This window comes from Nitrospirota bacterium, assembly GCA_040752355.1.
Classification (GTDB): domain Bacteria; phylum Nitrospirota; class Thermodesulfovibrionia; order Thermodesulfovibrionales; family Dissulfurispiraceae; genus JBFMCP01.
In genome coordinates this window covers 1-57,671 of record JBFMHE010000013.1, presented here as the reverse complement: position 1 = coordinate 57,671, position 57,671 = coordinate 1, and the positions used below count along the sequence as shown (strand labels likewise).

Genomic DNA, 57,671 nt, shown 5'->3' with positions numbered 1-57,671 from the left:
ACTCCCCGGGCAGCATCTCCTTGACATTCACTTTCGGGCTATACTATAAAAAATATCTAACTCAGCATATGCGAGGTGCTTTTACATGACTACCCAGACCATGGAGTTCAAGACCGAGGTCAAGCAGCTCCTCGACCTCATGATCCACTCTCTCTATTCGCACAAGGAGATATTTCTCAGGGAGCTCATCTCCAACGCCTCCGATGCGATCGACAAGGCGCGGTACGAATCGCTCACCAGCAGCGCCGTAGCCGAGGACGCCGGCGAATGGAAGATCCGCATCGCCGCCGATACCGGAGCAAGAACGCTCTCCGTGAGCGACAACGGGATCGGCATGACCAGGGACGAGGCTGCTCAAGCCCTCGGCACGATCGCCCATTCAGGGACCAAGGAGTTCCTCGCCGCGCTGCAGCGTAAGGACCTCACGAGCAATCCCGAGCTCATCGGCCAGTTCGGCGTCGGCTTCTACTCCTCCTTCATGGTAGCCGACAAGGTGACGGTGCTTTCGAAGAAGGCGGGACAGAAAGGCAGCGCCGGAGTAAAGTGGGAATCCACCGCCGACGGCTCCTTCACGATCGAGGATGTCGAGCGCGAAAAGCCCGGCACCGAGGTCATCCTGCATCTCAAGGAGGGAGAGGAGAAATACCTGAGCGAGTGGGAGCTGCGGAATACGGTCAGGAAGTACTCCGACTATATCGAGCACCCCATTGTCATGGAAGTGGAGCGGGAGGAAGAGTCGGCCCTCGAGAAGGGGAAGAAGATCACCGTAAAGAAGGAAGAGATCCTCAACTCCCGGAAGGCCCTCTGGCTGAAGAGCAAGGCGGAGATCTCGGCGGAGGAGTACACCGAATTCTACCGCCACCTCTCGCACGACTTTTCCGACCCTCTGAAGACGATCCATTATCGCGCGGAAGGCACCTCCGAATTCACCCTGCTCCTCTACATCCCCTCGCGGGCGCCGTTCAACATCCTCTACAAGGATTACAAGATCGGTCCGGCGCTCTACGTGAGGAGAGTGCAGATCATGGACCACTGCGAGGAGCTCCTGCCGCCCTACCTGCGCTTCGTCAGGGGTGTCGTCGATTCGTCGGACCTCCCGCTCAATGTCTCGCGGGAGATCCTCCAGTCGAACCGGCAGGTCGAGATCATCAAGAAGAATATCACCCGCCAGGTGCTCGAGGCGCTCAAAGAGCTGAAAGACAAGGAATACGATAAGTATCTCTCCTTCTACAAGGAGCTCGGCAGGGTCCTGAAAGAGGGCGTCCACTTCGACTTCGCCCGGCGCGAGCAGATCGCCGACCTCCTGCTCTTCCCTTCGACGAAGACCGGGAGGGATTCCTTCACCACGCTCGAGGCGTACGTGAGCGCCATGAAAGAGGGACAGGAGGATATCTACTATATTACCGGCGCCTCCTTTGACGAGGCGCTCGCCTCTCCCTACCTCGAAGCCTTCAAGGAAAAAGGATACGAGGTGCTCATCATGCTCGACGACATCGACGACATCGTTATGGGCCCGCTCGAGTACAAGGGCAAGCGCCTGAAGTCGGTGATCAGGGGCGACATCACGCTCGATGCGAAAGAGGAGACGGAGCGGCAGGAGGCGCGGAAGCGGTACGAGCAGCTGGTGGAGCTCATAAAAGACCAGCTCAGGGATGACGTAAAGGATGTGCGGTTCTCGTCGCGGCTGAAAGACTCGCCCTGCTGCCTCGTCGCCGACGAGGGAGACCTCGATCCCCATACGGAGAAGCTGCTCAAAGCCATGGGCCAGGAGATACCGGCCCATAAGCGCATCCTCGAGATCAATCCCGGACACCCCCTCCTCGAGACGATGCAGCGCATGTTCGAGAAGGACGGCCGCGATCCCGTCCTGAAAGAGTACATCGGGCTTCTTTACGACCAGGCGGCGCTGCTCGAGGGATCGAAGCCCAAGGACCCCGCTGCCTTTGCGCGGGCGATAGCGAAGATCATGGTAGAGCGCGCACAGCAGGGCGCTGCATGAGCGGGGTGCAGGGATGAGAAGGCTCGCCGGCTACAAGATCATCGATGAGGAGGAGGGGTTCGTGCCCGACCTCCTCGATGAAGCGCATCTCTTCACCGATATGGAGAGCCTGAACCGCTTCTTCAGGTACTACGAGCACGAACGGCAGTGGATCGTCATTCCCGTTTACCAGGACAGGCGCCCCGGTGAAGACCAGGAGCCGCCCGATTACCACCTCATCAGCAGGGAGGAGGCCGAAGCCCTCATCCCCGAAAACGACTACCCCGGCCGGAAGCTCATCGGGTACCAGATCGTCACCCATGACGAGTACCTCCCGCCCGAGAACATGGACGAGAACGAGATCTTCACCGCCATGGCGCTGATCAATCGCTTCTTCCTCGACCTCTCCCCCGACGACCAACGCTGGATCGTCATCCCCGTTTATGAGGGAGATATCGAGCATCCCGAGGTCGTGACCGATCCGTTCTGATCAGGCAGCCGCCGCGCTGCTGCCGCCCTCTGCATTCAGCTCACCCCGACCGTTGACAGCACCGATAGGGCTGCTAGAATCTAATTAGATACCGGACAGCCACGATGCTGCAACGGCTCGGATCCCGAACCGATGTCCCGTAAAAACCCCGTACCCCACGTATGCCCTTCTCTTCCCTTCACGCTCATCCGATAATCACCCTCTCTGCAGGCAGAGGCGCAGTCGAGACGGGGTGCGACCGGGTACGCCGTTCAAGCGGACCGACTGAACGGAGATGCAGCAGGATAGGGAGACGTTATGGATACAGAAAAACTGGAACGCTTCGACCAGCTTATCGCCCTCGCCGAGGAGCATCTCGAATGCATGCGGGGGACTATTTACGAGCGCTACGCTGAACACCTGCTCAAGGAGGTCATGGACGAGCGGGAGGAGTATATCACGTATATGACGCACAGCAACTGACCGCAGCAGCGAGCTCCCCGCCTTTAGAGAATGCCGAGATGCGCCTGCCTCCGATCCCCGGAAGAGCGTTCGTTATAATGAAATGCAACAAGGGGATAGAAGAGTCTGCCTCCTCTATCCCCTTGCCGGAATTGGTCGGGGCGATCCGATTCGAACGGACGACCTCTCGCACCCCAAGCGAGTGCGCTATCCAGGCTGCGCTACGCCCCGAAATGGTGCTGGAGAATTTCCTTGAGTCTCGACTTGACCAGGGTGAGGACCTCTTCAGTATCAGCGCTGCGAGCGCTGCCCTCTTTCCGCCGCCCTGCGTCTTGTTCTGCGGGACTCTCGACAGTCTCTGCGGCCGCATCGGCCACGAGGGAGAGTGTCGTGTGCGGGGGCTCTGCGGCTGCGCCGAACTTGCGCCGCACCCCGTCGATGGTGTACTTCTCCTCATAGAGGAGCTTCTTGATCTGGAGGACCAGATCGATATCCGCTCGCGTATAGACACGCTGTCCGGATTTGCTCTTCCGCGGCTTGAGAAAGGAGAACTCCGTCTCCCAGTATCTCAAGACGTAGGATTCAACGCCGACCAGCCTGCTGACTTCCCCGATCTTGTAAAAGAGCTTCTCCGGGAAAAGCCTCAGGGTCTGCGGCGACTCGTACGCATCGTGCATTGCTAGTAATTATACGTCAATCCCAAAATTTTTTCCCGCCTCCCCGGAGGAACGCGTCACACCTTCTCCACCGCTTCCTTGAGCTGGTCGCTCGCCTTGAAGGTGACGACCCGCCGCGGCGTGATCTCGACCTCCTCCTTGGTCTTGGGATTCCTTCCGATCCGCGAGTTCTTCTTCCGTACGTTGAACGTGCCGAACCCCGAAACCTTTATCGATTCACCGGCGATAAGGGTCTGTTTGATGGAGTCAAAGACCGTTTCTACTATATCCTGTGCCTCGTTTCTCGGAAGTCCCACCTTTTCAAAAACGTAGTTGACGATATCTGCCTTGGTCATCGGTTCCCTCGCATTCTTTACTCGTACCGGTTATTACACACCGTCTGCATAACCATCATCAGTCTATAATTTTATATTACCGCCTTCCCTAATTGTCAAGCATTTCAAGAGATTACTGCATGCGCTCGAAGACAGCGCCCGGCAAGGGCCCCGGTCCCTACTAAAGATTCATACAGTTTTTACCCGATGTCAAGCTCCTCTCTGCGAAGGATCGGCCGAGAGGGGATTCGTTGTTTGACGACCCCTCGCTCTTTCTGGTATGCTTTTTAAATATATTTTATTTCACGATGAAGAGGCATGGAGATGAAAGGCAAGGACAAGGCAAAACCGGCGGAAAGCAGCTCGTCACGGGAGAAGAAGATCCAGGATATAAAGAAGAAGCTCGCCGAGCAGCGCGAGGCGCTGCTCAACGAAGCGGGCATGGCGCTCAACGAGCTCCCCGACGAGAGCATCTTCCCCGAACTGGGCGACCAGGCGTCTGCTGAAATAGACAGGAATTTCATGCTCAAGCTGAGGGGAAGAGAGAGAAAGCTCCTCAAGAAGATAGAAGAAGCGATTGAGAAGATCGACTCCGGCGTCTACGGTATCTGCGATACCTGCGGCGAAGAGATCAATATCAAGCGGCTCGAAGCACGGCCGGTAACCACCATGTGCATCGAGTGCAAGACCGAGCAGGAAGAGGAAGAGAAACTGCGCGAGCGGTAGTCACGCTTCGGCGTCCCGCACCTCGAATCTCCTTTTCAGCACCTCCCCCATCCGATTGAAACAGAAGGCCGTTATCGACAGCACCAGTCCGGGATAGAAGACCATCCACGGTGCTGTCAGGATATACGTGCGGTTGGCGCTGATCATCGAGCCCCAGGTCGGCGTCGGCGGCTGCGCGCCGAGCCCGAGGAAGCTGAGGGTCGCTTCGGTGAGCATAAAGCCCCCCAGTTTAATCCCCATCAGGACGAGACTCAAGGGAATACAGAGCGGCGCGATATGCACGAAGAGGATACGCATCGTGCTGCACCCCGCCGCCCGCGCAGCATCGACGAAGGCCGCATCCCTGATCGTCAGCACATGGCCCCGCACGAGCCGCGCAAAGGAAGTCCATCCGACTGCCGCCAGCGCGATCATGACCGTCGTGATGCCCGGAGGAAGGATGACCGAGATGGCGATGGCGAGGAGCAGGGAGGGAAAGGAGAGCACGAAGTCGACGACCGCCGTCACCGCCGTATCGAACCTGCCGCCGAAATAGCCTGCGGTCAGGCCGACCACGAACCCGATGGCCGCAGCGATAAAGGCGGCGAGCGCCGCCACGCCGATCGATATCTTCGCTCCGTGGATCACCCGCGAGAGCACATCCCTGCCCTTCGTATCCGTCCCGAAAGGATGGGAAAGGCTCGGCGCCTGCTTCAATGCATCGAGGTCGATGCCGTTCGGGTCGTCGAGCGGGAGCAGGGGGGCGCAGAGCGAGGCAGCGAGGAGAGCGAGGACCACCAGGAGCGACAGCGGCACGCGCCGGATCCTCCTCATAAGGAGACTACCTTTCCCTCGCATCGAGACGGACCCTCGGGTCGAGATAGTGGTACAGGATGTCGGTCACGAGGTTGATCATGACGAAGATGACCGTACCGGCAATGATGCAGCCCATGATGACCGGATAATCCCGCTTCAGTATGCCTTCCATCGTAAAGCGCCCTATGCCGTCCCATCCGAAGATCGTCTCGGTCACCACCGCGCCGTTCAGGTAGCTGCCGAAGTCGAGGCCTATGATCGTGACGATGGGGATCAGCGCATTCTTGAGCACATGGACCGCCCCTATCCTCTTCGCCGGAATGCCCTTGGCCCTGGCCGTATTCACGAAGGGCATCGTCATGATGTCGGCGACGGTGGCTTTGGTCACCCGCACCAGGGTCGCGGTTGCGGGGATCGCCAGGACCGTCGCGGGAAGCACGAGGAACCGGAGGTCGCCGGTGCCCGAGGGAGGCAGGAGCTTCAGCTTCAGGCTGAAGACGATCATCACCATGAGCGCGCTCCAGAACACGGGAACACTCACACCGGCGAGAGAGAAGGCGTCGATGCCCTTTTCGAGAAGGCCGCCTCGCCTATAGGCGGCGGCGACGCCGAGGAGGATGCCGGAGGGCACGGTCACGAGCATCGCGGCAAAGGCGAGCTTCAGCGTATTGGGGAACTTCGCCGCGATGTCGGGCAGCACTTCCCTGCTGGTATAGTAGGATCTGCCGAAATCCCCGGTCGCGAGCAGCTTCAGGTACCCCGTATACTGGGCAAAGAATCCCCGGTCCGCGCCGAGCTCCTTCCTGATGCGCTCGATGCTCTCCGGGCTCGCCCGCTCCCCGACGAGACTCGTCACGATATCTCCGGGAAGCGATTTGAGGAGGAAGAAGGCAAAGAGAGTCACCCCGAGCAGAAGGGGGATGAGCAGCGCCATTCTCTTGAGAATATAGGTTCTGATGACAATCTCCCGCTACTCCAGGAACATCCCCATGTAGACCTCGTCGATGTAGTTCTTCCCGACGCGGATCTGCTTCTGCCGGGTGCCGTCCTCGACAAACCCGGCCTTGCGGAAGAGATTGAGGGAACGCTTGTTGGTCGTAAAGATGGCAGCCTCGAGCTTTGTGAAACCCCGCTCCCTGGCCCATGCCGCGGTATACTTCAGCATCTCCGTACCGATGCCGTGACCGCGATACTCCTTCGCTATATGCAGTCCGATATTGAGGACATGGGCGGTCTGCGGCCGGCCACCGCCGTCGGCCTGGAGCGCGGCGAGACTCCCGATGACCGCGCCGTCGGCAACCGCCACGAGGAGCAGGTTGTGCTGCCGGTCCATGTCCCTGATGTACGCCTCTTCGGATGCCGCGTTTCTGCCGTACTCCTCCATCAGCACATAGCTCCGTTCGAGGGACGTGGACCTGACGGTGTTGATGATCTCGGCGGCATCGGCGGGAACCGCCGGCCTGAGGGTGACCTCCCTGCCATCCTTTGCCACGAACGTGTACGTCTCATCCATGATTGCGACCCTCCCTGCAGTGGACCTTCGCTTTGATTATACCCTAGTTTATGCCGCAAAGACATCAGGTCCAGGCAGAGACGGAGTGGCGCACGCCGACAATGTTCAAATGCTGTTCGTTGAGCTCTGCGCAGAGGTAATGACAGCACCCGCCTTATCGATGTAAACCTGAGCTATTGAGGACGATGGTGAGCTGCCTTTGCTACAGTTCCAGGAAAGGCCGTATCACTCCGACAAACTCCCTCGCCCTCGAATAGTTGACACCGTGCCCGCCTCCCGGAATGACCGCCAGCCGCCCGTCCGGCAGCAGCGAGGTCACCCGTTCCGCCCAGCGCTGGGGCGATACATAGTCCCTCGTGCCGCGCACTACCAGGGCGGGAATTCTCACGAGGGGAAGCCGCTTCTCGATCGGATCGCGGAGGGCCTGGCGGATCGTCTCGACGACCACCGGCCAGCCCGCGGCCCGGTAGTCCCGCACCATCCCGAGGGGAAGGGAGGGCGACTCATACGGAGCGGTACGTATGAAGCGAAGGAGCTGGATGAGGAAACGGCGGGCCTCCTCGTCCGTGGTGGGGCCCTGGAGCACGGCGCGCCGGATCCTCGAAGGGTACCGCACCGCGAACTCGGTGACCACCGCGCATCCGTACGAGTTGCCGATCATACTTGCCGAAGCGATACCGGCGGCGTCCATCCACGCCCCGAGCGCATCCGCCAGGTCCGGCACCGGCAGGGCGTGGGCGAGCTTCTGGCTCCTTCCGTACCCCGGCAGATCGGGGGCGCAGGCAGTACAGAGGGGAGCGAGCTCCCTGAGCGCAGGGGCCCAGTACCAGCTCGATACGATCATCCCGTGCACCATGACGACCACCGGCCGGCCGGGTGCGCCGGACCCGGCGCTCCGCATGAAAAAGCTCACGCCCCCTGCCTTCACCCGCGATTCCGTTATAGCTGACGGGTCCATTCCCTTCGATCACGCCGCCTCAACTCTGGTATAATGGAGGAGCCATGTTCCGGCGCTTTGAACGGATTATCGAGAGAATACTCTGGGAGAGCAGGCTCGTCATCCTGCTCGCCGTGGTCGCGAGCATACTCGCCGCACTGCTGCTCGTCGTCATCGGGAGTTATGACATCCTCCATGTGCTCGCCGATGCCGCGTACGCCTTCGGCGACGCATCGGTCTACGCTGCGTTTCACAAGACAGCCATCACCCACATTATCGGGGCCCTCGACGCATACCTGATCGCCACGGTGCTGATCATCTTCGGCATCGGGCTGTACGAGCTCTTCATCAGCAAGATCGAGCATATCGAGAACGATACCAGGTCGTCGAAGATCCTCGTCATCCACTCGCTCGACCAGCTCAAGGAGAAGCTCGCGAAGGTCATCATCATGGTCCTGATCGTCACCTTCTTCAAACACGCGGTGAACTTCAGCTACGGGGACATCATGAGCATCCTCGCCCTCAGCGCAGGCATCTTCCTCGTCGCCCTCTCCATCTATCTGACCCACAAGAAACACGGCGGCAAAGAAGAGTAGCTCCCTCGCGAGAGGCCGGTCACGCTCTTTTTGTCTTCCGCTTGCGTGCGCTCCCGCTCTTCCCTTTCTCCCACCGCGCCTCCTTGTCCGCACAGGGCAGGTTCTTGTGGACGAGCTTCTTCTTCAGCGTGCACTCAAGGGCGATGAAGGTCCTGCAGCTGCGGGAGCCGTCCACCGCATCCGACTTCGGGAATGCAGCGTATCTGCAATCGAGATCGCAAAAGTCCATATCTCCATTATACCGGCAATCGCGCCGTCAAGGCGTCCATTATTGAGTTGTCAACGCACCTTTTTTGGGATACAATTTCTAGAGCGTCTAACGGAATGAGCGGAGGGAGTCAGACAAGGCACAGTCTGTTCGCTCATTCTCGGCAAACATCCTGTTTGCCTCCGAGGCACCAGCCCGCTCCATCATCCATGATTCCGCTCGGGCTGCTGATACCGCTCCACATACTATGCCTCGCCCGACTCCATGCTCTTTCATTCTGTTAGAAGCTCTTAGAGTTCAGAGCAAAAGGGGCTTTCCTTCTATCTGGTTCGAGAAGAGGCATCGTACCAATCGCTACCTTCTGCGGCGTACAGGCTGCGGCGTACAGACGTGCCTTGTACGGCAGGGAGAATAACCATGCTTTCACGAGGAACAGCACTAGCTTCCCTGGTGGCCGTTACGCTTGTCGCCATGCTTGCCGTCGCCTTTGCGGTCCCCGCCCTCTCGGAGCAGCCGCCTGCGCAGCGCGTGGTGCTGCTGCTCATCGCCGGGGTGGTCCTCTCGGCGATATTCGCCGTGATCGTCTCGAAGGCTTTGAAGAGCGCCCCTGCGAGGCCGCCGGAAGCGCCTCCTGCGACGGCGGCGCTGGAGCCCGTGAAGGCTCCTCCTGCCGAACAGGTCTCCTTCGAGCCCGGAGCCGTCCAGGCGCTCTCGCTCCTGCAGAAGGAGGGCCGCCTCATCGACTTTCTCATGGAGGACATAAGCGGGTTCGATGACCGGCAGGTAGGCGCCGCGGTCAGGAATATTCACAAGGAGTGCCGGAAGGCGATAGCGGAGCACATGGATATCGAGCCGGTACTGCCGGAGCGCGAAGGCGACGAGGTGGTCGTCAGGGAGGGGTTCGATCCATCAGCCCTGCGCCTCACCGGCACTGTCGTCGGACCGCCTCCCTTCAAGGGAACGGTGCGCCACAGCGGCTGGAAGATCTCGGCAATGCGCATGCCGCCTATACCGAAGAGCCAGGCCCCGCACATCGTCGAGCCTGCAGAGGTCGAGATAAGGTGATGGATACCCCCCGCTACATTGTCGGCATTGACCTCGGCACCACGAATTGCGTGGCCGGGTATATCGATACGGAAGAGATCAGGGACGACGCTCCCGAGATACGCCTGCTCGCCATTCCCCAGGTGGTCGAGGCGGGCGTGGTCGAGGCGCGCGATATGCTCTCCTCCTTTCTCTATCTCCCTGCAGGTGCGGAGCTGCCGGAGAAGAGTCTCTCCCTCCCCTGGGAAGAGGAGCCGCACCTCGTCGTCGGCGAATTCGCCCGTAAGCGCGGAGCCGAGGTCCCGCTCCGCATGGTCTCTTCGGCAAAATCGTGGCTCAGCTATCCTGCCGTGGACAGGACCGCCCCCCTGCTGCCGTGGCATGCGCCCGAAGAGGTGCCGAAGCTCTCGCCGCTCGAGGTCTCGGCCCGCTACATCGATCATATCCGCAATGTCTGGAACCACACCATCGCCGGCGGAAATCCCGATTACCTCCTCGAAAACCAGGCCGTGCTCATCACCGTGCCCGCCTCGTTCGATGCCGTTGCCCGCGACCTGACCGTAAGGGCCGCTGAACGGGCGGGACTGCAGCAGGTCACGCTCCTCGAAGAGCCGCAGGCCGCGCTGTATGCCTGGATCAGCGGAAGCGAGGAGTCGTGGAGAAAACAGGTCGCAGTGGGCGATGTGGTGCTCGTCTGCGATATCGGCGGAGGCACCACCGACTTCAGCATCATCGAAGTGAGCGAAGAGAAAGGAGCCCTCGCGCTCAGGCGTGTGGCGGTGGGCGAGCATATCCTCCTCGGCGGCGACAATATGGACCTCGCCCTCGCCTTCTCGGTGCGCAGCCGCCTGGCGGAACGGAACGTCCCGCTCGATACGAAGCAGACCATGGGCCTCGTGCAGCAGTGCAGGGAGGCGAAGGAGATCATGCTGAACGATCCGGCCTCTGCCAGCCGGCCGGTCACGGTCCTCGGCAGGGGACGGAGCGTGGTGGGCGGGACGATCACGACCGAGCTCCTTCGCGAGGAGATGGAGCGGGTCATTCTCGAAGGCTTCTTTCCCGAGGCATCCGTCACCGATGCGCCCTCGGAGCGGAGGGCGACGGGGCTGAGAGAGCTGGGGCTGCAGTATGCAGCGGATACGGCGGTGACGCGCCACCTCGCCAAATTCCTGCGCCAGAACGTGCGCACGGGAGAGGGTGAGGCCGCAGGCGGAAGGAGCTTCATCCATCCGACGAAGGTACTCTTCAACGGCGGTGTCACCAAAGCGGCAGTCCTGCGCGACCGCATCACCCGCAGGCTCGATGCGTGGCTCGCGGCAGAGCAGGACGGGCCGGTGGCGGTGCTCTCGGGCATAGACCCCGAACGCGCCGTCGCCCTCGGCGCAGCCTACTACGGCTATGCAAAACGGGGGAGAGGGGTCAGGATACGCGCCGGCGCTCCGCGGACCTACTACATCGGCGTCGAGACCTCCATGCCTGCAGTGCCGGGCATGCCTCCTCCCCTGAAGGCGATCTGCGTCGTCCCCTTCGGCATGGAAGAGGGGACCGATTTCGAGATCCCTGGACAGGAGTTCGGCCTGATCGTGGGAGAGCCCGCGGTCTTCCGGTTCCTCACGTCGCTGACGAGAAAAGAGGACCCTCCCGGCGCCGTAATCGAAGAATGGGACAGGGACGAGATCGTCGAGCTCGCGCCCCTCGAGACCGTGCTGCCCGCAGAGGGCGTCGAGCCCGGCGCACTGGCGCCGGTGCGCCTCCATAGCTATCTCACCGAGACGGGCAGCCTCGAGCTCTGGTGCGAAGCGACCGAGGCGCACAACGGCCGGAGAGGCAGATGGAAGCTCGAGTTCACCGTGCGGGAGGAAGTCGCGGTGTGATGCACTCAGGACACCACGCGCGTTATCGCATAGGCATCGACCTCGGCACCACCAACTCGGCGCTCTCCTTTATCGATGCGGAACAGGGCGGCGATAAGGGCATCGAACGCTTCTCCATCCCCCAGCTCGCCGGTGAAGGGATCATTCAGGAGCTGCCGGTGCTGCCCTCGTTCCTTTATCTCCCCGGTGAATACGAGCTGCCCCCCGGGAGCATCGCCCTGCCCTGGGAAAAAGAGAGCACCCGTATCGTAGGCATGTTCGCCCGTATTCAGGGCGCCCGCGTCCCGGCCAATCTCGTCGCCTCGGCCAAATCATGGCTCAGCCACAGCCGTGTCGACCGCAAGGGGCCGATCCTCCCCTGGGGCAGGGAGACGGCGGCACGGCGGGTATCGCCGGTCGAGGCGTCCTCTCTCTATCTCAGGCACCTGAAGGATGCCTGGAATTACGCGGTTGCGCAGGGTGATGCAAGACGCGCTCTCGAAGAGCAGCAGCTCGTGGTCACCATTCCCGCCTCGTTCGACGAGTCGGCCCGGGAGCTCACGGCAGAGGCGGCGCAGATGGCGGGGCTGCGGCACTTCACCATGCTCGAAGAGCCCCAGGCAGCCTTCTACTCCTGGCTCGCCGCGCACGAACAGGACTGGCGCGATACCGTACGTCCCGGAGCGCTCATCCTCGTCTTCGACGTGGGCGGCGGGACGACCGACTTCACGCTCATAACCATACACGAGGAAGCAGGGGCGCCGGTCTTCCGCCGCGTTGCGGTAGGCGACCACCTCCTCCTCGGCGGCGACAATATGGACCTCGCCCTCGCCCGCGGAATCGAGAAGAAGGTCACGGGCGGCTCGGGCCGGTTCGATTACCAGCAGTGGCTCTCCGCTGTCCAGCAGTGCCGGGAGGCGAAAGAGGAGCTCCTCGGCCAGGGGCAGCGGGAGAGCGTGCCGGTCACCATTCTCGGGAGAGGACGCAGGGTGGTGGGAGAGCTGCTCAGGACCGAGCTGACCGCAGCGGAAGTCAGAGATACTATAATCGAAGGCTTCTTCAAAAAGGTCGAACTCGACGAGCCGGTGCAGCGGGGCAGGGCAACGGGGCTGCAGGAGCTCGGCCTGCCCTTCGTCTCTGATACCGCTGTCATGCGCCACCTCTCGTCCTTCCTGAAACGGCATGCGGGGAGCAAGGAACTGCCCCGGGTAATCGACAGCCGGAGCGGGGAGGCGGTGGTTCGTCCCGACATGCTCCTCTTCAACGGAGGCGTCTTCAAGTCCCCGGTGATCAGGGAGCAGGCGGTCGACGTGATCACCCACTGGTTCTCCGATGGTGAGTGGAGAGTGCAGGTACTCGAAAACGATACCCTCGACCAGGCGGTCGCGATCGGCGCCGCTTATTACGCCGCGGTGCGCGAAGGCAGAGGCCGGCGGATCGCAGCGGGAACAGCACGGGCATACTACATCGGCGTGGAGCGGGCCGGCGAACGGGCGGATGCGCAGCTCGTCAACCCGGTCACGGCTGTCTGCGTTCTTCCGAGAGGGTTCGAGGAAGGAGGGGAGCTGCATCTCTCCAGCCCGGAGTTCCAGGTCATGACCAACAGCCCGGTGAGCTTCACGCTCTATGCTTCGAGCTACCGCGTCGGCGATGAGCCCGGGCAGGTGATCACTGCTGAAAGAGACGAGTTCGTCGAGCTCCCTCCGGTCAGGACCGTGCTCCACTTCGGCAAGAGCGCCGGCAGGGTCAGAATACCCGTTTCACTGGGAATCCGGCTCAACGAGTTCGGCACTCTCGACCTCTGGTGCGAATCGAAGAAGACGCCCCACCGCTGGAAGCTCGCCTTCCAGCTCCGCATGGAGGATGCGCTCCAGGCCCCGTCGCAGCAAACGATGGCGGAGACCCATACGCTTACCGATACAGCGGTGAACAGCGCCCTCGACCTCGTAGAGCAGGCGTTCCTGAGCTCTCCCCGCGAGCCCTCGGACGTGACGCCCGGGAATGTGGTAAAGAAGATAGAGGCGTTACTCGAGCTCGACCGGAACGACTGGCCCCTCGCCGCTATCCGTAAGATGTGGGACCACCTCATCGCCGTCAGGGAGCGGCGGCGGACGACTCCCCGTCACGAGGCGCGGTGGCTCAGCCTCTCGGGGTTCCTCCTGCGGCCCGGCTTCGGCTACGAGCTCGACGACTGGCGCATCGAAGAGCTCTGGAAGCTCATCTCCGAGGGCGTCCAGTTCCCCAACGACGTGCAGTGCGCTGCGGAGTGGTGGATCATGTGGCGGCGGAGCGCAGGCGGGCTCAACGACGCGCAGCAGGACGTGCTCTTCAAGCGCATCGCTCCCTGGCTCCTCCCTTCCCGCAAAAGACAGGGGGCGCCGAAGCAGCCCGAAGCGGTCGTCACCGAGATGTGGATGCTCGCAGCAAGCCTCGAACGGCTCCCGCCCGGGATAAAGACAGAGCTCGGGAATGAGTTGCTCGGATCTTCCAAACGGTGGAAAGGCAGGGCAGCAGGGCACTACTTCTGGATACTCTCCCGCCTCGGCGCCCGGGTGCCCTTCCATGGCCCTGTCGAGAGGGTCGTGCCGCGGGAGACGGCGGAACAGTGGATAGAGGCCATACTGAAAGAAGAGTGGGCGCGGCCCCATGATGCCGTGTATGCCCTGACCCAGATGGCGCGCATGACCGGCGACCGGAGCAGGGATATCGATGCACCCCTCCGCGAGCGCGTCATCGAGCGCCTCTCCGCCTTTCCCTGGGCCGAACGCTCTCTCGGCCAGATACGGGAAGCGGTCCCCCTCGGCTGGGAGGATGAGAAGAGCATCTTCGGAGAATCACTGCCGGCGGGACTTTATATCGAAGAGACATTGACCGATACGCGAGGTTGATCGGCAGAACGGCACCTTATGAAACTCCTATGGGATTATCTCGACAACCGTACCATTGGGCACCAGCCTGTCAATTTCCTCGATTTCCTCATCGGTAACGGCGATACAGCCCTTTGTCCAGTCAATCTCCGTGTGGCGACCACCGACCCACGACAGACCGTTCTTGATGCCGTGGATCATGATATCTCCGCCCGGAGAGACGCCGAGCTCTTTCGCCCTTTTTCTGTCTTGTTCGTTCGGATAGGAAATATGGAGCGACAGGTGATAGTCGCTGTTCCTGTTCCTCCAATCGATAGTGTAGGTTCCCTCGGGGGTCTTGTTATCGCCTTGTCTCTCTTTTGGACCATCCGGGTTTCCCCCCAGGGCTATTTTGTAGGTCTTGAGCACCGTATCTTTGGAGAACAGTGTCATTCGCCGCGCCTTCTTCTCTATCAGGATCTTATCTGCCGGTCCCTTCTGGACAGCAAAAATCTCTCTTTGCAAGGCAACGATCTCGCTCTCTTTCTTCTTAACTTCCTGTTCGAGCGCCTCGATCTTTTTTTGCAGGGCAATAAGCTCGTTTCCCTTGCTCTTGCTCTCCTGCTGGAGAGTCTCTATCTGTGCTTGCTGCGCAGCAATCGTCTTATCCTTGAGAGTGACATTAGTGATTTGAAAGAGCATCATCTCACTGTCTTTCCTGTACCCGCTCTCCGGATGCTCCTTTACGATTTTCTGAAAATATTCCAGGGATTTCTGATAATCTTTCCGCTCATTCCCGGGATACGCGTAAATAATGCCCATCTCGAAAAGAGCCCTCTCTCCCGCAGCGGGATAATGTTCAATAATATGTTCGTATCTGGTCAGAGCGGCCCGGTAGTTTCCCTGGCTGAAGAGGTCGTTCGCCTCTTTGAAGGCTGACGCGGCCCTGGAAGCCTCAGTAAGGTGACTGCATCCGCATAAGAGCAGTGGCAGTATCATGATGCAGGCGAGGAAAAGATAACGATGCTCCCCTCTCCTGCTCGGCTTTTTACTCATACTCGCCTTCGTGTTCGTTCATAACGGTTTGCTGATTATCGGGAAAGACGTGAACGGCAGAAGCAGGGGAGGCAGGGTCTCTCCCTGCCTCCCCCCTTCCCGGACATGAGAGGTGCCGTTGGCAGCCCCTCCCTTCCATCGCTTACTTCCTCATCGATCTCTGGAACATGTCGTCAGCCGCCTGCGCCCTCTGGTCTGCGAGCTGTATCTTTTCTTCTGCCATCTTCGCCTTTTCCTCTGCTATCCTCTCTCTTTCCTCTGCCTTCTTCAGGGCATCTTCGGCGCGGGCTACCGCAGCCTCCGCCCTTAGCGTAGCCGCATCAGCCGCCGCCTTGGCAACCTGCGCATCCTGCGCTGCCTGATCAGCCTTCGCACGCGTCATCATTTCGTCCGACTGAACTTTCGCGAGGTCGCCTTTTGTTGCACATGCCCCGAGAAGAACAGCAAGAACAAGCATCAGCGAGATCATCAAAAAACTCTTCTTCATCGTCTCTTCACCTCCTTTCTCTCGACGATTTCTTTGACAGGCTCAATCAATGTGCCGTCTATTGCCAAATCGACCTTCAAGCGCTTGATTGCCTCGTTGGCATCTCTGACGTCGTTGAAGGGGCCGGCGATAACGCGGTGGCGAGCGCCCTTCGATACCACCCTCGCCGGGATTGGCGGCCCCTGGTGGTTGATGATGGCGGCAAGCCTCACCGCATCCGTCTTGTCGCGCATGTCGGCAGCCAGAACAGACCACGCATCCGCTTTCAGCTCCGGCACTTCCGGCCTCCCGTATAATTCGCCCGGGTGATCGAGCTCTATGGGCTCCGCGATCTCTTTTCCGCCTCCCGGCCCGATCCCGAAGAGGGGGACGGGAATGCCGCGGGCCTCGGCCGCTACTCTTTTCACTGTGCTCCAGTCGAGCGTGCGTCCCGATTCCTTTTCAAGGCTTCTCAATTTCGCATAGACCTTGTCGAACTCAACAGAGTCCATGTCTTCCGGGAGCGCATGAGCCTCCATGTAGACGACCCCATTCAACCGGCCCAGGAGATAGGGCTGGTTAACGATGTATACCGGTGCTTTAACGGTGGTGTTCTCATAGAGTCTTTCGATGTCTTCCGGGTAGAGCCGTATGCAGCCGTTGGTTGCCCTGAGGCCGATGCTGGCCGGTTTATTGGTGCCATGGATCAGATACGTCGGCTTGCTCAGATAGAGCGCGTATTCTCCGAGGGGATTCAGAGGTCCCGGCAGCACTGCGGGAGGGAGAGGATCTCCTTTCTTGCGATGATCCTCGGCAATGGAGGCAGGCACATGCCAGGTCGGCCGGGCTGCCTTGCGTTCCACATACATTTGACCCGTGGGCGAGGGCCGCTCTTCGGTACCGATGCCGACCGGATAGGTAAACACCATCAGTGACTCGCCATCCTCTTTGAAATGAAAAAGCCTCATTGCTGCCAGGTTGATCACGATTCCTCTTCGGGGAGCGTCCGGCAGGATAAAGCGCAGAGGCAGCAGGATACGCTCTCCGGGCTCGGGCGCCCACCTGTCTATCCCCGGGTTAGCCGCACTGATTTCATCGATTCCAAGGCCGAAGTGCCGTGCAACGTCCGGCAGCGTATCCCCTTTTTCAAGACTGATGAACGCCAGCCGGCCGATGACATCATCTCCTTTTCTCACCGAGAAGTCATTTCGTTCGATACGTTCTTCCCGATGCCCTGTACCGGGCTGATATTTCTCATAAAGACTTTTTGTTGCAGCACATCCATTGAGGAACACGATGATGCTGAAAAAGACTGCAAGACAAAGCTTATCGGACAAGAGTGACGGGTCAATAATTCGGCTCATAATTCAAAAACAATCCTCTCGATGCGCTATGCCGCGCAGGGCCGGCATTTTTACGATTACAGACTATTATACATTCCGCCTCTTATAATGCAGAGTGAATTTTACCCATTGGGGGGTGAAGTTACCATGCACTGCTCGGAACTGATGGCGCGCATGCCCGGCGACCGGAGCAGGGATATTGATGCACTCCTCCGTTTATACTTCAGTTTCAGAGGCTTGATCATCCGACGGGACGAGTCTGCACGGTGAAATGGTACCATTCCGCTGCCTCTGTTGTTATTTATAAATATGTGCTATAGCCCGTCAGATTTTTCCTAATTTCAAGTATCTTTCAATGTGTTTTATTAGTCTAGCTTCAGTTGTCTTTTCAGTAGTTTTTCAGCTATAGTATGGCCATGGAACAGTTCTATTGGCAAAAGGTCGAAAAAGTCTCTTTCGCAAAGCTCAAAATACTCACCGATAGGGGATTCGGGTACGTGCGAGAGCGTATCACCTTCGATGATGAGACATTCAAGCGCGTCGACGAAGAGATAGCTGTCTATTCAGACGTGCAGCCTGCTGTCAAACCGTTCCTTGCAAAACAGTCGGCATTGCTCGCCTCTCTGGCGATATCCAAACTTGAGGGCCAGAACACCATCGGCATCAACGAGGCACGGACCATCTTCGCCGATCGCGAGAGGGGCGCGCGCAGGCAGGACACATCGGGGGCAGTCAATCGGGTCACCGCCAAAGACGATTACAGCAGGCTTGAGTATGAAAATATTGTCGACACCTTGCAGTTCGTCAATAGCGAAAAGTTCATACCCCCTTCTGCTCGCCCGCATCTGATACATCGGCTTTCACCCGAGCTCATACAGGACCTGCACCATCGGCTCACGGATGGACTCGACCGCTTTGATGGATATGTTATCGGGTTTTCCAAATACAATGCAGGCAGGTTTCGGGACACTGATGAGGTGGTTGTCGGGCTCGGCAGGTTCGGTGATCATTATCGCCCGATCCCCTCTAAGGATATTCCCTCGGAGCTCAAACGGCTCATCGAGTTTCTGCAGCATAACCCGACTATCACGGGAGTCAATCTCTTTATAACTGGTCTCTACGCCATACATCCTTTCAGGAACGGCAACAAACGGCTCTGCAGGATACTCGAGCACGCATTATTGCGAGACCTCGGCCTTAACAAGTACAACATCTACAACCCGAGCCGGTATTACAGCAACAAAGTGAACCTAGAGAGGTTCCATGCCGCCCTGCAGCAGACCCTGGCCTTGAGGAACTTCACCCCCTTCGTCAATCTTTCAAGGGAGGCCCTGTTTTTCTCTCAGCTCTCCGTAATGGAGTACGTTGTGGCAATAAGGCGAAGGGATTTCTTGAAAGAGCAGGTTCGCGACCCGGACCTGCGAGATGCGTACAAAGTGCTGGCGGAGAACAAAGCGAAAACGTACAGCCAGGTGCTCGAACATATGCAGCGGGTTCTCAAGAAAACCTCAAAGGGATCTACAGAACGCTCTATTGTCACTTATCTCAAGCAGGCAACAAAGGATAGGGTTCTCCTGAGAGAGAGAAAAGGGAGGACTGCTCTCTATTCACTCTCTCTCCAATTGGACGAGGAACGGTACCTTAAAGAGGCGATCGGGAGAAACCTTGACCATATCGAATATATTCCTGCGGATCTTTCAAAGCTCCTTTATTTCCCTGGCGAGGCCCCACGGACATCGACCTTCAGCCCCATAAGGACGCCATCCGGGGGATTCTAAGAGCGCCTAACAAAATGACTACAACTACTGCCGGAAAGCTCTACTTACATGCTGTCTTCTTGGACGGGAAACTTACGGGAGGACTTGCACCTGTAGCATGACTGAGGCGGCCCTCATGGACTGGCTATCCTTATCGGCAGCGTGACGCTGAAGGTGCTGCCTTTTCCGTAGGCGCTCTCGGCCCACAGTTTTCCGCCGTGCGCCTCCACCACGGTCTTCGCTATCGTCAGCCCGAGGCCTGAGCCCATTCCATCCCTGCTCACCCGGTAGAAGGCGTCGAAGATGAAGGGAAGATGTTCCTCTGCAATGCCGATGCCGGTATCGCTGACCTGAATGAGGACCTCTGTCTCGCGCCGCGCCAGGCGCACCGTGACGCTTCCGCCGGGGTTGGTGTAGCGGATGGCGTTATCGAGAAGGTTGCCGATCACCCTTCCCAGGAGCCGGGCATCCGCACCGAGCACAAGATCGGCTTCCGGCTCGCACTCGAAGACCAGAGCGACCCCCTTCTCGTCCGCCTTTGTCCTCGCTGCATCGATGTATTTGAGGAGCGCCGCCTTTACGGGGAACGGCTCTGCAAGGGGCCTGCACTCCATGGCTTCGAAGCGCGAGAATTCGAGAAAGTCGGTGATCAGCCACTCGAGCTTGTTCAGCTCCTCCATGACCGACCTCAGGCAGCTCTGCTGCGAATCGGTGGTGGGGCCCGCCTTGCCGGAGAGCAGCCGCTGTACGAACCCTCCGGCAGTGACAACCGGGTTCTTCATGTCGTGGGCGAACATGGAGAGGATATTCTTCCTCTCGCGCTCGAGCCGCTTGATCTCCGTTATATCCCTGAAGAGCTCCACGCCGCCGGTCAGCTCTCCCTCTTCATCGAAGAGCGGGGCTGCAGTGATCGAGAGCGTGATCGCTTCACCGCTCTTCCTCCTGATCGCGACTTCCGCTGCGAGGATCTGTTCGTGCCGTTCGAACGTGCACTTCAGAAAAGGACAGGCCGACCGGTCGGAGGTGCCGTGGAGGAGCTCGAGATGGGAACTGCCGATGGCCTCCGCCCTCGTATAGCCGGTGATCCTTTCCGCCGCGCGGTTGAACTCGACGATGACGCCCTCCCTGTCCACTCTCGAAAAGCCGATGGGCAGCGCATCGAAGACCAGCTCGTACAGCTGCTTCTTATCCATATCCCGTTGCCGCGGTACCAGGGCCGATCGGGTTCATGAGCGCTCCCGCACCGCGGATGCTCCAGGGAACGCAAGAGCTTATCCCGAATGTTCTCATCATTCTACCCTATTGTATCACCTGCAAGAGGATCAGGGCACCACAGGGCTAACGCAAGCCCTGCGGTGGTTCGGTTATCCTGCCCACCGTATCCTCCCCCTCAACGTTGCTCGCGTAGATATAATGCGACACCCGAGGAGGCGTCGGGCCGCGATGGAAGGACTCCACCCTGTCCTCGATCGCCTTATCGGCAATAGTGACGCGCTCATGATGGCGGAGGTGCTCTGTCCAGGACTCTGCCACGAAGGCCTCGATATAACGCCCCGGTTCGGTCGTATCCCGGAATATCCCCCAGTTGACCGCGCCGTCACGCCTGCGGATGCGGCCCAGCTCGTGCATTGCCGCGATAAAGGCCTGCGCCTGTTCCGGGTCGATGCGGTACTCGACCGTCACCAGCACCGGCTCCTCGTCAGGGTCGTAGGGGCCGACGATTCTCGGGGCGGGCCAGTGGAGCGACGGCTCGAGGCTCGCCTCGCCGCCTTCGACCACACGGAAACGGTGGGTCGCGGCGGCGCTCAGGAACAGCCCGGCGGCAGCGAGGAGGAATGAATGCGAAACGCCGATCCTCGACGCCACGACACCCCAGAGAGAGGCCCCTGCGGCCATGCTGCCGAAAAAGGCGAAGAGATAGAAGGCGATCGCCCTTCCCCTCACCCATGACGGCACCACCACCTGGGCGCTCGCATTCAACGTAGAGAGCAGCGTGAGCCATGCCGCTCCCCCTATGAGCATCGCCGCGCCCGCGCTCACCAGGTTCCGGGTAATCCCGAGTATAAGGAGCATGCCGCCGAAGAGCAGCGAGGCCGCCGATACGAGCATATTCGACGAAACGCGTCTTCGTGCCCTGGCGAGGAAGAGCGCGCCCGACACGGCCCCTGCCCCGAAGAGGCCGACCAGTATCCCGTAGCCGCGGGGGTCGCTCCGGAGCTCGAACCTTATGAAGAGCGGCAGGAGCCCCCAGAACGCGCTGGCGAAGAGCATGAAGGCCCCTACGCGGATCAATACCGCGTGGAGTGCGGGCGCGTGGCGTACGTAGCGGAGCCCGACCCGCACGGCGCCGGTGATCCGCTCCGCGGGCATGATGTTCTCACGGGGAGGACGTTTCCAGCGGTAGAGGACGACGATCACGACGAGATAGGAGACCGCGTTCAGCAGAAAGGCGGCCCAGGGCCCGGCTGAAGCGACGACGAGACCGCCGAGGGCAGGGCCGATGGTCCGGGCGAAGTTGAATCCCGCGCTGTTCAGGGTGACGGCCGCGTGGAGATCAGCGCGGGGGACCATCTCGGGAATGACCGCATGCCATACCGGCGCGTTCAGGGCAGCGCCGAGGCCGAGGGCAAAGGTGAGCCCGATCAGTATCCAGGGAGCGATGAGTCCCATGAGGGCGAGCATACCCAGCGTCGCCGCAACGGCGAAGAGCCATCCCATGGTGAAAAGGAGCATGCGGCGGCGGTCGAGGATATCGGCCAGAGCCCCGGCAGGGAGGGCGAGGAGAAAGATCGGCAGGCTGATCGCCGTCTCGACGAGCGCGATGAGCACGGGCGACCGCGTCAGCGAGGTCATCAGCCAGGCCGCGCCGATCTCGTGCATCCAGGTCCCGATGCTCGAGACGAGATTGGCGATCCAGAATGCCCGGAATATCGTTATGCGAAAGGGGCTCCAGAAGGAAGCCGCCGCGCCGTCGTCATGGTGAGCCATAAGGTATCTCCGCACTCTTTTACCTAAAGCATAGGAACGCTCCTCTCCCCCTGTCAAGGAGAGCTGGTGATCATCGCCTCATTATGCGGTAAACTATAGAAGGGAAAGCAACCCATCGCTGCACCGGCCGGCAGAAATCCGGACCATTTCATGAAAGGGGGACCCCATGGGCTCCATTACCTTCGAGAGCAGCTCGTCGTCCTTTGCCATCCATATTCCCTTCAAGGATTTCGCCGAGGAGCAGCACCTGGTCGAGGTGCGCAAGGACCCGCTGCTCGGGAATACGAGCGTCTGCAACCCCTTTCTGAAGGACAAGGCGAAGGTCTTCTGCGTCTTCAAGATCGTCAACCGGCAGAACCTCTACCCCAATTACCGCAATGACGACTATTTCCTGCAGAAGCTCCTCCATTCAGAGCTGGTCATCACCCCGCCGGAGGAGCTGGCATCACGCTTGAGAGACTGCTTTTAGCCGCATCCGTCAGGGAGAATGCTCTGTACAAAACGACCCGGATTACGGTACGCTACCGCAGAAGGAGGATACCACGATGAAGCATGAGCACCACTTCGAGCCCGTCTCTCACCACGGCATCACCTCTGAAGTCATGGACCTCGGCATTCATGCCGCCGAGATCAGGAAGTGCACGAAATGCGACAAACAGGCGGTCTTCATCCAGACCAAGAAGGGGGAGTGGTTTCCGCTCTTCGATGAGCGCGAGACAGAGGCTAAGGACATCCTGATGGCATAGGCCGGCGGTCGTTTTTCGGTCGCGCGCCCTCTGAAAAGAAAATGCCCCCTTCAACTATCTGCTCTCCGCCTGGTGCGGAGGAAGAGGGCTGAAGGGGACAAGTCCCGGCCCGAAACCGGCCTACTTCTTTTTAGGCGCGCTCTTCTTTGCTGCGGCTTTCTTGGCAGCCGGCTTTTTGGCCGCCTTCTTCTTCGCTGCCGCTTTCTTGGCTGCCGGTTTCTTCGCAGCAGGCTTCTTTGCCGCTTTCTTCGCCGTAGCCTTCTTCGCAACCCTCTTCGTTGCGGGCTTCTTCGCCGCCTTCTTGGTTCCACACGTCTTACATGCCATAGCTTCCTCCTTGTTCTCGTCCTGCCGATCCTTCGGCAGCGTAGCGTGCGACACACTCGCACCACTTACGTTATCGGTGCATCGATGAAAAAGTTGAATTTTTTCCGCAGTTGACTCTCCTGATGAAGCGGGTACAATTTAAGTAAGACCCCGCATACCCCCTTACCCCCGTCCGCTCGTACCATGCGTTCAAGGGCATCCTGTTTCGCAGAGGGAGCATTCTATGGATAAATGGATTATCGACACCGACCGCTCTGTTGCAACCTTCGAGGTGCGTCTCCTCTTCAGGCGGCTGCGCGGAAAGTTCACCCGTATCAGCGGAACGGCCCTTCTCGATCCCGACGACATCACGCGCTCGTCCGTAGCCGCGGTCATTGATGCCGCCAGTGCAGCGGCAGATGACGCGGTCTGGAATACCCAGCTCAAGGGCGCACACTTTCTCGATGCAGAGCACTTCCCCGAGATATCCTTCAGGAGCAGCTCCATCGAGCCGCTGGGGGGCAGCCGCGTAAGGATATTCGGTGAGCTCACGCTGCACGGTACCACCTGCGAGGAGATGCTCGATGCGGAGTATTCCGGTCCCGTGGCAGAGAGGGATTGGGACTATCCCGGTGAGGAACGGCTCAGCATGGGGCTTTCGGCGACCACCGCCATAAACCGCGAGGACTACGGTATCGCCTTCGAAGCAAAGGAGGCCGGCTCGCTGCTCCTCGGCAAGGAGATCCTGATCACCCTGGACATAACGCTCGTCTCGGCCTTTGTGCCGGCCGGGGCGCGGATACGGACATAACGGCAGGATGCTTTCAGGCCGCGTGCTCGCCGCTGCTCCCGCTGCGCCGGTAGAGATTCCCGATCGTCACCCCCGCTGCTCCCAGCCCGAAGAGCGTGGTAAAAAGTGCGACGAAACCGCCAAGAACGGGAGTAAGAGAGAGGACGATATAAACGAGCATGCCGAGGACGAGCGACCACACGGCGTGCCGTTCCTTTCCCCCTCTCTGCATGATCGCCCTTCCCGCCCACAAAATAACGAACAGCCGCGCCACATACATGCTCACCAGGTAGAGGGCAAGGAGGACGAAGGCGAGCGGCACGCCGATGACCGAAATGAACAGGAGAACGATGAGGAGCGGATTCACGACGAAGAGCGCGAACCCGACGCCGAGGGCGCCCCATGGATTGTCCTTGAGCGTCTCCACGGCGGACCGGGTGAATCCCGGGAAGAGGAAGAGCAGCAGCAGTCCTATGATGAACGACGATATATAACTGACGATCTTGAAAAAGAGAAAGAGTCCGCTCACGAAGCCGGCGACCTCGTGCCAGGAGGGGAATATCCGCTCCAGCGGGATATAGGTCACCGGTCCGGCGATCTTCGCCTGCTCGTCGATATACGCCCTTCCGGGACTCCGGTAGGTAAAAGCTCCGGCGACCTCGGCACCCGGAGCGAGGACGATCCGCCGCGCCGCAGCCGTAAGATCGCCTCCTACTCTGTCCGAGAGAGAGAAGGTCCCCCCCATGATACGCACATCCCTGCCGACCGGACCCGCCACGCTGATCGTTCCGCCTGCTGCGGCGAGGCTCTCCTTTATTGAGCCGCTCCTGCCGAGCGTTATATCACCGCCGGCGACCGTCGCATCCTTGCCGACGGCGCCGCTAACCGTAACACGCCCTCCGGCTACCCGTATATCCTGCGCCACCTTTCCCGCAACCGTAACCGTGCCGCCCGCGGCGAGCAGGTCGCCGTTTACCGTGCCGTCGACCATGACCTCGCCGGCCGCGGCATACACATCTCCGTTGACGGTGCCCGAGATCCGGACCGTCCGGCCGGAGGCGAAGTAGTCGCTGTCGATCACCGCCCCCGGGGGGACGATCACGATGCTCCTCTCCGGGTACTTCTTCCGGTCCGCAGCCTGATCGCCCGGACCGTCTGCAGCAGCGACGGCGAGCGCGGCTAGAAGAGTAAGAGAGGGGAGGAGGCCGACCACGGCCGCCCTGTGCCTGTTCGCCATAAAAGCCTCCGTGTCTGCGGGAGATTCTATAAGAATCATACTCCATTCCCTGCGCTTTGAAAAGGAGACCACGCTGCAGCAGCGACTCTCCTCTCCCGAATCGTGATATAATTGTGGTACAAGCTTTCATGCATGTCTGAGCCTGTTCCGTCTCCCTCGCTAACCCTCTATACACTGCCCTGTGCAAGGTAACGGCACGACAGCTATGGTCCACCTGCTCGACCGGCTTATCGCCGACAACCCCGATTTTCACCACCTGCCCGACGGTACGCCTGCCAACTGGGCTGTTTCCGAGGCGGCGCTGCGGTTTCTCTACCGTTGCCTCGCTCCCGGTATGAGCACGCTCGAGACCGGAGCGGGACAGACCACCATCATCTTCGCCCTGTCCGGCACGCACCACGTCTGCATCACGCCGCAGCATGAGCACACCGCGCGCGTCCGCGCCTACCTCGCCCGGCAACGCATCACGGGAACGGTCACCTTCATCCACGAGAGCTCGGACAGCGCTCTGGTCCAGAGCAGGCTCATTCCCGAGGTCCTGGACCTCGTCTTTATCGACGGCGCCCACCGATTCCCCTTTCCCTGCCTGGACTGGCACTATACCGAACGCCGCCTCAGGGTCGGCGGCATTGTAGGGGTGGACGACTGCCGGATGCCGTCGGTGAAGATACTCCACGATTTTCTCTGCGGCGAGGACGAGTGGGAGCTGATCGAAATCGCCGGACAGACCTCGTTTTTCAAAAAGCTCGGCATTGCCGATGTAACCTTCGACTGCCGGGGCCAGAGGATAAACCAACCGCTCTACTGACCGGCGCACCCGATCTCTCGACATGCTTCCCGGCAGCCCAGCAAAAGGGGGCGTTCATGCCCGTCTTGATCGAAAGCAACTCGGTGAGCATCCGGAGGGCGCGTGATGCGGATAAAGAGGCGATCTGGCTCATTCGCTTCCGGGCCATACAGGAAGTGTCGCGGCCCTACTATACACCGCTCGAGATCCATCACTGGTCCGGCTCGATAACGCCTGAATACTATGCGCACACCATGGAGCGGCATGAACTGATCGTTGCCGAGTACGGCGGCAAGGTCATCGGCTTCGGCCAGCTGGACCGTGAGCACGGCTTCATTGAAGCGGTCTATGTCTCCCCCGACTACCTGCGGCGGGGCATCGGCATGAAGCTCCTGGAGACCCTCGAGCAGAAGGCGCTGGACCGGGGCTGCATCATGCTCCAGCTCTGCTCCTCCCTGAACGCCCTGCCCTTTTACGAGCGCGCGGGGTACAAGGCTGCGATGAATATCAGGCTCCGCCTGTCCAACGGGTTCGAGATCCCCTGCATTTATATGACGAAGAAGCTCGCGCCCGCTTCGGAGTCAGGCAGCTGCGGGTACTCCCCGCCCATCAGCCTATAGTCTGCGGCGCCCGGGGGCAGGGGATGACGTCGCGGATATTCGCCATGCCGGTGATATACTGCACCAGGCGCTCGAACCCGAGGCCGAACCCCGCATGCGGCGCCGAGCCGAACCTGCGGAGATCGAGATACCACTGCAGCCCCTCGGCCGGAATGCCGAGCTGCTGCATCCTCCCTTCGAGCACCGCGAGCCGCTCCTCGCGCTGGCTGCCGCCGATAATCTCGCCGATCCGGGGCGCGAGCACATCCATAGCGGCCACCGTCGCGCCGTCATCGTTCAGCCGCATGTAAAATGCCTTTATCCCCTTCGGATAATCGGTCACGATCACCGGCCTCTTGAAGACGGTATCGGTCAGGTAGCGCTCATGCTCGGACTGGAGATCGAGCCCCCACTCGACCGGGAACTCGAACGCCTCTTTCGCCTTCTTCAGCTCCCCGACGGCATCGGTATAGGTGATGTGCGCGAACGAGGATTCCGACAGCCTGCGCAGCTCTTCAATGCTCGTCCTCTTGAAATGCTGTTCGAGAAAGACGAGCTCGCTCTCCCCGCGGTCGAGCGCCCTCGCACAGAGGAAGCGCAGGAACTCCTCGGCGAGCCGCATATCGTCCCCGAGGTCGGCGAAGGCCATTTCGGGCTCGATCATCCAGAATTCGGAGAGATGCCGCGATGTATTGGAATCCTCGGCCCTGAACGTAGGCCCGAAGGTATAGACCTTGCCCAAGGACATGGCGAGGAACTCCGCCTCGAGCTGGCCGCTCACCGTCAGGTAGGTCCGCCTGCCGAAGAAATCCCGGGAGAAGTCGGTCACGTCGTCCCCGTTCTTCGGCAGCCGTTCGAGGTCGAGGCCGGTTACGGTAAAAAGCTCGCCGGCGCCCTCGCAGTCACTCGCCGTGATGATCGGCGTATGCACCCACGCAAAGCTCTTCTCCTGGAAGAAGTCGTGCACGCCGGCAGCGAGGATGTTACGGAGCCTGAAGACAGCGCCGAAGGTATTGGTCCTCGGCCTCAGATGCCCGATCTCCCGCAGGAACTCCAGGGTATGCCCCTTCTTCTGGAGGGGATACTTCTCCGGGTCGGCGGCGCCGAAGACCTCTATAGCCGACGCCTCGACCTCGAACCGCTGCCCTTTTGCCGGAGACTCCCGGAGCACTCCCGCAACCCTGACCGCAGCGCCCGTCGAGCAGAGCGGCAATGTTTGAAAGGCAGGCGACTCGCCGGGCACGACCACCTGCAGAAGCTCCTGCGTCGAGCCGTCGTTGAGGGCGACGAAGGCGAACCCCTTCGACTCCCGCTTCGTCCGGACCCACCCGCAGACTGTCACCCGCTGCCCGATACGCTCGCCCGAAAGGACCTCTTTTATGAGCAACCGTTCCATTGCTAACCTCCTTTATCCCCTCCACTCTCCATAGCAGCAGACCCGGCTCGCTCATACACGACGGAATCCGGTGGACCGCACGGCCGGGGGAGTGAGAGGCACAGAACTGTCTTCTTTATTATAGCACTGGAACAGCAGGAGGACTGTCGCCTTAAGCACGATCAGGCATACATCACCTCACGACATGACCTTGCTTACGGTATCGTTATCAGAAATCGGGGAACATCTTCAGGGAGAGCTCTCTTCCCTCGATCGTCGCCTTCGCCGTAAGGATCCCTCCCTCGATATAGGCGAGCTCGAAGCTCCTGAAGCCGCTCTCGACGAGCTGAAGGGCGTTGGCAGGACAGCCTCCCTCGCACCCCGCAATGCCCCGCACCATCTTCGGCAGGAGCCCCCGCAGGTCGAGCCCCGCAAGGCTGATCCCTTGTGCAGCGACAAAGGCCTCGATCTGCCGGGCAATGCCTTCGACATCGAGGGCGAAAGGATTCGCAATCGGTATCGAGAGCGACGCGCTCTCCATCTTCACATCGAGTTCCATTCTCTCTCTCCTCTTTTCGATTGTGTGAAACAGACAGGGAACTGCGCCGGAAATCTCTCCGCGGGCTCTCGAAAAACCCAGTAATTCTATCCAAAATCGATCAAAATACGCAATGGCGCGGGATTTGCCCCTGCGCTTTAGGGTACAATAGAGACCGTCTTTCATTTCGACGCAGGGAGCGGGTATGAAACGTATCGCCAATTTCCTCTTCGAGGCAGGAATGCTCAAGAGGACGCCGCGGACCGGCTTTCAGTTCCTGGGGTCGGGGGCCGAATCCGTGGCGGAGCACATATTCAGGACCGTATACATAGGGTATGCCCTCGGCCATCTCGCGGGAGCGGTCGATACGGACCGCATCATCAAGATGTGCCTCTTCCACGATCTGCCCGAAGCGCGGACCGGCGACCTCAACTATGTGAATAAAAAGTATGTAAAGGCCGATGAGACCAGGGCGATCGAGGACCTCGCCGCCACCCTCCCTTTCGGCGGTGATATCAAGGCGCTCATCCTCGAGTTCCTGAAGGGAGAGACGGTCGAGGCGCAGTTGGCCCGCGACGCCGACCAGCTCGAGATGATCCTCGCCCTGAAGGAGCACAAGGACCTCGGCAACAAGTACGCCGACGAGTGGCTCGACTTCGCGCTCAAGCGGCTCAAGACGGACGCCGCCCGCCGGCTGGCGCAGACCATCATCGAGACCGACTCCTCGCTCTGGTGGTTCTCCGACAAGAGCGACTGGTGGATTCACGGGGCAAAGGACACACCGTAGCCCCGGCATGGTGCGGCTCACCTTCTACTTCAAACCGGGCTGCTGGCTCTGCGATACCGTCGAAGAGATGCTCAACGGGTTGCAAGAGAAGTACGGCCTCGAGATCAGCAGGGTCGATATCTCCGGCGATGACGCGCTCTACGAGCTCTACCGCTTCGATATCCCCGTCTTGGAGTTCAAAGACGGTTCGACCCTCAATGGACGGATCAAAAAGAGAGAACTGCTCCGGAAACTGGAAGAAAACAGGGATCAGGCTTAACTATTAGAAGCGTATAACAAAATGATTCACTGCAGGTCATCGAAGGCATGATCTATGAGCGGCATGTTCAGCCCAGGCGAAGCCTGGATGGCGAGAGCGGGCTGAACCGCCTCGCAGCAAGGCGTGGACGCCTTGCGAGAATGAGTGAATAGATCATGCCTTCGATGCCCTCGATGCTCATTGTGTGAGACGCTCTTAGACAGCCTTTTTCAGCCGCTCCGCCACTGCATCGATGAATTCTTCGGTGCGCGCGTACTTCGTCACCGGCGGGTTGGCGATGAGCATCAGGTCCTTGGTCATGACGCCGTCCTCGACCGCCTTTATCACCACCTCTTCCAGGGTCTTCGCGAAGGCAACGACGTCGGGCGTGCTGTCGAGCTCTCCTCTCTTGGCCAGGGCGCCGGTCCAGGCGAAGATCGAGGCGATCGAGTTGGTGGAGGTCGGGTTGCCCTTCAGATGCTCGTAGTAGTGGCGCATCACCGTGCCGTGGGCCGCCTCGTACTCGAACATGCCGTCCGGAGAGACGAGCACCGAGGTCATCAGCCCGAGGCTCCCGAAGCCGGAGGCGACCATGTCGGACATCACATCCCCGTCGTAGTTCATGCAGGCCCAGAGCATGCCTCCCCCGGACTTGATCACCTGCGCCACCGCATCGTCGATGAGCAGATAGCGGTACTCCACCCCGGCCTGCCGGAGCTTGTCCTGGGCCTTCTCCACTTCCTCGGCAAAGACATCCCTGAAAAAGCCGTGGTACTGCTTCGAGATCGTGTCCTTGGCGCCGAACCAGAGGTCGACCTTCTCGCTCAGGGCGTAATGGATGCACGACCGTGCAAAGCTCCTGACCGACGTTTCGGTATTGTGCATGCCCATGACCACGCCGCGGCCCTTGAACTCATGGACCCTCGCCGACCTCCTCTCACCGCCGCCCGCTGGCGTGAAGACGAGCTCGACGACGCCGGGGCCGTCGACAACGAATTCGACATCCTTGTAGATGTCGCCGTAGGCATGGCGGCCGATGATGATCGGCTTCTGCCACTTCTGGACCGCGGGAGGGATGTTCTTTATGATAATCGGCTTCCTGAAGACCGTGCCGTCGAGGATCGACCGGATCGTCCCGTTCGGGCTCTTCCACTGCTGCTTGAGGCCGTATTCCTTGACCCGTGCGGCATTGGGCGTGATCGTCGCGCACTTGACGCCGATGCCGTGCTCCTTGATCGCGTTCGCGGCGTCAAGAGTAACCCGGTCATCGGTGGCGTCGCGATGCTTGATCCCCAGATCGTAATACTTCAGATCGACGGCAAGAAAGGGAAGGACGAGCTTCTCCTTGATGAGCTTCCAGATGATCCTGGTCATTTCATCGCCGTCCATCTCGACGATGGGATTCTTCACGCGTATAAGGGCCACGGCTTCCTCCGGTTCGAAAAAAGTTGAAGGAACTACTTTAAATTGAAAATCGGGGTATTGTCAACGGGAGCGGAAAGATTTGAGGGAACATACCTTTTGTGGTATGCTCTTTTCAGAGGAGACGAGGAGCATCCCGATGAGAGTAGAAAACATACCCTACCCGCGCCAGGTCATATCGGTCAGCAGAGAGAATACACTGCGCGTCGAGCCGATCGCCGTGGAACGGAAAGCGGACTTTCCCCTCGATCCGTATTTACCGGAGGTTCGGCCGGAGATGCGGCCGGCAGCCCGGAGCAGCGCTCCCGGCGGACATTTTCCCCTCGTGGAAATTCAGGACGGGTCCGATTCCCCTGCTCTGTACGAAGCGCCGCAGCCGTTGCCGTACCTGATTGAAGCCGAGGTCCTCGCTGAAGAGATTCCGCCGCCGTCGGCTACGGGATACGGGCAGATGGCCAGGGAGCGCTATGCGGTCGAAGAGCCCGCGCCGGAGCCGATCGTCTCGATCTATGTCTGAACGCCTCTCCCCCTAATCTTCCATCGTCGAGATATCGCCGATATCGAGTCCGAGCTCCGTCGCCCTGAGCACCCGCCGCATGATCTTGCCCGACCGGGTCTTCGGCAGCTTATCGACGAAGACGACCTCGGCAGGCGTCGCCACCGGCCCCAGCTCGTGGCGCACATGCCGGACGATCGAGGCGCGGAGCGCTTCGGACTGCTCGTTGCCCGCCCGGAGGATGACGAAGGCCTTGATCACCTCTCCCTTGACCGCGTCGGGCTTGCCGATCACCGCTGCCTCCGCCACCGAGGGGTGGCTCACGATAGCCGATTCGACTTCGGCAGTGCCGATGCGGTGGCCCGCGACGCTCATCACGTCGTCGGCCCTGCCGAGCACCGAGATGTAGCCGTGCTCGTCCCTCACCGCGATATCACCGGTGAAGTACGCGCCGGGAATGGTCTCCCACACCTTCTCGTACCGCTTCGGGTCGTTGTAGATCGTGCGCAGCATATACGGCACCGGCTCGCGCACAATGAGCAGCCCCCCCTTGCCCGGCTCGACCGGCCTTCCCTCCCTGTCGACGATGTCCGCCTTGAGTCCGGGCACCGGCACGCCCGCCCTTCCGGGCCGGGCCGTAATGCAGGGGAAAGTCGCGATCATGGGGCCCGCCACCTCGGTCTGCCAGAAGTTGTCGACCACGAACCCGTGGTCCTCGCAGATATGTTTCTGCGTCCAGCGCCACGCCTCGGGATTGAGCGGCTCTCCCGCGCAGGCGAGTATCCTGAGACTTTTCTTATTGTACTTGTTCGTGAACTTCGTCCCGAACTTCATGAACATGCGTATGGCGGTCGGGGCGGTGAACATCACCGTGACGCCGTACCGCTCCACGACCGACCAGACCGCTCCCGGGTCGGGGAAATCGACGGCGCCCTCCCGGCAGACCACGGTCGCGCCCGAGACGAGGGGGCTGTAGACGATATAACTGTGCCCGACGATCCAGCCGATGTCCGAGGTGGACCAATAGACGTCTTCGTCCTTCAGATCGAAAAAGGCCTTTGCGAGATAATAGGTGCCCACCATGTAGCCGCCGTGCACATGCACCACGCCTTTCGGCCTGCCCGTGGTCCCCGAGGTGTAGAGAATGAAGAGCGGGTCCTCCGCATCCATCACCGCCGCATCGCACTCCGCGGACTGGGCGTCGAAGAGCTCGTAGAAGTCGAGCTCCCTCCCGTTGAAGAGCTCTATCTTTTCGATCGCCCGGCGGTGGACGATGACCTTCTCGATGAACGTAACGTCCTCGATCGCCTCGTCGACGATGGGCTTCAGCGGGATGGCCTTGCCCCGGCGGTAGGTGATATCGGACGTGATGATGACCTTCGCCCTGCTGTCTTCGATGCGCGTCCGCAGCGCATGGTGCCCCATGCCCGCGAAGACCACGCTGTGGACAGCGCCGATCCGGGCGCAGGCGAGCATCGAGATGATGCCCTCCGGCGTTATCGGCATATAGATGACCACGCGGTCTCCCTTTTTCACGCCGATGGACTTGAGGCCGTTCGCCATCTTGTTGACCGCGCGGGCGAGCTGGTGGTACGAGTATATCCGCTCCTCGCCGTTTTCGCAGAGCCAGATCAGCGCGACCTTGTTTTTCCGCCAGGTGGCGATATGGCGGTCGAGGGCGTTCTGGGTGATGTTGACCTTTCCGCCCACGAACCATTTGTGGTACGGTTTCTTCACTTCGGATACCGCCTTCCAGGGTTTCATCCACTGGAGCTCTGTAGCGATGCCGCCCCAGAAGGCGTCGGGGTCTTTTACGGACTTCTTGTAGACCTTGTGGTAGTCCTTCAGGTAGGTATTCGCCTTGAGAGAATCCGGCGGCTCGAAGGTCTGTGCAACCTCCGAGAGAATGTGAATCTTTTCGTCATGCGTCCTCATGGCTTCCTCCGTCGCTAAGTATGTTCCTGTCTCGTTTCCGCCTTTATCGTAAGCGCCTGCAGCCCCGGGGATGAATAAAATAGCATGAGTATACCCGAAATGCGGAATCCCTGTCACTCCAGGGGCGCGAGATGCACCCCGTCCGCCGGTCAAAACAGGGGGGCGGGAGAAAAAGAACGGCTCAAAAGGAGCGGTAAAAAAGACCTGCCCGGAAATCTTTTCCCCTTATGCGGCCCCGCTCTCCTGATCCTCCGTGCCACAATGCGGCTCTTCTCGCTGTTTTTTTCCAGTTTTTCCGCAATAGATCGTTAGGGGCGCTTGCCCTTATTAGTCTGGCGTAATATTTGCATAATAACTGACGCCAGTTCAAAGCAAGGAGGTTCTTGAAATGGTATACACGCTGAAGCGAGCGATCAATAGTGTGGTCACCCTCTACGAGATCATGCAGAGGACGGCGCGGGGTGTCGACTACCGGACCCTTAATGCCCATATCCTGAAGATCAACGAGCTCCAAGATATCAACGATATTTTATATGAAGTCTCGACTTGCCTCAAAACGATCCTGAACACCGAGCTCTTCGGGTTTGCCGTGAAGAACGACGATGCCCTCGAGGTATGGATCGATCCGCGGGCCTATAAAGGCCACTTCATCGAGATCATCCAGAAAGACTTCAACTGTCAATCAGTTGACGCTTTCCACTATTTCGACAACAAAAACCTCCTCGGAAGTCGGAATACTGACGATATTATCAGCAATGTCCACTCGTACAAGGTTTCGGACAAGGATTACATAGCCCGGCTCTATGTACTCCCGAGGAAGAAGCTGCTTTCGCACCATGCGGAGATCATCAACATCATCATCGAGACCGTAAGAATCGTCCTCGACAACGCCTTCACGATCAAGAAGCTCGAGAATGCCGCATCGATAGATCCCCTCACCAACTGCTTCAACCGGCGCGCCCTCGGCGGCTGCCTCGACCACGATATCGCGGTGGCCCAGCGCTACGGCGGCGATCTCTCGGTGATCATGTTCGATATCGACCATTTCAAGAGGATCAACGACACCTACGGACACCAGGCAGGCGATGGGGTACTGCGGGAGCTCTCCCGCATGGTGCTCTCCTCCATACGGAAAAGCGACTATCTCTCCCGGTACGGCGGCGAGGAGTTCGTGCTGGTGCTGCCCAACACCAAGCTCCGGTTCGCCGCCGAGCTGGCCGAGCGGCTCAGGCTCAAGATCCAGGCCAGCCCGGTCGCCTCGGCCGAACAGCCGATTGCGGTTACCGCGAGCTTCGGGGTCGCGGCGCTCGGAAAGGCTGCGGACAGGAACCTCCTCCTGAGCGAGGCCGACACCATGCTCTACCGGGCAAAGGCATCGGGACGGAACACCGTCTGCTTTGAAGAGAAGGTCACTGCGGATAACGCGGCATAGCCGTTTTCGCCGGCTCTGCCTCTACGGTCAAGGGGGGCCCGGTGCGGCTACCGGTGCAGCTGCATCAGCTCTTCGAACTCTTCCGCAGGAACAGGTCTGCTGAAAAGATATCCCTGTATTTCATCACAAAAGCTCGAATGGAGGAAGGAGAGCTGCTCTCCTGTCTCGACCCCTTCGGCAACCACGTTGAGGCGAAGCTTGCGCCCCATTGCGATCACTGCGTTGACGATCGCCTTGTAATCGGGATCGTTCGAGAGTCCGCTGATGAACGACTTGTCGATCTTGATCTTCTGGATCGGAAGCTTCTTGAGGTAGCTCAATGACGAATAGCCCGTGCCGAAGTCGTCGATAGAGAGCCTCACGCCCATTTCGTTCAGCCGGGAAAGGCTGGGGATGGTAAGCTCTATGTTCTGCATGGCGATGCTCTCGGTGATCTCGAGCTCGAGCGACTCGGGGCTCAACCCGGTCTCCTTGAGCACCCGGGAGACCATCTCGACCAGGTTGGGCTGCTGGAACTGGCGGGCCGAGAGGTTGACCGTCACCACGATCGGCGGGTATCCTGCCTCGTGCCAGGCCTTGGTCTGGCTGCAGGCGGTCCGGAGCACCCACTCGTCCATGGGGATGATGAACCCCGTCTCCTCGGCAAGGGGGATGAACTGCATCGGGTTGAGCAGTCCTGCCTCGGGGTGCTTCCAGCGCACCAGGGCCTCGGCGCAGACGATCTGGCGCGACGCGATATCCACCTGCGGCTGGTAGTAGACCGCCAGCTCTCCCCGCTTCAACGTCTGGCGCAGGCTGTTCTCGAGGATCATCCGCTCCAGCGCCCTTATATCGATTACGGGATTATAGAACTGGTAGTTGTTCCTCCCCTGCGCCTTGGCGTGGTACATGGCGATGTCGGCGTTCTTGAGGAGCGTCTCCGCGTACTCGCTGTCGTAAGGATACATGCTGATGCCGATGCTCATGGTGAGGTGGAACTCCTGCCCGTTGACCGAGAAGGGGCTCTGGAAGGCCTCGATGATATGCTCCGCTATGCGGGAGACCTCATCAACGTGGGAGATGTCGCGGAGGAGAATGATGAACTCGTCGCCGCCGATGCGGGCGAAGATGTCCCTGTCCCGGAGGTGGGCCCTGAGCCTGCCGGCGACATCCTTCAGCACCTGGTCCCCTGCGGCATACCCGAGCGAGTCGTTGATATTCTTGAACCGGTCGAGGTCGAGAAAGAGCGCGGCCAGCTGCTGGGTATCGAGCTGCGCCTGGGCAAGGGCGAGATTGAGGTGGTCCATGAAGAGCATCCGGTTCGGCAGCCCCGTGAGAAAATCGTACGAGGCCTGGCGCCTGATCGCCTCTTTCATCTTCATGCGCTCGGTGATATCGCGGGCAAACCCGAGGATCGCCTCCACCGTGCCGGCAGGGTCCCTTACCGGCACCAGCTTGGTCTCGATATAGACATCCCTGTTGCGGTAGGAGAAGCCGTCTTCGACCGAGACGGATTCGCCGCTCTCGAAGACCTGCTGGAGATCGATACTCTGGAACTCCCGGGCTTCGAGCGGGAAGAGGTCCCGCAGGGGTCTGCCGACCAGCCCCTCTTTGGCATAGCCGAAGAACCGCGAGGCATACTCGTTGACGTACTTGATCAGGCCGTCCCTGCCGATGACGAAGATGACATCCTGCGCGAGCTCGACGAGGAGGCGGTAATAGTGCTCACCCTCCCTGACCGCTTCCCCAGCCCTCTTGAGCTCATCGATCGTGGTCTCGAGCGCAGCGACACGCTCGCCCATGGCCGCAAGCCTCTCCAGGCATTCCTGTTCCCGTCCCTGCTGCTCTTCTGTCGGCTTCCGCATATCGGTCCCCCGGAAAAAGTTCTTCATTGAGCAGCCCCTATTTTATACGGCGGAGGCAATTTTGTAAATCACGAGCTCAGCCCCTAAAAGCAGGGGCAGAGCTCGTCGGCCTGCTTCTTGATCAGGCGGGCGGTGCGGGGATCGAGACCGCTCTTCACCACGAACGACTGCTCGTCCATGTCCGCGACCTCCTGGGCGAGAATGATATCCTGGTGGAACAGGGACGCCAGCGCATCCTGCCTCACCGCAGGGATGACATTGATAGGGTAGAGCCGCTGCTCCTCGATCATCCGCTCCAGGCTTCCCGATGCAGGGTATCTCCAGCTCACGATCTTCAGCCCGACGCACTCGGCGTACTTTATCGCATCGGTCGTGCAGCGGGTATTGGTCGCGAGCCATCCCTTGCGGACCATGCCGTTCTCCCCGTGCCGCAGCTCATGGGCCTTCTTGATGTCGGCGAAGCGCGAATGGACATAGAGGGCCACCTTGACGTCTGTCGGCTTTCCGCCGTTGTTGTGATACTTGCACTCGATGAAGGCGATCTCGTCTCCCTTCGCCGCCACCACGTCGACCTCGTGGGCCACGCAATAGCCCTCGATAATACGGCTCACCTCGGTGCGGTAGCCGTGCGCCGCAAGCACGCGGGCGAAGTACTTCTCGAAGGGATAGCCCGAAGGCCCGAGCGAGGCGATCGCCCGTTTGAGGGAATAGCGCATGCTCGAGGGGCTGCTGTACTGCCGCAAAAGGCGTTTGGCGAGGCCGTATATCTTTCTGGTGTGCATCCCGGGAGTGATCCGTGCCTCTATCTCGCCGGCGATCTTCCCCGCCGTGTCAGGGGAAGCCCCGGAGCGGATCAGGGAGTCGATGAGCTTCTGCAGGTCGAACGCTTCCGGTCTTCCCGAAGCCTTGATGATCGTCGTCGCCGCCATTGGAGGGAATTGTACCTTATCCGGGGTGGTTCTGGAAACAGCGGGAGCCCCGCGGCTGCGACTAACGCTTCGGGCTGCTCGATCACCTACGCCTCCACGGCCCCCTCGGCAAACAGCTCTCTCCTGATCTCGTTGCCGCTCTTGTCCCGGTACACGAGCTCACCGGTGTCCAGCTCGTATTCCGGGATGCCGGGATCCTGCCAGCGCTCGACGAAATACTGGTAGAGCGGGCTGTAGAGACCGCCGGGTTTGGGATCGTGCCTGAAGACATATTCAGGCATCTGCTGCACGTCGAGGCCCGTATGGTAGTGGCGCACGTACGCGTAATCGCCGAGGATCGCCAGCTTCAGGAGCGGCGTATCGCGATAGAGCTTGAGCTTGATATTCTTCTGGAGTCCTTTCAATCCTTTGAGGAACTCGATGCTCTTGAGGATCTGCTCCCTGAACCCTTCCTGCGTGATCTGCGGGTCCTGTATGCTCTTGGCCCGGGCGCTCGCCCCCTCGCCCCGGGGATCGAGGAGCATGATCTTCGCTTCGCGGCAGTGCTGCACCACATGGTGCAGGTCGCCCTCAGGCTCCACGAAGGTGCGGAAGCCGGTCGATCCTATGACCATGACGTTCCTTCCCGGCCCCTGCTTTCTCTTCATCCGCTTCAGCCGTGTCCGGCCAACGATGTTGCGGGCAGAGGAGACGAAGAACAGCCCGGCGCTCTTCGCCATGCCCGAACGCTTCCTGTCCTTCCAGCTCCTCCCGAGGTAGTTGAGCAGGATGATCAGCGTGACGGCTACGGCGAGCTCGAGCGAGACGAGAAAGATCTTTCCGTTCTCGATAAACGCCCAGTAGACCAGAACATTCTCGGCAGCAGCCCTGACCAGGGAGGGGAGCGAGAGCGCCGCAGCCGCGCTTACCACGATAATCGCTACATGGAAAAAGATATGTCCCAGGTTTTTGATAATACCCATGAGCAGGTAATCCTCCTTTTCAGAAATTCCGGGCGGCAACAGGCCGGATAGCAATAGAATGGATACGGTATGCGCGAAGGCGATCGGTATTTTTGAAAGTATACCGTTACACCATTAAGAAATGATTAACGGGAGATTAAAAATTGTTAATGGCCGGTGCGGGGCTCTGCGTGCAGAGCCGTAAAGGACAGGGGTCTTACCTCCTCAGCGCGATCTCCGTCCCTTTGTCCATACTGGTGATCGGGTAGACCTCGAGCCCCTCGACCCAGGGCTGCTTGACGAGGATATCGTTCCGGTGCCAGAACGGCACCCACGGCGCGTCCTCGACAATCATCGACTCGGCCTCCCGGTAGTACCTGCTCCGCTCCCTCTCGTCGAACGAGTACTGCCCCTTCTCGATCAGCGCATCGACGGTCTTATTGACATATCTCGTCCTGTTCCCTGCCGACCCGAGATTCGAGGAGTGGAACAGCGGGAAGAGAAAGTTTTCGGCGTCGGGGTAATCGGCCCACCAGCTGAGCCAGAAGAGGTGCGGTTCACCCCTGTTGATCGCCTCTTTATAGGCGCTCCATTCGAGCTGCCTTATCTGCACACTGATGCCCGCGGCGAGCAGATAGGACTGAACGATCTCGGCAAGGTCCACGACCTCCTGGTCGGCGGTAATATACATGGTCACGCGGACTCCTGCCCGGCCTTCCTGCTCGATGACCGCACGGGCCGCTGCCGGATCGTAGGGATGAACGCCCTCCGGAGAAAGGCTCCACTTCCTGAGGAGATCGGGGACCGGGCCTGCAGCGGGCCGTCCTCGCTTCTCGAAAAACGTTTCGAGGATCTTGTTCCTGTCTATGGCGGCGGCAACCGCTTTCCTGAGCCTCTTGTTATCGAAGGGCGGCTTCGCTGTGTTGAGGCCCAGGTAGTAGGTATTGACACCCTGGAGAGCGATGATATGACTGCTCCACCGCTCATCGGCCCTGAACCTCCCATACGCCGAGCCGGGGAGAGAGAGCACGTCGAGCGAGCCGAGCTCGAATTCGGTGATCGCCGTCAGATCTTCGGGAATGATCTTGCAGACAATGCCCTTCACCTTTGCCGGCCGGTCGAAGTACCGCTCGTTCCTCTGGAGCACGACCTCGCGGTTGGGCAGCCACCGTTCCAGCACAAAAGGGCCGGTGCCCATGACATGGCTCGAAAAATCGGAGCCCCATCGCTCCACCTCCTCCCTCGGCACTACGTAGGCGGCGCTCATGGTGAGCATGCCGAGAAAGGGGGCGAAAGGCCGCTCGAGCGTTATTTCGAAAGTATACGCATCACGCACCCTGAATCCCGCTACCGTATCCGCCTTACGGTCCATGAACGCTTTCGCCCCTCTGACCTTTTCGAGCACCCAGGTATTCGGAGACTTCGTCCGCGGGTCGAGGATCCGCTCGAAGGAGTACTTGAAATCTTCGGCCCGGACCTCCCGTCCGTTGGCGAAGGCTACCCCCTTCCTGATGAAGAAGCGGTAGCTCCTGCCGTCCTTCGAGAGTTCCCAGCGTTCGGCGATGTCGGGCGCAACCGAAAGGTCTTCGTTCAATCTGACCAGCCCGTTGAAGAGCTTCGCCGCGAGAGAGGCGCCCTGCACATCGACGATCAGCGCGGGATCGAGGGTGGTGGGATTGAAATTCAGGCGGTAATACGCGTAGTCATCGAGCCGCGGAGAGGGAGAACAGGAAAAAAGCGCCGCGATGACGGGCAGGAGAATACATGCAATAAACAGGTGCCTGCACAATGTAGCCACGCGCATTCCTTATGATAGCACGGCCAGGCGCCTTTTCGGGCGGGGCCGGGCTCAGCGATGAGGGGGAGGAGGGCGCGTCCTGCTGAATGGTGTCAATAGAATAAGAAATCCGTCGATAATCATAATTATAAGGGGTTACGCATTTCTGTATGGGCTGGAGCGCATACCCGTGTGGTGTCTCATCCTTCGGCAGAGGGCTACACCTGCCGATCAGGGAGCTCACCGGCAAACAAAAGCGTAAGGGGGGGCATTACCTATCGGGAGGGTTTCATATGAGGCTCTTGAGTCAGCTGAAAGTAAAGCACCGCTTGAGTATCCTTGTCGCCATCGCGCTGACAGGAGCAGTGGTGATCGCCGCCGCATCCCTCACAACGCTGAGAAACAGAATGATCGAAGAGAAGTCCCTCAAGACAAAGCATATCGTCGAAACGGCCTACGGAGTGCTCCAGCACTTTCACGACCTTGCCAAGCAGGGGAGGCTCCCCGACGAGGACGCGCGGAAGGCGGCCCTGGCCGCCGTGAAGGACCTGCGCTATGACGGGAAGGAGTATTTCTGGATCAACGATATGGGTCCGACGATGATCATGCATCCTTACAAGCCCGAGCTGGACGGCAAGGACATGTCGGATTTCAAGGACCCCGAAGGCACGCGGCTCTTCGTCGAGTTCGTGGCGGTGGTGAAAAAAGAGGGAGCAGGATTTGTCCGCTATCTCTGGCCGAAGCCGAACTTCAAGGACCCCGTCGCCAAGATATCCTATGTGAAGGGATTCGAGCCCTGGGGATGGGTCATCGGCTCGGGCATCTATATCGACGATGTCAACGCGGCCTTTATGCGTGATGCAATGAAACTCGCCGGTATCATCATCGTCTGCATGGCGCTCATGATACTAGCCAGCCGGCTCGTGGTGCGGAGCATTACCCGGCCGCTGTCGGATATCGTGGACAAGGTAGAACAGGTGGCGGCAGGCAACTTAAGGACCTCCCTGGATATCCGGAACAGCGACGAGATAGGAGTGCTCGCCCAGAGCGTCAACAAGATGATCCGGTCGCTCAACACGGTCATCACTGCTATTCTCAATGCCGCGAACACCGTGGTGACCACCGTCGATGCCTTGCGGCTGCGGGCCGACAGGACGGCAGAAGGCTCGAAGGAGCAGTCCGCTCAGGCGGCGCAGATCGCTACCGCTGCAGAAGAGATGAGCCAGACCATCACCGACATCGCGAAGAACGCATCCATCGCCTCCGAAATGTCCGGCGAGGCCATGACCACGGCGGAGAGCGGCAAGGGAGTGGCCGACGGAGCGGTGGCGACCGTCAACAAAGTATATACGTCAACGATAGAGCTGGCGTCGATGGTCGAGAAGCTCAATAACCGGGCCGGAGAGATCGGCGATATTGTCACGGTCATCACCGACATCGCGGACCAGACCAACCTCCTCGCACTGAACGCCGCCATCGAGGCGGCGCGGGCGGGAGAGCAGGGGAGAGGATTTGCGGTGGTCGCCGACGAGGTGCGTAAGCTTGCAGAGCGCACCATCAAGGCGACTGCCGAAATATCGGAGAAGATCCACGCCGTGCAGGCGGAATCGTCGCAGACGGCCCGGTCGATGTCCGAGGCCTCGGGAGACGTGACCAAGGCGACCGAGTACATCCGGCAGGTCGGCGGCTCGTTGAACCATATTGTCGATTCGGTGCAGCGGGTCCGCGACCAGATCACCCAGATCGCCACCGCCGTCGATGAGCAGTCGGCGGCGTCGGAAGAGGTCGCGCATAATATAGAAAAAACCTCGTCCGTCGCAAAGGAGATGGAGCAGATGTCGAACGAGGTAATGCATTCGGTAGCCGATCTCCTGACGATCGCCGAGGGCCTCCGGAAAACGGTAAGCGGATTCGTTACCGACAAGGAGTAGCGCATCATCAGGCGCACTGCGGTTCCGCGCTGCAACAAGGGAGGGACACTTCCCCTCTTTCCCGGCGAGCCCCGGGCGTTGTGAGCCGCCCCTAATATCTCAGGAACGCCCCTATGCCGCCGGCTTCGAGGAGCCGCGTGCTCTCGCTGACGATCTCGACGGTCGCCCCCTGCTGCAGCGCCATCTCGCCCGCGTGCTCGGCAACCGATGCGAGCGCCTTCATCGGCCCCTGGCAGGAGAGGCAGCGGTCAACGCGTTCCGCGCTCACGAAGTCGCACGTCCCGCAGGCATACCCCGCTGCCCGCAGGTCTTTGAGCATGACGAGCTTCATCACCTTGCGCTCCCTGAGCGCCTCGAGCACGGCCTCGAGCCCGGCGACCGCCTGCTGCCCTTTCGACGCCTGGGTGACGAGCCTCTCGACGGTCCGCTCTTCCTCACGCCTTTCGTAGTCGGCCACCAGCGCCTCGGCGTCGCGCAGCACCTCGTCGGGAGCGGCGAACATCGTCGCCCTCATGGTGCCGATGATCTTCTCCTGCGCCGTCTGGTGGAGCATGCTCCGGAAGGCCTGGGTGGCCTCGTCGGAGCCGCCGACGATCAAGCGGTTGATACGCTCCCGCTCCAGGAACGTGTTCAGCTTCTCGAGGACATCCTTGAGATGGAGCTTGACGTGTTCGGCAATGTGCCGCTCCCTATGATGCTCCCGGTACCCCGTAACCCCCAGCCTGCTCTTGCCGGTATGCGCCATGTGCGGCGTAACCGCGATCTGCGCGAGCGCGAAATCGCCCTCGGCCTTATGCTTGCCCGGCACCCCGCCGGTATGCACCTCCTCGTACTCGACGATCTCGCCGAGGTGCATGACGAAGAGCCGCGCATCCTCTTTCTCGACCAGCGCCACCGCGTACCGCTCGTAATTGTCGAGCGCTTCGAGCAGAGGCTTGGTGTAGGGCATGGTGTCGATGACGATTTCGTTCCGCACGGGTACGGCGAGGTGGTAGACCCTCCAGAAATCGCGGGGCGCCGAGCTGATGATCGCGAGCCCCTTCCTGAAGAGCTGCCGGTGCGACGCCACATACTCCTTGATCCTGCCGATATCGTCCCGCACCTTCCGGTAGACCTGCTTGTCGAGGGTCTCCGCCGCTTCCTTCATCATATTCTTGAAATGGATATCGTAGTCCCCGCCCCGGTTCAGCAGGGGGTCCACATTGAGATACATGCTCACGAAATGGTGCTCTCCGCCCTCTATGGAAGCGATCTCCCTCACCTCTCCCCTGTCAAGCATGATACCCTCCTTCCAGGTTTCTGAAAATTCCGATGACCGAGAAAAACAGCGCCAGTACCAGCGGCCCCAGGATAAGCCCGATGAGCCCGAAGAGCTGAATCCCTCCCAGAACGGCGAAGAAGATGACGAGCACCGGCATATGCATGCGCGCGCCGATGAGAATGGGCCGCAGGACGTTGTCCACCATGCTTATGCCGAAAACGCCGATGAGCAGAAGAATGAATCCTTTCACGATCGAGCCCTGAATGAAAAAGAAGAGGGTGATGGCCCCCCATACGGCAAAGGTGCCGAGGAGCGGAATGAACGAGGCGATGGCGGTAGTGAATCCCCACAGGGCCGGGGAGTGCGTCCCGAGCGCCGCATAGGCGATGCCGGCGATGAGCCCCTGCACGATGGCCACGACGACGCCGCCGTAAATGGTCGAGACCACGATATCCCTGATCTGTGCGGCGAGCCTGTTCTTCTGCTCTTCCGAAAAGGGCATGAAGTTGCGCCCTTTGTGCAAGAAGTCGGCGCCGTCCCTGATGAAAAAGAAGATGGCAAAGGACATGAAGACGAAGTCCATCACTACCCCGGCGATGCTCCCCAGGCCGCCGGGAATGACATCGACGAACCTCTTGCCCAGCGCCGCAAGAGTATCGTTGACCGCCTTCCTCAGCTCCGCTTCCGAGAGCGGGGCGCCGAAGACCGTCGCAACCCTGTCGATCACGTAGCGGACCACCGGGTGGCGGAGGATGACCTCTGTCGATCCCAGGGTCCCGGTATCGATGCGGCTCGTCAGGGCCTGGACCTCGGCCACCAGCAGATAGGTGATGTACGAGACGGGACCTATTATGATAAGGAGAATGACGAGCAGCACGATGAGCGCGGCGAGGGACTTCCACCTGATAGAGCGGAGCAGATAGAGATACACCGGATAAAAGACTATCGCGAGAACGATGGCCCAGAGGATCGGAGCGAGGAACGGCGCAAGGATCAGATAGCTGAGATATCCCAGGATCAGGACGAGGGCGAGCAGTGTGATGAACGTGAACCGGTTGGTGGACATTCCCCTTCCTTCTGGCAGTTTCGTATGAACCCGTCGAATAGCGCTACTAAAAGCTTATCACAACTCCCGGCCTTTAACAAAAGGCCCTCCTCGCCGGGAAGAGCGGGAGGAAGCCCCTCATTGCCGCGCTCGGGATGCCACTGGACGCCCACCAGAAAGGGGTGCTCTTTTTTATAAAAGCCTTCGATCAGCCCGTCAGCCGAGAGGGCGAACACCTCCAGCCCGTCACCGATATCTTTCACCGCCTGGTGATGATAGGAGTTGACGGCAAACTCTTCGCCGGAAGCGATTCCGCCGAAGGGGCTGGCGATAAGTATCCGGTGGAGCGTCCGCTGGTGGCGATACGCGCGCTCTTCCTGGAGGGCGATGTCCTGGTAGAGCGTTCCGCCGAAGGCGACATTGATGAGCTGCATGCCGTAGCAGATGCCCAGCACCGGCTTGCCCCTCCGCACCATTTCGTGGAGGAGGGCGATCTCGAATTCGCTCCGCTCCCGCGGCGCCTCCTTCAGGCACTCCGGCGGGACCGAGAGCGTCTCGCCGTACCATTCAGGCGCAAGATCGTCCCCTCCGGGGATGAGCAGGCCGTCGACGATAGCGGCCAGCAGCGGAGGAGTCTGAGGAGAGGGGACCAGGATGACCGGGAGCCCGCCCGCCTTCTCGACCGCCGTGCAGTAGTTCCGCCGCAGCGAGTAGAGCTCGTCATCGATGCCGGCGGTTATGCCGATCACCGGCCTCACGAAAGCACCCTTCCCGGCCGGGCCCCGGTCATGCGGCCCTCGTGCACCACCGGCTCGCCATTGACGAAGACATGGATAACTCCCTCCGGAAGCTGGTAAGGACTGCCGAAGGTTGCCGTATCTTTCATGCTGTGATAATCGAATACGGCGAGGTCGGCATAATATCCCTCCTTGACGAGACCCCGCTCACTCAGGCCGAAGGTCGCTGCCGGGAGCGCGGTGATCCTCCTGATCGCTTCGGGCAGCCCCATGACCCCCTCGTCCCTCACATACTTCCCGAGGAACCGCGGGAAGCTGCCGAAGCCGCGCGGATGGGGCATGCCGATGCGGGTAGGCCCCGAGAGACTGCGCACCGAGCTGTCGGAACCTATCATGGTATAGGGCAGGGAGAGGAAACGCTTCAGATTGTCTTCGTTCATCGAGAAGAAGATAGCCCCTGTCCGTACCCGCTCCTCGATGAGTATCGAGAAGAGCGCATCGACCACGGGCATACCCCTTTTGGCGGCGACCGCGAAAAGGCTCTCGCCCTCCATCCAGCGATGTTCGGGCCTCACCGTTGACGAGACGAAGACGCTTTTCCAATAGGCGTCATCCTTGCCGCTCAGCTCCGCTTTTATCCGTGCGGCGGTCCCGGGATCGGCCAATCGTTTCAGCTCTTCTTCGACGCCGCCCTCGTATACCCAGGCCGGCAGCACCGTGTCGAGATCCGTGCTCGCGGCGATATAGGGATACCGGTCGCAGGTGAGCGCGAGCCCTCTCCCCCTCGCCTCTTCCATGCGCCGGATAGCAGCGCCGATCTTGCCCCAGTTCCGCTCACCCGAGGTCTTCACATGGGAAATGTGCACCCGGATGCCTGCCTCGCTCCCGATGCGGATCACCTCGTCGATCGACTCGACGAGCCGGTCTCCCTCGCTCCTCATATGCGACGCATAAATGCCGTGCCCTGCAACCGTCCGGGAGAGCTCGATCAGCTCTTCCGTGCCTGCATAGACGCCCGGGGGATAGATGAGCCCCGTCGAGAGCCCCTTTGCGCCGTCACGCACCGCTTCCGAAAGGAGTCTTTTCATAGCGGCCAGAGCACGTTCGTCGGGGGCTTCATCACGGTAGCCCATGACCGACGCCCTGATAGTGCCGTGGCCGCAGAGGGTGGCGAAGTTCAGCGCAATGCCCCTCTGTTCTAACAATACGAAATATTCGCGAAAGGTCGACCACCGCTCTTTGATGCCGACCTCCTCGAGGTCGGCGGTCCTCCGCTCGAGGGCCGCTCCGTAGAGCGGGGCCGCGGAAAGACCGCAGTTGCCGTTGATCTCGGTCGTGACTCCCTGGCTGATCTTTCCCTCTGCCCTGCCGTCGGCGAGAAGGGTGAATTCGGAATGCGCATGCGTATCGATGAACCCCGGGGCGACCACCGCGCCCTGCGCATCGATGACCGTGCGGGCATCGGCGTCACCGCTGCCGATAGAGGCGATGCGGTCACCCTTGATGCCGACTGCGGCGCTCCGCGGCTCGGCGCCGCTGCCGTCGACGAGCAGACCGTTCGTTATGAGATAGTCGAACATGCGCTCACCTTAACTCTTCCCCTCTTCGCTCTGCACAAAAAAGCTTTCCGGGTTCCGCATGCTCTCGATGAAGAGGGGCACGAGGAACGATACCATGATCCGCAGTTTCTCCCTGAAGGTGACGGCATGCTTTCCCGCGACCCGCTCCCGGTACAGTCCGGAAAGCCTCTCCTTGAGCACCGGGAAGCACTGCAGGGTGAGCGTCACAACGAGAAAGAATTCGTGGACCGGCACCCCCAGGCGCTCGAGCGGACGGAGAAACCTGCCGAGCGAGGCGAGCATCGTTTCGAGCGGCAGCAGGGTGGTAAGGACCTTGGCCGCGAAGATCAGATCGAATACGCGCAGCGTCCGTACCGCAGCCAGCCGCACTCCTTCATCGGTGATGAGCAGCGGCCCCACGGCAGCGAGCACCCTTCCCGACTGGTAGAAAAGGTTGCTCACAAAAGTGAAAACCAGGAAGAGCGTTATGGGGACGATGCCGCTCCGCACCCGCCGAAAGGGAATGAACAAGAGCGAGCAGGCTGCGAGCGCAGCGATTGCGAGATGAAGGTCCAGCCTCTCGATAAGAAAAAGACCTGCGGCGAAGCAGGAATACGCCAGGAGAACGATCCCGGAAGGCAACGGCTTACCTGGTGCGGCGGGTATAGCTGACCGGCTTCGCCTTCGGAGCCGGGCTCTTCCGGGGCGCCTTCCGGTAGGCGGCCACCTTCTGCTGCGGCGCCTGGTTGAAATAGGCGCGTATTCCTGCCACGAGGGAGTGGGCGAGATGCATCCGGTAGTCCTCGTCTGCGAGCATCCGCTCTTCATCGGGATTGCTGATAAAGGAGACCTCGGCCAGCGCCGAGGACATCTTTGCCCCGACCAGCACATAGAAGAGCGCCGACTTCACGCCGAGGTCGTGGATCGCGGGGTATTGGGGCCTCATCTGCGTTATCAGCGAATGGTGGATATATCCGGCGAGCTTCAGAGAGTCGTCTCTCTTTTTGTCGCGGTCGAGCGAGGCGAGGATGAGCTCCGTATCGCTCTGGGCCTTCTTCATCTCTTTTATCGATATGGCGTTTTCGCGGGCAGCGACCCTTACCGCCTCTTCGTCGTCGGTCCAGTTGAGGAAATAGGTCTCGATGCCCCGCGCCTGCCGGTTCGGGCTCGCATTGGCGTGGATCGAGAGGAAGAAATCGGCATTGTTCCTGTTGGCGACGGCAGCCCGCTGGGGCAGGGGAATGAAGATGTCGGTTTCGCGGGTGAGGACCACATCGAACTGGGGATGATCCCGCTTCATAATGCTCCTGACCTTGAGGGCGATATCCAGCACCACATCCTTTTCATAGAGTCCCGACGGCCCTACAGCGCCGGGATCGTGCCCGCCGTGGCCGGGATCGACCACGATCCGCCGTTTCATGAACCGCGCCTCGGTGTTGGGATCGGGCTTCCTCTCCGGCCTGGCTTCCGGCTTTGACTCGGGCTTGCCGCCCGGCCTCTTCTGCTCCAGGAGCTCGGGCCGAAGCTCCTGTTTCGCGTCAGGCTTCTTCTCCGGCGCAGTCTTGGATGAAATATCGATGACCAGGCGGGGGGGATCCTCGAGATGGATGACCTTGTAGTCGTACGTGCTCACCTCAAGATCGAAGACGATGCGGGCCGTATCGGCGTTGAACTGTCCTATCCTCACCGATTTTATGATCGGGCTGTCGGCAGCGAAACTCTTCTGCATCTCCCTTGCCACGCGGGCGTTCTTCAGGTCGAAGAAGAGGCGCTCGGGATCGGAGAGGCTTCCCCGGGTGAATTCTACCGGCGCCGAGAGATCGATCACAATGCGCGTATAATCGGCGGTCGACCAATGCCGCACGCCCTTCACGTCAACGATAGTGTCAGCGCCGGCGGCGGGAACGAGGAGGAGAGAGGCGAGCACCCAGAGACCGTAGAAGACGGACCGGAGCGCAGCCGCAGCACGGTCCCTCGCGCACGCCGTTCCGGCTCCTGGTATCTTCATTATCGTTCCCGTGCTCCTTATCATACGGCCTGAACAGCCTTGACGTCCGGTATCTCCTTTTTCATCGTGGTTTCCACCCAGTTCTTTAATGTCAGCGCCGACATCGGGCAGGTGCCGCAGGCGCCCTTCAATTTGACATATACTATATCGTTTTTAACGTCCACCAGCTCGATATCTCCTCCCTCGGACTTGAGACCGGGCCTGACCTTGTCGAGGACCTCTTCGACCTTTTCGCGCGTTATCATCTCGTGGCTCCTTTCGCCGCTGCAACTGTTTGAATTGCAGAGGATTACACCTTCCCCTTAATCATAGCGGATGGTCGGCAATTTATCAAGCGTAGAGCGGCATCGCAGAAGATGGCAGAATGGCAGCGTGTAACTGAACAGGGGTAACGTGCTGCTGACAGGCAAGGGTGCGTTATGGTATAAAGAGATATTATCATTAAAACATGCTTTACAATTACCTTGGTCGTAAAGAGGGGGGCTTTGGGAAAAGGTGATTGCGCATTACACCGGATACGGCAACGTTCCTCCTTATCATCCCTCCTCTTTTCGTACGCTCACAGGAAAAACGTATGAGAAATATCAGTAAAAAAGCCAAGAGTATTCTGATCATCGATGTCTGTAAAAGCACACGGGATGCGCTCATTAAGGATATCGGAAACGCTTACCCTCTCCTTGTTGCAACAACTGCCCGTGAAGGCATCGGCCTGCTCTCCGAAGAGGTCGCCGTCGTTATCCTCGACCTCGCGCTCCCCGATGCATACGGTATCGCGGTGCTGAGGCGGATAAAAGAGACCCATCCCTCGGTTCCGGTTATCATTACCGCCGCTTACGAGACAGAGGAGACCATTATCGCTGCCTTCAGGGCCGGAGCGCGGGATTACATAAAAAAGCCGCTCGATCCTGACGAAGTGCTCAATAAGATAAGTGTCCTTGCCGGCATGCTCTCCGACGCTGGAGGGCGCAGGCATATGATGCTGGGCTCTGAATCCGGGCCGAGGCCTCGTCATGGTGAGATCCCATCTTGCATCATCGAAGGCATCCTGAGAGTGAAAGCTTACATAGAGAAAAACTATGCACTGCCGTTGACCCTTTCCGAAGCATGCAGGATATCCTTGTTGAACCGGAGCTATTTTTGCGCTTATTTCAAACGCATTACCGGCCATTCCTTCAAGAGCTATCACCATTTCGTCAGAATCCGAAAGGCCATCGAGCTTATGGAAAAGGCCGACCGCACTGTTTCCGAGATAGCGGGCATGATCGGCTATGAAAATGCAAGCTACTTTTCAGCCACCTTCAAGAAAGAGACCGGGATAACGCCGAAGCACTATATACTTGGCGCCCAGCGGGCCTACAAATGAAGTTGTAGCTATGGGTACCTCCCCATTTCCTTTTTGTTCTAAAAAGGGAGAATCCCTCACCGTGTCTTAAGGGAAAGGCAAAATGAGGTTACGATACCCTTCTGCAAGAGATCACAACGTCAAAATTGACGGATCGTAATTTTTACGAAATTGATAATATTTTTTACGATTTTGAAAGCAAAGCTCCCCCTTCGCGTGATAAGCTGAATGACAGCTGAGAAAGTAGCCGTTCCGTCGGCTGCACAGAAGCATGCTGTTGTAATGTGGAAAGCGCGAGATCATACATGTGGGGGGCGTGCATGCGATTACAACGTTTTGCTTTCATCTGTCTCGTCCTGACTTTTCTTAGTATTCCATTCTATGATGCTTCTGCCCAGGAGGTCATTGTTGCCTCGGGTGTGAAGGTAACCGATCCGACCAATACCGGTGCTGCGAGAGCAAGCATTCCTGTCGAGATCCCTCCGGGGAGAGGCGGGATCGCCCCCAATCTGGTGCTGAGATACAACTCGAATGCACCGAACAGTTGGCTCGGTGTGGGCTGGGACCTCGAAATGGGAGTGATACAGCGATCCACAAAGCGAGGAATAAACTATAGCGGCAATGAGTTCATATTCGAAAAAGATGATTCTTCTGCCGAGCTGGTACCGAGAAGCGAGTGGGGAGCCAATTACTACGGCGCTAAGATAGAGGGGGCATTCTCAAAATTCTATTTCAATCCAACGACAGGCGGCTGGGTGGTCACTACCAAGGACGGCACGAAATACTTCTATGGCTCTACGGCAGCATCACGGCAGGATAGTGCTTCTGGAGTGTTCAAATGGTGCCTCGATGAGGTGCGCGATAGTAACGGCAACCAGATGACTTTAACCTACTGGAAGGACTCGGGCAATGGAGAGATATATCTTCAAAGGATAGACTACACAGGCAATGTTAAGGGATTGAGCCCCACCAATTATGTCACTTTTACTCTTGAGAGCAGGACGGATGCTCCTCTGATGTATACCACCAATGCACCGGTGAGAACAGCGTACCGGCTGAAGAATATAAGCGTGTATAACAAGATAGGTACTACAGATACCCTGGTGCGGAAATATATGCTCAACTACAGTTATAGCCCCACTACCTACCGCTCCATACTGACCTCGATTACGCAATACGGCAGCGACGGGGTAAGTGCATTGCCGACACTACAGTTCGGATGGCAGGCGGGGAGAAATAGTTGGACGGCGATGAGCGGCATCGGCAATTTTGGAACAAACCAGAGCTTTACCAATGATACTACCCATCCGATCCTTGCCGGGGATTTTAACGGCGACGGAAGAACCGATGTGGGCCGTGTCACCGCTACCGGTATAACGATATATCTGGCCGATGGCAACGGTGGCTGGAGCGGAACATTCATCCTGAGTTATTTTGGTGCAGGCAGCTACAGCGATGGAAACAAGTACCCGATAGTCGTCGGGGATTTCAACGGCGACGGCAAGGCCGATATAGGCAGGGTATATGATAATGGGATTTCTTTTTACCTCTCCGATGGCACAGGAGGCTGGACCCCGATGAGCAGCATAGGGGACTTCGGTCCCGGCCAGGGATACTCTGACGCAAACAAGCACCCTATATTTACCGGCGACTTCAACGATGATGGAAAGATCGATGCAGGGAGAGTCTATAGCGATAGAGTGGCTGTCTATCTCAGCACAGGGACTGGATGGAGCGGACCATATAACCTGTATGATTTCGGCGCAAACAGCTATCCTGACGGCAACTACAAGTATCCAATGGTGATCGGAGATTTCAACGGTGATGGAAAGACTGATGTTGGAAGGGTCCATAGCGGCGGAGTAGCTTTCTATCTATCAGATGGGAATGGAAACTGGGCCTCAATAAACGGTATAAATAGCGATTTTAGTCCTGGACAGGGGTATTCGGATGCGAATACTTACCCGTTGGTCATTGGAGACTTTAACGGCGACGGCAGGACCGATGTGGGACGGGTTCATGGGAGCGGAGTGCGCGTCTATTTATCGAGCGGCAGCGGCGGATGGACCATGATCAATGACTTGGCGGACTTCAGCCCGGCTCAGGGATATGGCTATAATGGTGTGTTCCCTATCTTCGCAGGGGACTTCAACGGGGACGGCAGGACCGACATCGGCCGTGTGCATGGCAATGGTGTGGGTTTCTATTTATCGAACGGCGGGGGATGGATCTCTCCCTTGGCGTATATTAACGGCGACTTCAGTCCATCCCAGAACTATTCGGATGGTAATGCGTATCCCCTGTACGTCGGGGATTTCAACGGCGACGGCAGGATGGATATGGGGCGGGTGCATGGCAGCGGCGTCTCATTCTATCGGGTCTCCTCGTACCAGTCCGATCCTCCCGCCGACCTCGTATCCGGCATCAAGAACGGCATGGGCGGCACTACTACTATTTCCTATGCGCCGTCGTCAGCCTATGCTAACGAACTGCTTCCCTTTATCGTTCAGACCGTCTCTTCGGTATCGGTCAATGACGGCAGGGGCAATATCTCCACCACGAATTATTCCTACGCATACGGATTTTACCATCAGGGGGAGAGAGAGTTCAGGGGTTTTGAGTATGTGAAGACAAAAGCGCCGTCAGGAGCCACTACCGAGACCTGGTTCAAAACCGACGATACCGTGCTCAAAGGATTGCCGTACTCCCAGGTCGTCAAGAATGCAGCAGGACTCATCTCGACAAGGACGCTTAATAACTATCTGTGGAACAGCGTTTATACCGGAGCGGCATTCCCGTATCTCGATCACAAGGACGACTACATATGTGACGGAGCAACCAGCAGTGAGCAGGATATGGCGCTCTGTAAACACGTAGCCACTGATTTCGAGTACGATGCGTATGGGAATATAACAAGGGAGCAGTTCTGGGGTGATGTGAATGTTGATGGTGACGGAAGAGACGTCCATACCAGCTATGAGCCATATGATACGGCAAACTGGCTCGTAAGCCTGCCCAAAACCACCTACACTCAGAGCAATGGAATAATGAAGGCGCAGACCTGGTTCGAGTACTATCCCGGAACCGGGAATCTCCACTATAAGAGATTTTGGTTATCGGGAGAGATCAATCCTTCTATTACCTATGGCTACGACAATTACGGCAACCAGACATCGATAACGGATGCCAAGGGATATATTACGATCATAGGGTATGACAGTTCGACGCTCACCTATCCCGCTGCAACGACCAACCACCTGGGCCATGTGACGACCGCCGCCTATGACTACCGATTCGGTAAGCCGCGCACAAAGACCGATGCCAACGGCAATACGACTACCTATACCTATGATGTATTTGGCAGACTCATCAAGGTGATCAATCCAGGAGATGAGGCGTCTGCATATGGAACGGTAACCTACTCCTATGAAGATTCGGGTGTCGTCGGGGATCAGAGGGTAACAAAGATTTCAGCAGAGGTGAGCAGTTCGATCTCGTCGATCATATGTCCGGCCGGCGGTGTGTATAACTCGTCTGCAGGTCGGTGCGAGGCTCCGGCAATCACAAATTACCAATGCTCAACGACGGGACAAACTTACAGCGATTCCGGTGTTTGCAATAACACGTGCAATCAAACAGCTAGCTGCAGCTATACAACTGCTAAGATAGCATATACTGGTGCATCGAGAAATATCTCCGGGTATGCAGGTTTCAATATGGATATAACGGCGATTTTCTTGGTTACCGACGACGTAGGATATATCGGTTGTTATTTTGCTCAAAGTTGGGACACTCTTTTACCTCATGAGCGAACCACCATCCCTCAAAGATACGGATTTACCAATGGACAAATAGTCACTTACATAAATGGTTGGTATTATGGCTACAACTTCTGCGGGGGTGACTATGGAGCACAGTACTCGCTGCTTATCCATAATTGCTCCTCGGGTTACCAGCTGATAAATGGATATTGCGATAATGGTATATCTCCATATCAGTTATATCACTGCCCCCTCTACAGCGGCTCTGCCTGCTCAGGTAGTCCCTCTACCTGTTCGGCCCCTCAGCCATGCGATCCCGTCATTTCCTGTCCTGCCGGATACGATGCGAATAACGGCGTCTGCGTTGCCAGTCCCCTCGTTCCCGAGAATTACATCTGGAATGAAACTTATTTCGACGGCCTCGGCAGGGTCATAAAGACGAGGGCTGAGGGGCCTGACAGCAAGATCATTACCAGGGACACGGTTTATAACCAGAAGGGGCAGGTAGATCGCACATCGGTGTCTTACTTTGAAGGACGTGAGACAGCACGCTGGACCCTTTTCAAGCATGACGACTTCGGGAGAATTCTCGACATCACCAATCCCGATAATACGGTCGTCTCGACGCGCTATAACCAGGGCAGGACAACGTTCATTGATGCCAATAACCATGTGAGAGTGGAGGAAAAGGATGCCCAGGGCAGGCTCGTCAAAGTGGAAGAGTACACCGGCGTCTACCCAAATCAAGCCCTCTATGCCACAACGGCCTACGTGTACGATGTACTAAGCAACCTTACAAACGTCATCGATGCCTATGGGAACGAGACTGTCATCACCTATGACACCCTTTCCCGCAAAAGATCGATGACCGATCCCGATATGGGCTCTTGGGTATACAATTACGATCCTAACGGAAATCTCAGCTATCAGAAGGATGCCAGGGGCAAAGAGATCACTTTTACTTACGATGAGCTGAACAGGATCAAGCTCAAGCATTACGTGTGCACCGTCTGCACCGGCATAAAAGACGTCGAGTACAGATATGATGAGACCTTCTCGACTAACTTCAAGGGAAGGCTTACCACTGTTATCGACATCTCGGGCACGGAGAAATACTTCTATGATCCTCTGGGACGGGTAAAAAGGACGATAAAGAACGTCGACGGCAAAGATTATTCTACTGAAGCCGAATATGATCCACTGGGAAGAGAAAAAAGCATCAAGTATCCTGATGCGAGCATAGTGAGTTATAGATACAATACAGGCGGATTTCTCAGTGAGGTCGTTGGCTATGCAATCTATTCAGGCTATAACGCGCTCGGCCAGCCGGGCACTATCAATTACGCCAACGGTGTAAGTACCGATTATGGCTACGAGCTTCTTACAAACAGATTGAGCTCAATCATTACGAAGACCGCTGCCCTGGTCGAGATTCAGAACATTGCCTATAAGTACGACAACGTAGGGAATATCGTAGAAATAACCGATCCTAACGACAGCACGCCGTACGGGACTGTAACCTACGATTACGATAAGATTGGCAATATTACCTACAACTCCCAGATAGGCACGTATGCGTATGCCCTGGATGGAACCCGGCCCCATGCAGTAGTACAAACCGGTGGTAATAGCTACAGTTACGATGCCAACGGCAATATGATAAGCCGTCTGGGGAGGACTTTCACCTATGACCATGACAATAGGCCAACGAGCATGGTCTACAGCGGGGGCACCGTAACCTTTGTTTACGACTATACAGGGCAGAGGGTGAAGAAAGCATCGTCGATTGATCCGAACATCTATATAGGCAGAATCTACCGATGCACGGACACCGCAGGCGCCAACTGCTATAAATACATTTTCGCCGGCAAGGACCGTATTGCCTTTAAAACCCCGGCCAATGACACCCGGTTTTATCATGCTGACCATCTGGGGAGCTCGAATATCATCACCAAGAGCGATGGGACAAAAAGCGAGGAGATGTACTACTATCCTTATGGAGCGACACGGGTGGAATCGGGGACTACGCCGGTAAGGCATAAGTTCACCGGCCAGGAACAGGATGACGAGACAGGACTATACTACTATGGCGCACGCTATTATGATCCCCATATCGGCAGGTTCATCAGTCCCGATGTGATAGTACAGGACCCTTCGGACCCGCAGGTATTCAATCGGTATAGCTATGCGCGGAACAATCCACTTCTTTATACTGATCCCACGGGACAGTTCTTTGGCATTGATGATCTTATTATAGGAGCGGTAATTGGTGGCGCAATTTTCGGAGGAGCGAATGCAGCTATTCAAGGAGGAGATTTTGGTGATATCCTAAGCGGTGCATTCATTGGAGGAGTAACAGGAGGCATAGCAGGCGGTTTCGGCCTGGCTGCTTCGTCTATAGTAACAGCGGCTGGTGCAAGCGCCGCCACAGCAACATTTGTAGGAGGGATAGCAGGTGGTGCGATAGGAGGAGTCATATCATCGGCTGAATCGGGCAAAATAGGTCAGGGTCTGCTTATTGGTGCAATAACCGGTGGCGTGTCGGGATATCTCGGTACGTTAAATTTGGGTGCCGGCTACTTAGGGGATTTTGTACAACTCGGGACTAGCACACTCATCGGTGGCGTTACTTCTGAACTTACAGGCGGTACATTTTCAGAAGGGGCTTATATCGGAGCCATGAGCGCTGCAGTTGCCATCGGGTTAGATAAAGCATTCTCTAGTGAGTCTCAGCCACACTCGGAGACTGAATATAAGCGTGGAGATGCTTTGACTACTATTTCATCTGGAAATGGTCTGGTACAGATGGTAAGCATAGCACCAATAAGTCCAGGAACGAAAGTAAACACTCTGGACTTTTTAATTGGTGGAGGAGTAGTAGGCAAAGCAATTACATTTGGCCATGGTGCTCGTCATTTTGCAGGAACTGGTTTGTCAGAGGCGGCTGTACAGTCTGCAATAAGAGCGCAAATTAGAGCAGCGACTAGGGGAGCAACTGCTACTGGTAGTTTTTGGGGAAGAGTAAAGGTTGGTGGTGTTACAATAGAATATCGTGCATACACACTACCCAGCGGGAGGATTCACGTTGGGACACATTATCCTGTCCCAGGAAAGTAAAGCTATGGTCAGTCAATCTACATACAGGCAACTAACTATTAGAGAAAGAGATATTATTGAGCGTTTGCTGGAGGTTGATTTTCAGGGCAGATGTGAAATTCGTGAACAGCTGAATCATTGTTTAGCAAAGCAAATTGATCAAGATGGAAGTTTAAAGTTCAATATTAAAGCAGATGTAAAAGCAAACGTAAAAAGACGTATTCCTGTTGAAGCTGAGATAGAAGATGAGGATGGAACTATTATTCACATACTTTTACATGTAGTTGATGGGAAACTGGATGAACTGGAATTCTATAAAGAAGACGGTTCACCAATTATTAAAGTACCTGATCCCTCAAAACTACGGCTTCTTCTATTAGATTAAGATGGAACTCATCAAACCGGGATATCAGGAAAAGGGGACTCAGGAAAAGGGGACAGGACTCAGGAAAAGGGGACAGGCTGCTTTTCCGGGGGTGAATAACCATGCCGAGGGTAGATAGAGGATTAGCAGATAAGACACTAAAAAGGGACAGCGACCATTTAAAGATGGAAGGTAAGCATTAGAGAGAGCAAGTCGGAGGGGGGAGGATGCCGAGGATCGCGAGAGCGGTGGCGGTTGGGATACCGCATCATATAACTCAGCGTGGCAACTATCGTCAGATCGTCTTTGAAACTGACGATGACTATAGACAGTATCTGGAGTGGCTGAACTATTACAGCG

At 58.5% G+C, this 57,671-nt stretch carries 52 protein-coding genes and 1 tRNA gene; 23 read left to right on the top strand and 30 right to left on the bottom strand.

Annotated elements, in window-relative coordinates:
• Positions 1 to 85 precede the first annotated feature (85 nt).
• The 3 genes from htpG (at position 86) to AB1805_10585 (ending at position 2,930) form a co-directional block, all read left to right on the top strand.
• The gene (gene htpG / locus AB1805_10595; GenBank protein MEW5745867.1) at positions 86 to 1,999 is read left to right on the top strand and encodes a molecular chaperone HtpG; all 1,914 of its coding nucleotides are present in this window, start codon (positions 86 to 88) and stop codon (positions 1,997 to 1,999) included.
• A gap of 13 nt (positions 2,000 to 2,012) precedes the next feature.
• On the top strand, positions 2,013 to 2,468 hold the full coding sequence (locus tag AB1805_10590) for a hypothetical protein (GenBank protein ID MEW5745866.1): 456 nt from the start codon (positions 2,013 to 2,015) through the stop codon (positions 2,466 to 2,468).
• Positions 2,469 to 2,765: 297 nt separating this feature from the next.
• A complete protein-coding gene (locus AB1805_10585; protein ID MEW5745865.1) occupies positions 2,766 to 2,930 on the top strand; it encodes a hypothetical protein in 165 nt (54 codons plus the stop codon).
• A gap of 132 nt (positions 2,931 to 3,062) precedes the next feature.
• Here AB1805_10585 and AB1805_10580 read toward each other — a convergent pair.
• The 3 genes from AB1805_10580 to AB1805_10570 form a co-directional block, all read right to left on the bottom strand.
• Positions 3,063 to 3,140, bottom strand: a tRNA-Pro gene (locus tag AB1805_10580).
• Positions 3,131 to 3,586: a MerR family transcriptional regulator gene (locus tag AB1805_10575; protein ID MEW5745864.1), complete on the bottom strand. Its 456-nt coding sequence runs from the start codon at positions 3,584 to 3,586 to the stop codon at positions 3,131 to 3,133. The genes AB1805_10580 and AB1805_10575 overlap by 10 nt, the downstream gene beginning before the upstream one ends.
• Before the next feature lie 56 nt (positions 3,587 to 3,642).
• A complete protein-coding gene (locus AB1805_10570) occupies positions 3,643 to 3,921 on the bottom strand; it encodes an integration host factor subunit alpha (protein ID MEW5745863.1) in 279 nt (92 codons plus the stop codon).
• 303 nt (positions 3,922 to 4,224) lie between these two features.
• Between AB1805_10570 and dksA the strand changes: the two genes are divergently transcribed.
• Positions 4,225 to 4,626 carry an RNA polymerase-binding protein DksA gene (gene dksA, locus AB1805_10565; GenBank protein ID MEW5745862.1) on the top strand — a complete coding sequence of 134 codons (402 nt, stop codon included), beginning with the start codon at positions 4,225 to 4,227 and terminating at the stop codon, positions 4,624 to 4,626.
• On the opposite strand, the gene AB1805_10560 is transcribed toward dksA, so the two are convergent.
• The 4 genes from AB1805_10560 to AB1805_10545 all read right to left on the bottom strand — a co-directional run bounded on the left by AB1805_10560 (position 4,627) and on the right by AB1805_10545 (position 7,892).
• The gene (locus AB1805_10560; protein MEW5745861.1) at positions 4,627 to 5,421 is read right to left on the bottom strand and encodes an ABC transporter permease; all 795 of its coding nucleotides are present in this window, start codon (positions 5,419 to 5,421) and stop codon (positions 4,627 to 4,629) included.
• A 25-nt stretch (positions 5,422 to 5,446) separates the two neighbouring features.
• Complete coding sequence (locus AB1805_10555) at positions 5,447 to 6,367, bottom strand: ABC transporter permease (GenBank protein MEW5745860.1); 921 nt, start codon at positions 6,365 to 6,367, stop codon at positions 5,447 to 5,449.
• A 24-nt stretch (positions 6,368 to 6,391) separates the two neighbouring features.
• Complete coding sequence (locus tag AB1805_10550; GenBank protein MEW5745859.1) at positions 6,392 to 6,934, bottom strand: GNAT family N-acetyltransferase; 543 nt, start codon at positions 6,932 to 6,934, stop codon at positions 6,392 to 6,394.
• A gap of 202 nt (positions 6,935 to 7,136) precedes the next feature.
• Positions 7,137 to 7,892 (bottom strand): alpha/beta hydrolase, encoded by a 756-nt coding sequence (locus AB1805_10545; GenBank protein ID MEW5745858.1) that lies wholly within the window; start codon positions 7,890 to 7,892, stop codon positions 7,137 to 7,139.
• 44 nt (positions 7,893 to 7,936) lie between these two features.
• Here AB1805_10545 and AB1805_10540 point away from each other — a divergent pair, with 44 nt between their 5' ends.
• Positions 7,937 to 8,467: a YqhA family protein gene (locus AB1805_10540; protein MEW5745857.1), complete on the top strand. Its 531-nt coding sequence runs from the start codon at positions 7,937 to 7,939 to the stop codon at positions 8,465 to 8,467.
• A gap of 19 nt (positions 8,468 to 8,486) precedes the next feature.
• Here AB1805_10540 and AB1805_10535 read toward each other — a convergent pair whose 3' ends face one another.
• A complete protein-coding gene (locus AB1805_10535) occupies positions 8,487 to 8,696 on the bottom strand; it encodes a hypothetical protein (protein ID MEW5745856.1) in 210 nt (69 codons plus the stop codon).
• Positions 8,697 to 9,092: 396 nt separating this feature from the next.
• Between AB1805_10535 and AB1805_10530 the strand changes: the two genes are divergently transcribed.
• The 3 genes from AB1805_10530 to AB1805_10520 are packed head-to-tail and all read left to right on the top strand — an operon-like array spanning position 9,093 to position 14,460.
• A complete protein-coding gene (locus tag AB1805_10530) occupies positions 9,093 to 9,740 on the top strand; it encodes a DUF2760 domain-containing protein (protein ID MEW5745855.1) in 648 nt (215 codons plus the stop codon).
• Positions 9,740 to 11,593, top strand: coding sequence for an Hsp70 family protein (locus AB1805_10525; protein MEW5745854.1), 1,854 nt, complete (start codon positions 9,740 to 9,742; stop codon positions 11,591 to 11,593). The genes AB1805_10530 and AB1805_10525 overlap by 1 nt, the downstream gene beginning before the upstream one ends.
• Entirely contained in the window at positions 11,593 to 14,460 is a 2,868-nt protein-coding gene (locus AB1805_10520) for an Hsp70 family protein (protein ID MEW5745853.1), read from the top strand. Before AB1805_10525 ends, AB1805_10520 begins: the two co-directional genes overlap by 1 nt.
• A gap of 27 nt (positions 14,461 to 14,487) precedes the next feature.
• Here AB1805_10520 and AB1805_10515 read toward each other — a convergent pair whose 3' ends face one another.
• The 3 genes from AB1805_10515 to AB1805_10505 form a co-directional block, all read right to left on the bottom strand.
• Entirely contained in the window at positions 14,488 to 15,474 is a 987-nt protein-coding gene (locus tag AB1805_10515; protein ID MEW5745852.1) for a L,D-transpeptidase family protein, read from the bottom strand.
• Between the two features lie 142 nt (positions 15,475 to 15,616).
• A complete protein-coding gene (locus tag AB1805_10510; protein ID MEW5745851.1) occupies positions 15,617 to 15,961 on the bottom strand; it encodes an Lpp/OprI family alanine-zipper lipoprotein in 345 nt (114 codons plus the stop codon).
• Positions 15,958 to 17,136 (bottom strand): L,D-transpeptidase family protein, encoded by a 1,179-nt coding sequence (locus AB1805_10505; protein MEW5745850.1) that lies wholly within the window; start codon positions 17,134 to 17,136, stop codon positions 15,958 to 15,960. The genes AB1805_10510 and AB1805_10505 overlap by 4 nt, the downstream gene beginning before the upstream one ends.
• Positions 17,137 to 17,699: 563 nt before the next feature.
• Here AB1805_10505 and AB1805_10500 point away from each other — a divergent pair.
• Entirely contained in the window at positions 17,700 to 19,061 is a 1,362-nt protein-coding gene (locus AB1805_10500) for a Fic family protein (protein MEW5745849.1), read from the top strand.
• Between the two features lie 113 nt (positions 19,062 to 19,174).
• On the opposite strand, the gene AB1805_10495 is transcribed toward AB1805_10500, so the two are convergent.
• Entirely contained in the window at positions 19,175 to 20,233 is a 1,059-nt protein-coding gene (locus tag AB1805_10495) for an ATP-binding protein (protein MEW5745848.1), read from the bottom strand.
• 145 nt (positions 20,234 to 20,378) lie between these two features.
• Positions 20,379 to 22,028: an MFS transporter gene (locus AB1805_10490; protein MEW5745847.1), complete on the bottom strand. Its 1,650-nt coding sequence runs from the start codon at positions 22,026 to 22,028 to the stop codon at positions 20,379 to 20,381.
• Between the two features lie 166 nt (positions 22,029 to 22,194).
• On the opposite strand from AB1805_10490, the gene AB1805_10485 reads away from it, so the two are divergent.
• Positions 22,195 to 22,497: a hypothetical protein gene (locus AB1805_10485; protein MEW5745846.1), complete on the top strand. Its 303-nt coding sequence runs from the start codon at positions 22,195 to 22,197 to the stop codon at positions 22,495 to 22,497.
• A 76-nt stretch (positions 22,498 to 22,573) separates the two neighbouring features.
• The gene (locus AB1805_10480; GenBank protein MEW5745845.1) at positions 22,574 to 22,774 is read left to right on the top strand and encodes a hypothetical protein; all 201 of its coding nucleotides are present in this window, start codon (positions 22,574 to 22,576) and stop codon (positions 22,772 to 22,774) included.
• 120 nt (positions 22,775 to 22,894) lie between these two features.
• Here AB1805_10480 and AB1805_10475 read toward each other — a convergent pair whose 3' ends face one another.
• Positions 22,895 to 23,101 (bottom strand): hypothetical protein, encoded by a 207-nt coding sequence (locus AB1805_10475; protein ID MEW5745844.1) that lies wholly within the window; start codon positions 23,099 to 23,101, stop codon positions 22,895 to 22,897.
• A gap of 223 nt (positions 23,102 to 23,324) precedes the next feature.
• Between AB1805_10475 and AB1805_10470 the strand changes: the two genes are divergently transcribed.
• The gene (locus tag AB1805_10470) at positions 23,325 to 23,891 is read left to right on the top strand and encodes a YceI family protein (protein MEW5745843.1); all 567 of its coding nucleotides are present in this window, start codon (positions 23,325 to 23,327) and stop codon (positions 23,889 to 23,891) included.
• Positions 23,892 to 23,904: 13 nt separating this feature from the next.
• On the opposite strand, the gene AB1805_10465 is transcribed toward AB1805_10470, so the two are convergent.
• Positions 23,905 to 25,107, bottom strand: coding sequence for a hypothetical protein (locus AB1805_10465; GenBank protein MEW5745842.1), 1,203 nt, complete (start codon positions 25,105 to 25,107; stop codon positions 23,905 to 23,907).
• 205 nt (positions 25,108 to 25,312) lie between these two features.
• Between AB1805_10465 and AB1805_10460 the strand changes: the two genes are divergently transcribed.
• Both AB1805_10460 and AB1805_10455 read left to right on the top strand, forming a co-directional pair.
• The gene (locus AB1805_10460; protein ID MEW5745841.1) at positions 25,313 to 25,915 is read left to right on the top strand and encodes a class I SAM-dependent methyltransferase; all 603 of its coding nucleotides are present in this window, start codon (positions 25,313 to 25,315) and stop codon (positions 25,913 to 25,915) included.
• 56 nt (positions 25,916 to 25,971) lie between these two features.
• Positions 25,972 to 26,514, top strand: coding sequence for a GNAT family N-acetyltransferase (locus AB1805_10455; protein MEW5745840.1), 543 nt, complete (start codon positions 25,972 to 25,974; stop codon positions 26,512 to 26,514).
• On the opposite strand, the gene asnS is transcribed toward AB1805_10455, so the two are convergent.
• Together asnS and AB1805_10445 are read right to left on the bottom strand one after the other, a co-directional pair.
• Positions 26,504 to 27,889 (bottom strand): asparagine--tRNA ligase, encoded by a 1,386-nt coding sequence (asnS, locus tag AB1805_10450; GenBank protein MEW5745839.1) that lies wholly within the window; start codon positions 27,887 to 27,889, stop codon positions 26,504 to 26,506. The two genes, AB1805_10455 and asnS, sit on opposite strands and share 11 nt — an antisense overlap.
• Before the next feature lie 208 nt (positions 27,890 to 28,097).
• Positions 28,098 to 28,427 (bottom strand): hypothetical protein, encoded by a 330-nt coding sequence (locus tag AB1805_10445; GenBank protein ID MEW5745838.1) that lies wholly within the window; start codon positions 28,425 to 28,427, stop codon positions 28,098 to 28,100.
• A 184-nt stretch (positions 28,428 to 28,611) separates the two neighbouring features.
• Between AB1805_10445 and AB1805_10440 the strand changes: the two genes are divergently transcribed.
• Both AB1805_10440 and AB1805_10435 read left to right on the top strand, forming a co-directional pair.
• The gene (locus AB1805_10440) at positions 28,612 to 29,193 is read left to right on the top strand and encodes an HD domain-containing protein (GenBank protein MEW5745837.1); all 582 of its coding nucleotides are present in this window, start codon (positions 28,612 to 28,614) and stop codon (positions 29,191 to 29,193) included.
• A 7-nt stretch (positions 29,194 to 29,200) separates the two neighbouring features.
• Complete coding sequence (locus AB1805_10435) at positions 29,201 to 29,452, top strand: glutaredoxin family protein (GenBank protein MEW5745836.1); 252 nt, start codon at positions 29,201 to 29,203, stop codon at positions 29,450 to 29,452.
• A 195-nt stretch (positions 29,453 to 29,647) separates the two neighbouring features.
• On the opposite strand, the gene AB1805_10430 is transcribed toward AB1805_10435, so the two are convergent.
• Positions 29,648 to 30,856 carry an NADP-dependent isocitrate dehydrogenase gene (locus tag AB1805_10430; protein MEW5745835.1) on the bottom strand — a complete coding sequence of 403 codons (1,209 nt, stop codon included), beginning with the start codon at positions 30,854 to 30,856 and terminating at the stop codon, positions 29,648 to 29,650.
• A gap of 136 nt (positions 30,857 to 30,992) precedes the next feature.
• On the opposite strand from AB1805_10430, the gene AB1805_10425 reads away from it, so the two are divergent.
• Complete coding sequence (locus AB1805_10425; protein MEW5745834.1) at positions 30,993 to 31,370, top strand: hypothetical protein; 378 nt, start codon at positions 30,993 to 30,995, stop codon at positions 31,368 to 31,370.
• Between the two features lie 12 nt (positions 31,371 to 31,382).
• Here AB1805_10425 and acs read toward each other — a convergent pair whose 3' ends face one another.
• Positions 31,383 to 33,284: an acetate--CoA ligase gene (acs, locus tag AB1805_10420; GenBank protein MEW5745833.1), complete on the bottom strand. Its 1,902-nt coding sequence runs from the start codon at positions 33,282 to 33,284 to the stop codon at positions 31,383 to 31,385.
• A 388-nt stretch (positions 33,285 to 33,672) separates the two neighbouring features.
• Between acs and AB1805_10415 the strand changes: the two genes are divergently transcribed.
• Positions 33,673 to 34,716, top strand: coding sequence for a GGDEF domain-containing protein (locus AB1805_10415; GenBank protein MEW5745832.1), 1,044 nt, complete (start codon positions 33,673 to 33,675; stop codon positions 34,714 to 34,716).
• A gap of 47 nt (positions 34,717 to 34,763) precedes the next feature.
• On the opposite strand, the gene AB1805_10410 is transcribed toward AB1805_10415, so the two are convergent.
• The 4 genes from AB1805_10410 to AB1805_10395 all read right to left on the bottom strand — a co-directional run bounded on the left by AB1805_10410 (position 34,764) and on the right by AB1805_10395 (position 40,228).
• On the bottom strand, positions 34,764 to 36,587 hold the full coding sequence (locus AB1805_10410) for an EAL domain-containing protein (protein MEW5745831.1): 1,824 nt from the start codon (positions 36,585 to 36,587) through the stop codon (positions 34,764 to 34,766).
• Positions 36,588 to 36,643: 56 nt separating this feature from the next.
• Positions 36,644 to 37,489, bottom strand: coding sequence for a restriction endonuclease (locus tag AB1805_10405; GenBank protein ID MEW5745830.1), 846 nt, complete (start codon positions 37,487 to 37,489; stop codon positions 36,644 to 36,646).
• An 86-nt stretch (positions 37,490 to 37,575) separates the two neighbouring features.
• Positions 37,576 to 38,451, bottom strand: coding sequence for a hypothetical protein (locus AB1805_10400; protein MEW5745829.1), 876 nt, complete (start codon positions 38,449 to 38,451; stop codon positions 37,576 to 37,578).
• A gap of 196 nt (positions 38,452 to 38,647) precedes the next feature.
• Positions 38,648 to 40,228 (bottom strand): ABC transporter substrate-binding protein, encoded by a 1,581-nt coding sequence (locus tag AB1805_10395; GenBank protein ID MEW5745828.1) that lies wholly within the window; start codon positions 40,226 to 40,228, stop codon positions 38,648 to 38,650.
• A 272-nt stretch (positions 40,229 to 40,500) separates the two neighbouring features.
• Between AB1805_10395 and AB1805_10390 the strand changes: the two genes are divergently transcribed.
• Positions 40,501 to 42,138, top strand: coding sequence for a methyl-accepting chemotaxis protein (locus tag AB1805_10390; protein MEW5745827.1), 1,638 nt, complete (start codon positions 40,501 to 40,503; stop codon positions 42,136 to 42,138).
• Between the two features lie 91 nt (positions 42,139 to 42,229).
• Here AB1805_10390 and AB1805_10385 read toward each other — a convergent pair whose 3' ends face one another.
• Genes AB1805_10385 through AB1805_10355 form a run of 7 tightly spaced genes read right to left on the bottom strand, consistent with a single transcriptional unit; the run spans position 42,230 to position 48,993 of the window.
• Complete coding sequence (locus tag AB1805_10385; GenBank protein ID MEW5745826.1) at positions 42,230 to 43,417, bottom strand: hypothetical protein; 1,188 nt, start codon at positions 43,415 to 43,417, stop codon at positions 42,230 to 42,232.
• Positions 43,410 to 44,465, bottom strand: coding sequence for an AI-2E family transporter (locus AB1805_10380; protein ID MEW5745825.1), 1,056 nt, complete (start codon positions 44,463 to 44,465; stop codon positions 43,410 to 43,412). Before AB1805_10380 ends, AB1805_10385 begins: the two co-directional genes overlap by 8 nt.
• Entirely contained in the window at positions 44,417 to 45,202 is a 786-nt protein-coding gene (locus AB1805_10375) for a gamma-glutamyl-gamma-aminobutyrate hydrolase family protein (protein ID MEW5745824.1), read from the bottom strand. Before AB1805_10375 ends, AB1805_10380 begins: the two co-directional genes overlap by 49 nt.
• Complete coding sequence (locus AB1805_10370) at positions 45,199 to 46,761, bottom strand: D-aminoacylase (GenBank protein ID MEW5745823.1); 1,563 nt, start codon at positions 46,759 to 46,761, stop codon at positions 45,199 to 45,201. The genes AB1805_10375 and AB1805_10370 overlap by 4 nt, the downstream gene beginning before the upstream one ends.
• Before the next feature lie 9 nt (positions 46,762 to 46,770).
• Positions 46,771 to 47,382 (bottom strand): energy-coupling factor transporter transmembrane component T, encoded by a 612-nt coding sequence (locus tag AB1805_10365; GenBank protein MEW5745822.1) that lies wholly within the window; start codon positions 47,380 to 47,382, stop codon positions 46,771 to 46,773.
• A 4-nt stretch (positions 47,383 to 47,386) separates the two neighbouring features.
• Positions 47,387 to 48,748, bottom strand: a complete 1,362-nt coding sequence (locus tag AB1805_10360; GenBank protein ID MEW5745821.1) for an N-acetylmuramoyl-L-alanine amidase — start codon at positions 48,746 to 48,748, stop codon at positions 47,387 to 47,389.
• Positions 48,749 to 48,768: 20 nt separating this feature from the next.
• Positions 48,769 to 48,993 carry a NifU family protein gene (locus AB1805_10355; protein MEW5745820.1) on the bottom strand — a complete coding sequence of 75 codons (225 nt, stop codon included), beginning with the start codon at positions 48,991 to 48,993 and terminating at the stop codon, positions 48,769 to 48,771.
• Between the two features lie 329 nt (positions 48,994 to 49,322).
• Here AB1805_10355 and AB1805_10350 point away from each other — a divergent pair, with 329 nt between their 5' ends.
• From AB1805_10350 to AB1805_10335, 4 genes are all read left to right on the top strand, one after another.
• Complete coding sequence (locus AB1805_10350) at positions 49,323 to 50,111, top strand: helix-turn-helix domain-containing protein (GenBank protein ID MEW5745819.1); 789 nt, start codon at positions 49,323 to 49,325, stop codon at positions 50,109 to 50,111.
• 299 nt (positions 50,112 to 50,410) lie between these two features.
• Positions 50,411 to 56,968, top strand: a complete 6,558-nt coding sequence (locus tag AB1805_10345; protein MEW5745818.1) for an FG-GAP-like repeat-containing protein — start codon at positions 50,411 to 50,413, stop codon at positions 56,966 to 56,968.
• Entirely contained in the window at positions 56,937 to 57,332 is a 396-nt protein-coding gene (locus tag AB1805_10340; GenBank protein MEW5745817.1) for a hypothetical protein, read from the top strand. Before AB1805_10345 ends, AB1805_10340 begins: the two co-directional genes overlap by 32 nt.
• A 206-nt stretch (positions 57,333 to 57,538) precedes the next feature.
• Positions 57,539 to 57,671, top strand: a 133-nt coding sequence (locus AB1805_10335) for a transposase (GenBank protein MEW5745816.1), incomplete at its 3' end; no start/stop codon positions are given.

Bases quoted from the DNA above. Each gene is read 5' to 3' on its own strand.
- AB1805_10390 (MEW5745827.1), top strand. From the start codon at position 40,501: ATGAGGCTCTTGAGTCAGCTGAAAGTAAAGCACCGCTTGAGTATCCTT.
- AB1805_10500 (MEW5745849.1), top strand. From the start codon at position 17,700: ATGGAACAGTTCTATTGGCAAAAGGTCGAAAAAGTCTCTTTCGCAAAG.
- AB1805_10425 (MEW5745834.1), top strand. From the start codon at position 30,993: ATGAGAGTAGAAAACATACCCTACCCGCGCCAGGTCATATCGGTCAGC.
- AB1805_10415 (MEW5745832.1), top strand. From the start codon at position 33,673: ATGGTATACACGCTGAAGCGAGCGATCAATAGTGTGGTCACCCTCTAC.
- AB1805_10575 (MEW5745864.1), bottom strand. From the start codon at position 3,586: ATGCACGATGCGTACGAGTCGCCGCAGACCCTGAGGCTTTTCCCGGAG.
- AB1805_10525 (MEW5745854.1), top strand. From the start codon at position 9,740: ATGGATACCCCCCGCTACATTGTCGGCATTGACCTCGGCACCACGAAT.
- AB1805_10360 (MEW5745821.1), bottom strand. From the start codon at position 48,748: ATGAAGATACCAGGAGCCGGAACGGCGTGCGCGAGGGACCGTGCTGCG.
- AB1805_10530 (MEW5745855.1), top strand. From the start codon at position 9,093: ATGCTTTCACGAGGAACAGCACTAGCTTCCCTGGTGGCCGTTACGCTT.
- AB1805_10405 (MEW5745830.1), bottom strand. From the start codon at position 37,489: ATGGCGGCGACGACGATCATCAAGGCTTCGGGAAGACCGGAAGCGTTC.
- AB1805_10460 (MEW5745841.1), top strand. From the start codon at position 25,313: ATGGTCCACCTGCTCGACCGGCTTATCGCCGACAACCCCGATTTTCAC.
- AB1805_10435 (MEW5745836.1), top strand. From the start codon at position 29,201: ATGGTGCGGCTCACCTTCTACTTCAAACCGGGCTGCTGGCTCTGCGAT.
- AB1805_10550 (MEW5745859.1), bottom strand. From the start codon at position 6,934: ATGGATGAGACGTACACGTTCGTGGCAAAGGATGGCAGGGAGGTCACC.
- AB1805_10495 (MEW5745848.1), bottom strand. From the start codon at position 20,233: ATGGATAAGAAGCAGCTGTACGAGCTGGTCTTCGATGCGCTGCCCATC.
- AB1805_10440 (MEW5745837.1), top strand. From the start codon at position 28,612: ATGAAACGTATCGCCAATTTCCTCTTCGAGGCAGGAATGCTCAAGAGG.
- AB1805_10465 (MEW5745842.1), bottom strand. From the start codon at position 25,107: ATGGCGAACAGGCACAGGGCGGCCGTGGTCGGCCTCCTCCCCTCTCTT.
- AB1805_10570 (MEW5745863.1), bottom strand. From the start codon at position 3,921: ATGACCAAGGCAGATATCGTCAACTACGTTTTTGAAAAGGTGGGACTT.
- AB1805_10350 (MEW5745819.1), top strand. From the start codon at position 49,323: ATGAGAAATATCAGTAAAAAAGCCAAGAGTATTCTGATCATCGATGTC.
- asnS (MEW5745839.1), bottom strand. From the start codon at position 27,889: ATGGAACGGTTGCTCATAAAAGAGGTCCTTTCGGGCGAGCGTATCGGG.
- AB1805_10385 (MEW5745826.1), bottom strand. From the start codon at position 43,417: ATGCTTGACAGGGGAGAGGTGAGGGAGATCGCTTCCATAGAGGGCGGA.
- dksA (MEW5745862.1), top strand. From the start codon at position 4,225: ATGAAAGGCAAGGACAAGGCAAAACCGGCGGAAAGCAGCTCGTCACGG.
- AB1805_10355 (MEW5745820.1), bottom strand. From the start codon at position 48,993: ATGATAACGCGCGAAAAGGTCGAAGAGGTCCTCGACAAGGTCAGGCCC.
- AB1805_10470 (MEW5745843.1), top strand. From the start codon at position 23,325: ATGGATAAATGGATTATCGACACCGACCGCTCTGTTGCAACCTTCGAG.
- AB1805_10510 (MEW5745851.1), bottom strand. From the start codon at position 15,961: ATGAAGAAGAGTTTTTTGATGATCTCGCTGATGCTTGTTCTTGCTGTT.
- AB1805_10585 (MEW5745865.1), top strand. From the start codon at position 2,766: ATGGATACAGAAAAACTGGAACGCTTCGACCAGCTTATCGCCCTCGCC.
- AB1805_10540 (MEW5745857.1), top strand. From the start codon at position 7,937: ATGTTCCGGCGCTTTGAACGGATTATCGAGAGAATACTCTGGGAGAGC.
- AB1805_10455 (MEW5745840.1), top strand. From the start codon at position 25,972: ATGCCCGTCTTGATCGAAAGCAACTCGGTGAGCATCCGGAGGGCGCGT.
- AB1805_10380 (MEW5745825.1), bottom strand. From the start codon at position 44,465: ATGTCCACCAACCGGTTCACGTTCATCACACTGCTCGCCCTCGTCCTG.
- AB1805_10400 (MEW5745829.1), bottom strand. From the start codon at position 38,451: ATGGGTATTATCAAAAACCTGGGACATATCTTTTTCCATGTAGCGATT.
- AB1805_10515 (MEW5745852.1), bottom strand. From the start codon at position 15,474: ATGAGTAAAAAGCCGAGCAGGAGAGGGGAGCATCGTTATCTTTTCCTC.
- AB1805_10590 (MEW5745866.1), top strand. From the start codon at position 2,013: ATGAGAAGGCTCGCCGGCTACAAGATCATCGATGAGGAGGAGGGGTTC.
- AB1805_10475 (MEW5745844.1), bottom strand. From the start codon at position 23,101: ATGGCATGTAAGACGTGTGGAACCAAGAAGGCGGCGAAGAAGCCCGCA.
- AB1805_10480 (MEW5745845.1), top strand. From the start codon at position 22,574: ATGAAGCATGAGCACCACTTCGAGCCCGTCTCTCACCACGGCATCACC.
- acs (MEW5745833.1), bottom strand. From the start codon at position 33,284: ATGAGGACGCATGACGAAAAGATTCACATTCTCTCGGAGGTTGCACAG.
- AB1805_10490 (MEW5745847.1), bottom strand. From the start codon at position 22,028: ATGGCTCACCATGACGACGGCGCGGCGGCTTCCTTCTGGAGCCCCTTT.
- htpG (MEW5745867.1), top strand. From the start codon at position 86: ATGACTACCCAGACCATGGAGTTCAAGACCGAGGTCAAGCAGCTCCTC.
- AB1805_10445 (MEW5745838.1), bottom strand. From the start codon at position 28,427: ATGGAACTCGATGTGAAGATGGAGAGCGCGTCGCTCTCGATACCGATT.
- AB1805_10485 (MEW5745846.1), top strand. From the start codon at position 22,195: ATGGGCTCCATTACCTTCGAGAGCAGCTCGTCGTCCTTTGCCATCCAT.
- AB1805_10345 (MEW5745818.1), top strand. From the start codon at position 50,411: ATGCGATTACAACGTTTTGCTTTCATCTGTCTCGTCCTGACTTTTCTT.
- AB1805_10370 (MEW5745823.1), bottom strand. From the start codon at position 46,761: ATGTTCGACTATCTCATAACGAACGGTCTGCTCGTCGACGGCAGCGGC.
- AB1805_10535 (MEW5745856.1), bottom strand. From the start codon at position 8,696: ATGGACTTTTGCGATCTCGATTGCAGATACGCTGCATTCCCGAAGTCG.
- AB1805_10545 (MEW5745858.1), bottom strand. From the start codon at position 7,892: ATGGACCCGTCAGCTATAACGGAATCGCGGGTGAAGGCAGGGGGCGTG.
- AB1805_10410 (MEW5745831.1), bottom strand. From the start codon at position 36,587: ATGAAGAACTTTTTCCGGGGGACCGATATGCGGAAGCCGACAGAAGAG.
- AB1805_10520 (MEW5745853.1), top strand. From the start codon at position 11,593: ATGCACTCAGGACACCACGCGCGTTATCGCATAGGCATCGACCTCGGC.